This window comes from Ancylobacter sp. VNQ12 (genome assembly GCF_049445835.1).
Taxonomy (GTDB): domain Bacteria; phylum Pseudomonadota; class Alphaproteobacteria; order Rhizobiales; family Xanthobacteraceae; genus Ancylobacter.
In genome coordinates, this window is the sequence record NZ_JBMSDU010000012.1 from 55,844 (window position 1) to 111,912 (window position 56,069).

A 56,069-nucleotide genomic window follows, 5' to 3' on the forward strand; every position below is an offset into this window, starting at 1 on the left:
CTGGGCGAACAGCGCGCCGAGGCCGGGATCGCTCCCCCAGCACTCGCGCACCTTGAGCAGCAGCGCCACCGCATGCAGCGAATCCCCGCCCAGCGCGAAGAAATCGTCTTCCGCCGCGATAGGCGTCGTCAGCCCCAACTGCTCGGCGAACAGCCCGGCGAGCGCGGTTTCGGTCGGGGTCTGCGGCGCCCGACAGCCGGTGCCGGCGAAGTCGGGAGCCGGCAGGGCGGCGCGGTCGAGCTTGCCATTGGCGGTGACGGGAAGCGCTTCCAGCGCCACGAAGGCGGCCGGCACCATGTAGTCCGGTAGTCTCGAAGCGACATGCGCGCGCAAGGCGGCGAGGTCAGCGCCCGGCGCCGGCACCACATAGGCGACGATACGCCGTGTCCCGCGATCCTCGCGGGCAAGGATAGCGGTCTGACGCACGAGGCCGGACGACATCACCGCCGTCTCGATCTCGCCGAGTTCGACGCGCAGGCCGCGGATCTTGATCTGATGATCCGAGCGGCCGAGGAACACCACCGCGCCATCCGGCCGCCACAGCGCGAGGTCGCCGGTGGCATAAATGCGCTCGCCCGGCTGGTAAGGGTCGGGCAGGAAGCGCTCATCGGTCAGGTCCGGCCGGCCGAGATAGCCGCGCGCGAGCTGCACCCCGCCGAGGAACAGATTGCCCGGCACGCCCGGCGGTTGCGGACGGCCCTGCCCGTCCAGCACATAAAGCCTGGTGTTCCACACGGGAAAGCCGATCGGCACGGGATTGGCGCGGTCGTCCGGCCCGGCGGGCCAATGGCTCACATCCACCGCCGCCTCGGTCGGCCCGTAGAGATTGTGCAGCTCGGCGGAAAGCGTGCGGTGGAAGCGGTCGCGCAGCTCCGCCGGCAGTTCCTCGCCGGAGCAGAACACGCGGGCCATGGCGAGCCCCCGCGCGCTCGGCTCGGTGAGGAAGGCGGCGAGCATGGAGGGCACGAAATGCGCAGTGGTGATCGCCTCCTCGCGGATGAGCCGCGCCAGCGCCACCGGATCGCGATGTGCCTCGGGCGGTGCAATGACGAGGCAGCAACCCGCGAGGAAGGGCAGGAAGAACTCCCACACCGAGACGTCGAAGGTCGCCGGCGTCTTCTGCAGGATACGGTCCTGCGGGCCAAAGCCGTAATGCTCGCGCATCCATTCGAGCCGGTTGACGATCGCCCGGTGCTCGATGACGACGCCCTTGGGCTCGCCGGTGGAGCCCGAGGTGTAGATCACATAGGCCGCATCGCTCGGCTTCGGCGGGACAAGCGGCACGCCGGCCGGTTCGACCTGCCAGTCTTCCGGCGCCAGCACCTCGGCCTTGCCGTCGAAGTGCCCGGTATCCTCCGCCCGCGCCAGCACCAGAACCGGCTTGGCCGAGGCGAGGATACGCGCGATCCGCGCATCGGGCTGGGCGAGGTCGAGCGGCAGATAGGCGGCGCCGGCGCGCAATATCGCGACGAGCGCGATCACCAGCTCGAAGCAGCGCGGCAGCGCGACGGCGACGATTCCGTCCGCCCCGGCTCCCGCCGCGCGCAACTGTTCGGCCAGCGCCCGGCTGCGCGCGTCGAGCGTCGCATAGTCCATGGTCGCGCCATCGAAGCGCAGCGCCGGGGCGTCGGGCGTGGCGCGCAGGCTCGCCTCGATCAGCGCCGCCAGCGTGGTGTCCGGCAGCGGATGGCGGGTGGCGTTAAAGGTGACAAGGTGACGTGTCACCTCCTCGGGCGTGGCTGTCACCACCTCGTCGAGCGAGGCCGCCGCGCTCGACGCCTCGATGAAGTGCTTCAGCCGCGCGGCATGCGCTTCGACGGTGGCGATGTCGTAGAGATCGGGATTGGCGTCGACCTCCAGCCGCAGCCCCGCCGTGCCGTGCAGGCGGAAGGTGAAGGTGATGTCTTCTACCGGACCGGTCGACAGCACTTCCAGCTTGCTTTCCAGCCCGTCGAGGCGCGGCGTCTCGTCGAACGGCAGCAGGTTGATCAGCGGCCCATGCAGCCGGCGCTGTCCGCCGATCAGCTTGAGGTCGCGGCGCAGTTGCTCGCTGCGGTAGCGTCCGTGCCGGCGCGCCTGCACCAGCTGCTTCGCCACCTCGCCGAGGAAATCGTCGAGCGTGCCGTCGGCCGGCGCGTTCACCCGCAGCGGCAGCACGTTCATCAGCATGGCCGGTACCCGCGCCGCCGCGCTGCCGAGCCGCGCCATGAAGGGTACGCCGACGATCACTTCATCCGTCGCCGTGTGGCGCTGCACATAGGCCGCGCTCAGCGCCGTCACCACATCCGGCCAGGGGATATTGGTGCGCTCGCCCAGAGCTTTCAGCCGGGCAAAGGCCCCGCCATCGATCTCCACCGCGCGACGGTGGAAGGAGTGTGCGCTGGCCGGATTGCCGGCGGCGAGGCTCGCCACCTCAGGCTGGTCGGCGAACAGCGCGCGCCAGTAATCGCCGTCTCGTCCCCGCTTCTCGCCCGCGCGATAGGCCGCATCCTCGGCGAAGGCCGCCGCGATGCCGGGCGCGGGCGCGCTCGCCTGCGTGCCGCGCAGTTGCGCATTGTAGAGCTCGGCGACGCGCTGGGTGAGAAGGATCATCCCATAGCCGTCAATGGCGAGATGATGAATGCGCTGCTGCCAGATGAAGCGTGCCGGCCCGAGCACGAACAGCCGCTCGGCTGCCAGCTTTTCCCGCGTCGGGTCGATGGCGGTCGCCATGTCGCGGGCGATGTCGGCCTGCGCCGCCGCCAGCGGATCGGACGCGTGCGAGACGTCGATGATCGCAAGCGAGGGCCGGTTGGCGGAGTCGACGAACTGCACCGGCCCGGCCGGATCATCCACCATGCGCAGCGCCAGCGCGTCCGCCTCCGTCACCGCCTGCGCCAGCGCCGCCTCAAAAGCCGGCAGGTCGAGCGTGCCGGCCAGTTCGATATATTGACCCGTGTTGAACAGCGGATTGGCTGGATCGAGCCGCTGCGCGTACCACAGGCCCGACTGCGCCTCGGTGAGCGGATACGCCTGCGCGCGCACGTCAGACACCGCGCGCCGCCTGTTTGGCGCTGACCAGTTCCCACCAGCCGTCCAACGTCGGCCTCTCGGCGAATTCGGCGAATTCGAGCTCCAGCCCGCCCTCGCTCCACATCAGCACGAGATTCATCGCCCGCATGGAATCAAGCCCGAGGTCCATCAGGCTGTCCTCGCCGCCGATTTCCTCGGGGTCCTCATGCAGCATCCTGGCGATGTCGGCGCGCATCCTCTCCCGCGTGATCGGCGCGGCCGAGGGGACGATGCGGCGGATGTCGGCGGGCTCAATGGCCATCACAGCAGCTCCAATATCTGCGCGGTGGTCAGCGGCACGCCGCAGACATCCGCAACATAGGACAGAGCGAGGTCGTGCCTGGCGCGGGAGAAATCCGCCAGCGCATCTGCTGCCATGAACGGCTCGATGTCGCGCATGAAGGCATCCGCCGCGGTCAGCGTGCAGCCGATATGCGCGTAGACGCCGGCGATGATCAGCTGGTCGCGGCCGCGCGCGCACATCAGCGTTTCGAGGTTGGAGCGCTGGAAGGCGCTGTAGCGGTGCTTCACCAGCGCGAAATCACCGGGCTGCGGTGTCAGCGCGTCGACGATGGACTGGTGTTCGGGCGCCCAGCTCATGCCGGGCCCCCACAGGTCGGCCTGAAGCCCGCGGTCGCGCCGGTCCTGATCGCCCTCCTGCGCGGTGTAGAACACCGGCACGTCGGCTTTGCGGGCGGCTTTCGCCAGCATTGCGATATTGGCGATCACCGGGGCGATGGGCGAGGCACCCGGCGTGAAGACGCGCAGGAAATAGTTCTGCATGTCGTGGATCAGCAGCGCCGCGCGGCGCGGCTCCAGCGTCCACGGCGCGCGGGGCGTGGGCAGTTCGTCCCCGCGCGGCAGCTCATAGGGGGCGATGCTCGGCAGTCCCGGCTTCGCGTCCATGTTCACCCCTCCGTTCTTTCGAGGAACCGTCGGCGCAGGCCCGCGCGCAGCTCCTTGCGCGAGACCTTGCCGACCGCCGTGGTCTCGAAAGCCTCAATGAAGATGATCTGGTCCGGCACCTTGAAATCGGCGAGGCCGCGTGTGCGCATGAAGGCCTTCAGCGCCGCCGCTTTTGGCTTCCCGCCTTGGAGAATGACGAAAGCGCAGGAGCGCTCACCGAGATACTCGTCCGGCAGCGAGACCACCGCCGCGTCGAACACGCTTGGATGCGCGAGCAGATGATCCTCGATCTCCTCGGCCGAGATCTTCTCACCGGCGCGGTTGATGTGGTCGGTCGCGCGGCCCTGCACGACGAGGTTGCCTTCGGGGGTGCGCTTCACTACGTCGCCGGTGCGGTAGAAGCCGTCCGGGGTGAAGGAGCGGGCGTTCGCGCCGTCATTATTGTGGTAGGCGCGGATCGTGTAGGGCCCGCGCGTCAGCAGGTTGCCGGCCTCGCCCTCCGGTACGGGATTGCCTTCATCGTCGAGGATCAGCACCTCGTCATCCGCGCTGATCGGCCGCCCTTGCGTCGAGACGATGATCTCCTCGGGATCGTCGAGCCTTGTGTAGTTCACCAGCCCCTCGGCCATGCCGAACACCTGCTGGAGCGTGCAGCCGAGAACCGGCTTCACTCGGCGAGCGGATTCGGTGAGGAACTTGGCGCCGCCGACCTGCAGCACCTCCAGCGAGGAAATGTCGTGCGTCGTCGTGGCGGCCGCCTGCAACCACAGTAGCGCCAGCGGCGGCACCAGGCCGGTGATGGTGACGCACTCCTGCTCGATCAGCGGGAAGGCGACTTCCGGGCTCGGCGACGGGCTCAGCACCACGCGCGACCCGGCGTAGAGCGCGCCGAACACGCCGGGCGAGCTCATCGGAAAGTTGTGCGCGACGGGGAGCGCGGCGAGATAGACGCTGTCGGGCGCCAGCTGGCAGATCTCGGCGCTGGCGCGGAAAGAATAGATATAGTCGTCATGCGTGCGCGGGATCAGCTTGGACAGGCCGGTCGAGCCGCCGGAGATCTGCAGGAAGGCCACCTCGGACGGATCTGCATCCGGCGGCAGCCCGACGTCTCCGCCGGTCGGCAGGCCATCGAGCGCGACGAACGGCCCGCCCCTGCCGACCACCACGACATGCTCGACCGCCGGCACCTCGCGGACGAGTTCTTCCGCCAGCGGGCGATAGTCGAAGCCGTCATACTTTTCGGCGATGACACAGCCGCGCGCCTCGGCAGTGCGGGCGAAATGGGCGATCTCGACGAGGCGATGGGCGGGAAGCGCATAGACCGGGATCAGCCGGGCGCGGAACAGTGCGAAAACCACCGAGAGGAACTCGGGGATGTTGGGCAGTTGCACCACCACGCGATCGCCGGGATTGAGCCCCTGCGCCAGCAGGCCGCGCGCTATGCGTTCCGCCCGTGCCTCCAGCTCGGCAAAGCTCCAGCGCTGGCCACCGCCGACCACCGCGACATGGTCGGGCAACTCCAAGGCGCGCTGGCGCAGAAAGCCGGTGAAGGTCTCGCCGCGCCAGTAGCCCCGCTCACGGTAACGCGCCGCGAACGTTGCTGGCCATCTCTGCACTAGCGGCCTCACGCCACGTCCTCCGCCGCCCGCCGGCCGGTCTCGTCGATGCCGAGCGCGTGGAGCAGCGCGGCGAATTTGGCGGAGGTCTCCTCGCCTTCGGCTACCGGATCGGAACCAGGCACGATGCCCGCGCCGGCATAAAGCCGTGCCTGACGGCCCGCGACCTCGGCACAGCGGATCGCCACATGCCAGGCGCCGTCGCCCGCCGCGTCGACCCAGCCCACCGCACCAGCATAGAAGCCGCGGTCATATCCTTCGAGATCTTCGATGACGCGAGCCGCCCTCTCGCGCGGCGTGCCGCAGACGGCGGGCGTGGGATGCAGCAGTCCCGCGAGATCGGCGACGGAGGTCTCGGGGCGGCGCAGGCGGCCGACGATGCGGGTGCCGAGATGCCACATGCTGGCGGTCGCCGTGATCTCGGTGCCCTTCGGCGCGCCGAGTTCCACGCAATGCGGGGCGAGCTGGTCGAGGATGGCGGTGACGACCTCGCGATGCTCGCGCTGGTCCTTATCCGAGCCGAGCAGCGCATCGGCAGCGGCACGGTCGGCGCGGGGCTCGCGCGCGCGGCGCGCAGAGCCGGCCAGCGGATGGGAGGTGACCACCTCGCCCTGCCGCGCGACCAGCAGTTCCGGCGTGGCGCCGATCAGCACGCGCGGGCCCTCGCTACTCGCCAGCGGCACGCAGAAGGCGGCGACGCGCTCATCCGCCGCCAAAGCGCGCAACAGCGCGCTGGCATCAATCGGCTGATCGGCGGCAAGGCGCAGGCTCCGCGAGAGCACCACCTTGCGCAGCGCCTCCCCGCTTTCCGCCATCGTCTCCAGCGCGCGCGCCACGGCCTCGCGATAGGCCGGCAAGGTCGGCTCGGCCATGACCTGCCAGCGCAGCGCGGGCCGCGGGGCACCCACCAGCGCCGGTGGCGGGAAGGCCGCGGCGAAGCAGGCCCGGCCAGGACTGCGCGACAGCTCCGCCGGTTGGAAGAGATGCGCCGGCGCCGCCTTGTCATAGGGCAAGGCGCCGACGACGAGACGGGGACCGGCAGGGTGCCCGGCGAAATAGACGTTCACCCGTTCGCCGAGCGTGCCCCCGCCGGGCATCTCCCGGCCCGACGGAACGAACCCGAGACAGCCCTTGCCGACGATGGTCTCGGCGTTCGACACCAGCGCGAAGGGCATGTCGGAAGCCGAAGATGCCGGTGCATCGACCTCGCGCATGCGCGCCACTCCGTTCGGGACTGCACTCACGGTCACGTTCCGTCTCGACCTTTGCGGTTTCAGGGCTTGATCAGCACGACCGTGTCGCCGAACGGGTCGACCATCGGCACCGGACGTGCGCCACCGGGACCACCGGGGGGCGGGCCGCCGGCGGGAGCCGAGGCCTGCTGGGGAGCGGCACCCGGCGCGGCGGGCGCGGCACCAGCGGGCGGCGCGGGCGGACGCGGGCGCGGCACCGACTTCAGCTTGTTCGAGACATAGGCGTTGCCGGTGGCCGCATCGACCGCGACCGTCTGCGGCATCGAGCCGGTGGCGACGTTGGCGATCGGCTCCAGCGTCTTGGTATCGACGAGGGTGACATAGCCACCCGTGCGATTGGCCACGTAGAGGATGCTGCGCTGGGGGTCGATGGCGACGCTGAGAGCCCCGCCGCCCGTCGGGATTTCCTTGATCAGCTTGCCGTCCTTGGCGTCAAGCACGGTGAGTTCGCCCGTGCCCTGATTGGCCACGAAAACCTGGTCGCCGCTCGGGTCATAGACCAGGTTGATCGCGCCCTCGCCGCCCGAGGGGAAGCGGTTCGTCACCTTCTTGGTGGCGAGATCGACCACCACAACCTCGTTGGACTGCAGGGCCGACAGGAACAGACGGTTGTTCTTGGCATCCAGCGAGATACCGGCCACGCCGCCCGTGAGGTCGTCGATGCTGTCGACGATCTTGTTGGTCGCGCCGTCAATGATCCACACGGCGCTGGGGGTGTCGCGCATGCCGAGCACCGTCACATAGACGCGGTTCGCGGCCTCATCGATCGCGACCTCGCGCACATGTGCCTTCTCCCCCTTGGACAGCTTCGCGACCACCTTGCCGGTGGCGAGATCGACCACGCCGACCGAGCCGTCGCGGGTCTGGGTCCCGTAAAGCGTCTTGGTCTTGTTGTTGATACCGAGCCCGAACATCGGGTCTTCGCCGAGGGAGATGGTCTCCTTGGTCTCCAGCGTCGCCGGATCGAGCGCCAGCACATAGGTCTCGCTCGCTCCCCGCGTGCCCGCCGCCGCCACATAGACGCGGTTCATCGGCGCGCTGAAGACGACCTCATACAATCCGGCGCCCGGCTTGGCCGACGTGACAAATGTGGGATCGGCGAAGGCCGTCCCGCCAAAGGCGACGAGCGCGAGCGCGGCGAGCGCGACGGAACGCGACAGCCGCGAACGAGGCCGGGACGGATGAGCGGTCAGCATTGCGTTTCTCCATTGGTGAAAGCGGGAGGTGATGCGCATCGGCCCCGGCGACCGGCCCGCATCAGTCGAGGTCGACCCAGTTCGGTCCTTCGATCGGCACGGCAAGGAAGCGCCGGTTCACCTCCGCGACGGTCGTGTCGACGTCGAGGTTGGCGAAGCGCTCCGGGTGGATCCATTTGGCGAGGATCTCGACCGTGATCAGGTCGAGCGGGGAATTGAGCAGCTGGTGCGACAGGCCATGGACACGCTCGCCCTTCACCGCCGCGAGGCCGGCAAAGCCCGGCCGCGCGACGACGCCCCGCAAGGTCTCGCGCGCCCTGTCGAGGCTATATTCCGGCCCGACCAGCAGCCCTGCGGTGCCTTCCATATGGCTGCCGCCGGTGGCGATATAGACCTGCGGGTTCTGCGCGATGACGTATTCGAGGTTCAGCTTGCCGAAGGCGCGCGGGATGATCGCCGCGCCGATATTGGTGCCGCCATCGGCCTCGATGATGTCGCCGACATTGCCCCGCCCCGGCGAATTGCAGCAATCGGCGGTCATCGCCGCGTGCGGCTCCAGGAAGACGCGCGGGCGCTCGCCCTGCGTCAATCCCGCCAGCCTGTCGCGGATGGCATCGAGATGAGCGCGCCGGAAGGCGAGGAAGTCCTCTGCCTGAGCCGCGCGTCCGGTAGCCATGCCGAGCAGGCGTAGGCTCGGCTCCAGATTGGTCAGGGGATGAACGAAGAAGTCGATCACGACCACCGGGATGCCGGCTGCCTCGATGCGCTCGCGCTCCTCGTCGGAGGGCTGCGAGCCGAGCGAGAACACGGCAAGGTCGGGCCGCGCCGCCACCACCTGTTCGACCGACAGCGAACCGGCCGAGCTGGCCACCTTGGCGAGATTCTCGATCGCCGGGAACTTCGCCTTGTAGGCCTCGAAAGTGCGCTTGCCGATGCGGTTGATGTCGCGCGGCCAGGCGGCCACCACGCTCACCGGATCGGGGAGGATCAGCGACAACGCGATGAGAAACCGTCCATCGTCGATCAGCAGACGCTGCGCGGGCGCGGCCAGCCGGACCTCCCGCCCGCTCAGGTCCTTCAGCGCGATCTCCGCCGCTGCCGGGCATACAAGCATCAGCAAGCCGAAGAACATGGCGAAGAGCAGCCGAACGACGGACGCGGCGAGCAATGGCCGAGCGAGGCAAGCGATAGGATACATGCAGCGGACATCGAGCCGATAGGGAACAATCCCGTGCCTAATCAGCCCGCACCTCGCCACTGTCAACTAAACAATTTGTAATTGCTTCTTTTTAATTAGTCTAATGAAGGATCAATCGAGGTAAACTGATAAATCTACTTTCACTTACTGCGACTACATTACGCTTCGTCATCAACTTCGCGTGCAAACCCGCCATCACCACGCCGTCGTGAAACTGACGTGGACAGCGGGCATCACTCGCGTGCCGTCCGCGCGCGGGCAAAGCGGCGGCGGGTGCCGATCGCTCTCGCGGCAGGCGCCGGGATCGGATAAAGAGGCTCCGGAAACGCAGCCGCCCGCAGGCACGGATTCCACTGGAACTGCAAGGATCGAGAGTATTCCATGCGCGTCGCCATGATCGGAACCGGCTATGTCGGCCTCGTTTCCGGCACCTGCTTCTCCGACTTCGGCCATGACGTGACCTGCGTCGACAAAGACGTCTCGAAGATCGAGCGACTGAAGCGCGGCGAGATTCCGATCTTCGAGCCGGGGCTCGACGAACTCGTCCGCCGCAATGTCGCCGCCGGCCGGCTCACCTTCGCCACCGACCTCTCCCAGGCTGTGCGTGAGGCCGAGGTGGTCTTCATCGCGGTCGGCACGCCCTCGCGGCGTGGCGACGGGCACGCCGACCTTTCCTATGTGCACGCCGCCGCCCGGGAGATCGCCCGCGCCTCGGAAGGCTTCACCGTCGTCGTCACCAAGTCGACCGTCCCGGTGGGCACCGGCACCGACCTCGAGCACCTCATCCGCGAGGAGGCTCCCGACGCGGACATCGCCGTTGTCTCCAACCCGGAATTCCTGCGCGAGGGCGCGGCGATCGAGGATTTCAAGCGGCCCGACCGCGTGGTGATCGGCACGGGCGATCCGCGCGCGCAGCAGGTGATGAGCGCGCTCTACCGCCCGCTCTCGCTCAATGCCGCGCCGATCCTGTTCACCGAGCGCAACACTGCCGAACTGATCAAATATGCCTCAAACGCCTTCCTGGCGATGAAGATCACCTTCATCAACGAGCTGGCAGACCTGTGCGAGAAGGTCGGCGGCGACGTGCAGGAAGTGGCGCGCGGCATCGGCCTCGACCGCCGCATCGGCTCGAAGTTCCTGCATGCCGGTCCCGGCTATGGCGGCTCGTGCTTTCCCAAGGATACGCTGGCGCTGATGCGCACCGCGCAGGAGGCCGGCACGCCGCTGCGCCTCGTCGAGACGGTGACAACGGTCAATGAGAGCCGCAAGGCCGCCATGGGACGCCGCGTGCTGGAGGCGCTCGACACGCCGGCGCGCGGGGCGACCGTCGCGCTGCTCGGGCTGACCTTCAAGCCGAACACCGACGACATGCGCGACAGCCCGGCCATCAGCATCGTGCAGTCGCTGCTCGACCGCGGCGTCAAGGTGCGCGCCTTCGATCCGGTGGGCATGGAAGAGGCGAAGAAGGTGCTGCCGCCGCAGGTGACCTACACCGAGGGCCCGTATGAGTGCGCCGAGGGCGCCGACGGCCTCGTCATCGTCACCGAATGGGACGCCTTCCGCGCCCTCGATCTCGACCGGCTCAAGCAACTGCTGGCGACGCCGATCGTGATCGACTTGCGCAACATCTACCCGCCGGCGGACCTGATTCGCCGCGGCTTCAAATATGTCGGGATCGGCCGCGGCAACATGCCGGCGGTGTGAGCCCGCGCCCGGAAAACGGGCCAGGTATCCGCGCCGCACGTCAGCGGGACCGGCAGGTGTTTGCCATGGCTTCGCGACGGTGGCGTATTGCGCTATTTGTAATAGCCGACGCCGCAGACCAGCCCTCCAATCTTGGTGATGTAGCTTTCCTTGGCGACCGGCTGGCTCTCCCCGGGACGCGGAAATGTGTAGGAGACGGTGGTTATCTGACCCTCTCGGGCGCTGCTCATGATCTCCTTGCCGAAGGCTTTGCCCGCGGAGTCCTTCAAATCATTGATATTCTGTCCGAGCATTGCGGGATTGGCATGGGCGAGCGTGGTCCCGTCGAGACCGGTGCAGAACACGTAAAGATCACCCTCCCGAAACCCGTCCGCCCCCTTGTTGAAGGCAGCCAAGGCATCGGACCGGTCCGCTTTCACCGCCGTGATGGCGTGCTCCAGCATCGCCCGGGCCTGCTGCGCCGTACCGTATTGCTGGGCAGACAAGCCGTTCGAAAGCAGCAGCATCGAGAACAGTGAAATCGCCAGCATTACGGCGCGAGACATGGCTTACCCTCCCCCTAGGTAAGGAAGAACGCTAACAGCTTTACCGAAGACTTGCAGCCCACCCCATCCCGAACGCAGGTTCAGGAGGGACGCGCTTTCAGTGAACGGGCGTTCAGAAGGCTACACCCCTCAGAAACTGACCCTGAGGCTAGCGTTGAAGCCGTTCTGTGTGACGCCGTCGCCAAACTGGCCGGTATAAGCGATGCCCAGCGTCGAACTGGTGCCGAGGCGCATATCGAGACCGGCTTCCAGAACCGCCGCATTCTCGGCGATCGGCGCGCCGGTCACGGTGAAGGCGTCGGAGCCGAGGAACGCCTGGCTGATCGCCGGCGTGATGTCCCCGAAGGCATGGCGCCAGCCGACCGCCCCGCGCAGCGTCGCTGCATGGGCGCCGAGTTGCACTTCCTTCGCCACCCGCAGGCCCAGCGTGGCGAAGGTCGTGTCCATGTCGGCCCCGTCCGAAGACAGCACCGCCGCCCCGCCGGTCTCGGTGAAGCCATCCGTGTCGAGGCTGACATAGGCGAGATTGGCGAAGGGCTCGATGGCGGCCAGGGCGGTGTCGAGCCGATAACCCAGTTCGCCGAAGGCCTGGAAGGTGCCGACGGTATAGTCGGCCGACAGGCTGTCGGCGAAGCTGGTGAACCCCACCGAGCGGCCGGTGGAGACGTCCTGCCACGTATAGGCAAGGCCGGTGCGCAAGGCGAGCGCGTCCCAGTTCCTGCCGGCATAGAGGCCGGCGTGCCAGTTGTCGCTGCTGCCGGAGGCGTTGCGGCCGGGAATCGAGAAGTCGGTGTAGCTGTAGCCGCCGGCAACGCCGACCCGCCAGCCCTCGCCGGCAACGGTGTCGGCGCCGATCAGGAAGCCGCCGGTGGAATCGCTGATTCCGGCGGCGTTGGAGGTGCCGTCGAACGTGCCCCAATTGCCGAAGCCGGCGGTCCACAGCGCGAACTTTTCTGCCGACGCCGGCGCAGGGGAGGCCTTGAGTGGCATGCTCATATCGGCCGCCAGCCGCACCTTCGAGGGCGCGGCATAGGCCAGCGCGCCGCCCGCCGTCTCGACCACGCTGATGACGCTACCCGCGGAGGCGCCGACGCCGCCCTGCACCGCCCGCAGCCGATCGTTCAGCGCGCCGCGAATCAGTGAAGACTGCTCCATGAACACGCTCTGGGCCGAGGCATGCACCTCGCCGGAGAGCTGGTCGAAGGCCCATCGGGCCTCCGCCGCCGAGGACAGAAACAGCAGCGAGTTATACAGCGCCAGCGGCGTGCCGGACTGCGCCAGCGTGTCCAGCGCCGCCGCTGTGGCCAGTTGGTTCGGCGTCTGCGCGACGGTGACGAACACCGCGGGAGGCGCGGGTTCAGGCGCCGGTTCAGGCGTCGGATCGGGTGGAGTCGGATCAGGCGGGGTCGGGTCCGCGCCCCTCACGGCAACCACGACATTCACGCCGGTGGCCAGGTCGCTGACCGTGGCAGTCAGGAAGATGGAGGCGGTCGTTACCGAACCGAAGCTGCCGACCACGCCGCCGGCGGCGTCGAGGATGAGGTAGGTCTGGCCGTTCTGATAGCTGCTCTGCGGGTCGAGCGCGATGAGCCGCAAGCCCGATCCATTGAGGGAGATCTGGCCGGAGGCGCGAAGGAGGTCGCTCGTTCCATTTCCGGCCAGTTCCACCTCATAGGTCGCACCCGACGCGAAGACCACATCGCCGGCGACGTTCAGCGTGCCGATCGAGTTGCCCGGCGCCACGACGCCGCCGGCCGCCACGGTCACCGATCCGGTCGTGCCATTGCCGCCCAGAATCGCGCCCGACTCCACCTCTATGGCGCTGCCAAGCGCGCCATTGACCGCGAGACGCCCGGCCGTCACCGTCATCAGGCCGGTGAAGGCGGAGCTGTCGCCCGTGAGGTTCAGCGTGCCGCTGCCGGCCTTGGCCAGCGTGCCGACGCCGGTGATGACGTTCGCCACGGTCACGTCGGTCGTCTGGTCGAAGGTCAGCGACGCGTTGTTCTGCAGCTCGATATCGCCGTCGAGGCCGGAGGTCGCGTCGAGGAAGGTGAGCCGATTGGCCCCGCCAAGAAACTGCACGGCGCTGGCCTGCGTCAGACCATCCCCCGACCAGCCGCCGGATATCGTCCCGTCATTGATGAGGATGAGTCCGCTGCCGATGACACCCGCGCCGCCGGCGCCGTCGGCCCCGCTGAAATCGAGACCCGCATAATTGCCTGTCGCCACCGGGGCCGTGCCGCCGGCACCGCCGTCGCCGCCCGTGATGGAGCCATTATTGGTCAGCGTCACACCCGGCGCGGCGAAATACACGCCGATGCCACCATCGCCGCCGGCACCGGCGGCAAAGCCATTGACATAGGAGCTTCCGCCCGCACCGCCGTGGCCGCCGATAATCGTCATGGCCGTGCTGAAGTCCCCGCCACCAAGGATCAGCGCACCATAGCCGCCCGCACCGCCACCACCACCCGAGCCGAAAACGCCAACAGGCCCATCACCACCCCGGCCACCATTGCCACCAGACAGGTCGCCGCCAGTGAACACGCCACTGAAGCCATTGCCGTGATACCCGCCGCCGCCGCCGCCAGAACCGCCGCCACTAGACCCATTGACGGATACCGAGCTTTGGCCATCGCCCCCGTCGGGATGCCCAGCCGACCCTCCGGCGCCGCCCACCCCCGGCGAGGTGCCGGGGCCGCACACGCCACCGCATGGATCCCCATCCGCACCGGCTCCGCCGCCGGCGCCACCGCCGCCACCGCCATAATAGGTGGAACCGCCTTCCGCCCCCGCCTCGCCGGAATAACCCGCGCCACCTGCCGGCCCCGGAGCGATATAATAAACCCAGGCATTGTCGACGCGCATGCGCGCGCCCTTGCCGCCGCCCGCCCCGCCATCGGCCAGCGCCGGGCCGGCGCCGAGGAGACCGGTTCCGAACAGGCAGCCTCCGGAGAGAATGGTCGCGGCAAGCAGTGCCGCCGCGCCACGACGGACGATGGCTCGGCATGCGCCATCCACCGTGACAGAGCCTGCACCGACCGGGCCCGCGCCGAATGGGCCCATCCCGGCACGCTGCGACCTGCCAGCCGTCCGTCGCGGCGACGCGCTCCACGTCGGCGGCGGGTCGAGCCTGGTCTTTCCCTCCTCCAACACGCGCGCATAGGCGGCCCCTACGCGTTCCGGCGCACACGTTTCGCGGAACGGCCACTCCGGCGACGACTCGCGAGCGCGTCCGGCCAGAAATGCCTCGGCGTCGGCAAGCGAGGGGGTCAGCGGGTCGAGGAAGCAGGCCTGCCCGCGGAAAAGCTCGCGATGGACTGGAATATCCGACAGCAGCAGCGGCGCGCCGTGAAGCGCGGCTTCCGCCGCCGACATGTTGAAGCCCTCGAAATGCGACAGCGAGACGAAGGCCCGCGCCCGGCGATAAAGTCCATCCAGCCGGCGCCGGCTGACATAGCCGAGGTGGTGCACGCGCGATCGAGCCCCATCGGGCAGATCGGCAATGAGGCAAGCGATCCGCGCGCCACCATGACCGGTGATGACGAGTTCCAAGCCAGGATCGTTTGCAGCCAACTGCGCAAAGAAGGCGAGCAGACCGGCAAAGTTCTTGTGCGGATGATAATGGACCGACGCGAGGAGATAGGGTCGGCGTGCGACCGCCACGCTCCTCGTGCCGCCCGGCCCGACGTCGATCGGGTTGTAGATCACCCGATGCTGGCGTGGTTCGCCGATGGTGTCGAGGAACTGCGCGCGCGCCGCCTCGCTGATGAAGATGATCTCGTCTGCGTTTTCGCGGGTTTCCGCAAATGTGCGATGGAGCGCGGCAAGCCGTTCGTGGGAAAACAGCTCCGGCAGATAGGCGAACTGCACGTCGTGCAGCACATTGACGACACGCGGCCCGCCCGCCCGCGCATGGCCGGGTACCGGCGATTGGAAATTCGGGAAGAAGAAAGTCGCGTTGGGATAGAGCCTCGCCAACCGCTCGGCAACGAGGCGCTCACGGTGCAGGTACGGCATCGAAACATCGGTCAGGCCGAGACCACGTGCCACATCCCGCGCAGAAACCAGTCGATTTCCGTATTGCTGTTTCAGACTCTGGAAGAGAGTGCGCGAAAACTCCACCACGCCGCCGATGGCAGGGTAATCATGAACAATATCGAAATAGTATATGTCCGTGTCAGCGGCCGTATTCGAAGGTCGAACGCCTGACACCTTGGATTGAATCCGCCTCACGCTTCGCACCTTGGTTGCGTTGGCCCTATAGAGATTAAGCTACAATGGCCAGACCATAATTCAACCACGAATCGGCCATCATTCTTACGGCGTCGAACGATCGAAGTCCCAATATTGACTTGTCGGCCCGGCGTGCCGGCGAACCGAGAATTCCGTGTAGCTGCCGGTGCCTGTCGCGGATTGCGCCGGGCGCGGCCGACATCGCGCGGGGATGATCGTTCTTGGTCTTCGCGATGTGGATGGCTGGGCTTTGAGGTCCAGGCGCTTGCAGTGGACGGACAGTGCCGGCTACCGTCATTTGGTCAGCAGCGCCGGAAAGAACAGGGCAAGAGGCCGGCATCCCTTGCCGACGGACGTCGACCTGCCATCTCGCGCCGCATTTGCCGATAGCGGCCATCGCCCGACCATCGACTGCGACCCGTGAGTGAAGGATCGGCCTGCAATGGCTTTGAATGGTATCTGGGATACCCGATAAGCTATTGAGCTTAAACCGGTTTAGATGGTGGAGCCGAGGGGATTTGAACCCCTGACCTCTGCAGTGCGATTGCAGCGCTCTCCCAACTGAGCTACGGCCCCGTGCCTTCAGGCCGCGCCTTGTACGTTCGCCGCCCGCCCGCTGTCAAGGCAGCTTCCGGCCTCCGGGGGAACTGAGGTGTGAATCAGGGTTGCCGCGATGCAGCGACCCCATTAAGCATCTTGCAGCGTGGCTCTGCGCCGCGCGACAGGCCCCCGTTCCGAGGCTCGCGATGTACTCGCTTCTCTGGCTTTTCGACACGATCATTACTCTCTATGTCTGGATTCTCATCGCCTCGGCCATCCTGTCCTGGCTGGTGGCATTCAATGTCGTGAACCCGCACAATCAGGTCGTGCGCTCGGTCGGCGAATTCCTTTGGCGGGTCACCGAGCCGGTGCTGGCGCCGCTGCGCCGCATCCTGCCCAATCTCGGCGGCATCGACATTTCGCCGGTGGTCCTCATCATCGGCCTCTACTTCATCCGCAACCTCGTCTTCGAGATCGTGGCCGGCTCGTGAGCGCCAGCGAGGGCGTCAGCGCCTGGACGCTGACGCCTGACGGACTGGTCGTCACCGTGCGCGCGACCCCGCGCGGCGGGCGCGACGCGATCGACGGCATCGTGGAGCTCGGCGACGGCCGGCAGGCGGTGAAGGTGCGCGTGTCGGTGGCGGCAGAGGATGGCAAGGCCAATACGGCGCTCGCCCGGCTGCTGGCCAAGGCAGGCGGCGTCGCACCGTCGCGTGTCGAGCTGCTGTCGGGTGCAACCGGCCGGACCAAAAGCTTCAAGCTGAGCGGCAATGCTGCCGAGCTTGCCGAGCGGCTTCGTACGGTGATCGGCAAAGACTAGGCGGTTCAGCCGTTCCAGCCGAAGGCGAGCTTGTCGAGGCTGCGGCCGCCGAAGGTCTCGCTGGAGCGGGCGACGCCCATGCCACCCATCGACCGATAGAAGGCCAGCGCCGGCTCGTTCGCCGCCAGCGCCCAGACGGCCAGCCCGTCGAAGCCGACGCTCGCCAGTTCCTTGCGCGCATCGCCGAACAGCCGGCGGCCGAAGCCGAGCCCCTGATATTCCGGACGCAGATAGAGTTCGTAGATCTCGCCTTCATAGGGCAGGCCGCGCGCCCGGTTGCGGCCGAGATTGGCGTAGCCGGCCACAGCGTCGCCGAAGGTGAGCACGATGACGCGCGAACCGCGCTTGAGTGCGGTCTCCCACCAGGCCGGCCCGCGGCGCTGGATCATCTTCTCAAGTTCGCCGCCAGGAATGAGACCGCGATAAGCGGCCCGCCACGCCGTATCATGGATGTCGGCGATATTGGCAGCATCGGCCGGGCGAGCCCGGCGTGTCTCGACGAGAAGCGTGCTCATGACCTGATGGGAGCAAATGCGCTCCCCCGGATCAAGACCCTCGACGAGAAATGCACGATCGATTGAAGCCGGCGTGGCCGTTACGCCACGCCGAAATGGGCCTGACGTGACGTCAGACGCCTTCCGCTTCCTTGCGGCGCTCCTCACGCTTGCGCTCGTTCGGATCGAGGAAGCGCTTGCGGATGCGAATCGACTTCGGCGTCACCTCGACCAGCTCATCGTCCTGGATCCAGGCCAGCGAGCGCTCCAGCGTCATGCGGATCGGCGGGGTGAGGCGCACCGCCTCGTCCTTCGAAGTGGTGCGGATGTTGGTGAGCTTCTTGCCCTTGAGCACGTTCACCTCAAGGTCGTTCTCGCGGTTGTGCTCGCCGATGATCATGCCCTGATAGACCTTCCAGCCCGGCTCAATCATCATCGGGCCGCGGTCCTCGAGGTTCCACAGCGCATAGGCCACCGCCTCGCCAGCCTCGTTGGAGATCAGCACGCCGTTGCGGCGGCCGGGGATTTCGCCCCGGTGCGGCTGATAGGCGTGGAACAGCCGGTTCATGATCGCCGTGCCGCGCGTATCGGTCATCAGCTCGCCCTGATAGCCGATGAGGCCGCGGGTGGGAGCGTAGAACACAAGGCGCTGGCGGCTTCCGCCCGACGGCTTCATCTCCACCATCTCGGCGCGGCGCTCGCTCATCTTCTGCACGACGACACCGGAATATTCCTCGTCGACGTCGATCAGCACTTCCTCGATCGGCTCGAGAATCTCGCCGGTTTCCTCGTCCTTACTGAACACGACGCGCGGGCGCGACACGGCGATCTCGAAGCCTTCGCGGCGCATGGTCTCGATCAGAACGGCGAGCTGGAGTTCGCCGCGGCCGGAGACGAAGAACGAATCCTTGTCCGCGGCTTCCTCGATCTTCAGCGCGACATTGCCCTCGGCCTCGCGCAGCAGGCGGTCGCGGATGACGCGGCTGGTCACCTTGTCGCCCTCGGTGCCAGCCAGCGGCGAATCGTTGACGATGAAGGACATGGTGACGGTCGGCGGGTCGATCGGCTGGGCCTTGAGCGGGGCGTCCACGCTCAGGTCACAGAAGGTGTCGGCGACCGTGCCCTTGGAGAGGCCGGCAATGGCAACGATGTCGCCCTGCACACCTTCCTCGATCGGCTGGCGCTCGATGCCGCGGAAGGCGAGGATCTTGGAGACGCGGCCCTGCTCGACCAGCGAACCGTCCTGCGCCAGCACCTTGATCGACTGGTTCGGCTTGATCGAACCGGAGGTGATGCGCCCGGTGATCATGCGGCCGAGGAAGGGGTTGGCTTCCAGCAGCGTGCCGATCATGCGGAACGGGCCGTCATCCACGGTCGGCTCGGGAACATGCTTGAGCACGAGGTCGAACAGCGGCGCCATGCCCTCGTCCTGCGGACCTTCCGGAGAATGCGCCATCCAGCCATTGCGGCCCGAGCCGTAAAGGATCGGGAAGTCGAGCTGCTCGTCATTCGCGTCGAGCGCGGCGAACAGATCGAACACCTCGTTGATGACTTCCTGGGCGCGCGCGTCGGAACGGTCGACCTTGTTGATCGCGACGATCGGGCGCAGGCCCACCTTGAGCGCCTTGCCGACCACGAATTTGGTCTGCGGCATCGGACCCTCGGCGGCGTCGACCAGCACGATGGCGCCATCCACCATGTTGAGGATGCGCTCGACCTCGCCGCCGAAATCGGCGTGGCCGGGGGTGTCGACGATGTTGATCCGGGTATCCTTCCAGACCACCGAGGTGGCCTTGGCGAGGATGGTGATGCCGCGCTCCTTTTCCAGGTCGTTCGAATCCATCACACGCTCGGCGACGCGCTGGTTTTCACGATAGGAGCCGGACTGCTTGAGCAGCTCGTCCACCAGCGTGGTTTTGCCGTGGTCGACGTGGGCGATGATGGCGATGTTGCGCAGCTTCATAAATAAACACCAAAAAGCGAGCCCGAAGCCTTCCGGGCCCGCGTTGAATTTTGCGGCGCACTATACTGAGAAAGCCCGCATTGGCAATGACAGCGCGGCTTTTCGCGTTTCATGCCGTTCACCGGCCCGGCAATCAATGATCCTGCCGCATCTCCCACAGCCGCAGAATCTGCGGCCATTTCAAAATCGCGCCGTCCGGCGTGCGCAGCCAGGCGACCTCGCGATTGGATGGCGACTGGGTCATGGCGAAGGCGACGGCGTCGTCGACGCTGTCGAATTCATAGCTGTCGGGCCAGGCGCCGGGCGCGTCGACCGCGTGTGATGCCGGCCAGTATTGCAGCCGGACGGGCTCGTGATCAGGCGTCATGAACCTTGATCCTCCTCCTCGGGGCAAGAAGCACAGCCACAACCGCGCGCGAAAGCTCCCGCGCGAGGAAGCGACGGTTTGGATCAACGCCACGGGAGGGCGAAGGTTCCGCTTCGGAAAATACCGCTCCGCCACCGCACCGGACCTTGAAGCCGCGCGGCAGGGAGCCCAGTTTCAGAGGGGCAGGCCAGAGAGGGATGGAACCGATGATTCAGTCGAGCGGCAAGCCGATCGATCCGGCCAACTATACCGAGCGCGAGATCGACGAGAGCATCGAGGAGAGCTTCCCCGCCAGCGATCCGCCGGCCTTCAGCGGCACGACCGGCAACGAGCCCCCGCCGGCGGACAAGCAGGAAGTCGAACACACCGAGGCCGACATCGACGAGGCACTGGACGAGAGCTTCCCGGCCAGCGATCCGCCCTCCTTCACGCCGGTGACGGGAGTGAAGGAAGGCAGCTGATTCGCCTCACGCGGACGGCTTGCCCGCCCACGGCCCGAAGCGGGCCTCGGGTTGCGCGGCGCGCAGCATCATCATCTCGCCGACATTCTCCGGCGACAGCAGTCCGATCAGCTTGCCGGCCGCATCGACGACACCGACGAGCGGCGCACCGCTCTCGGTGATGATCTTGAGCGCGCGGTCCAGCGGGGTTCGCGCGCCGACGGTGGGCACCTCGCCCTGCATCGCCTCTATCACCGAGGAGGCCGGCCCCTTGGCCTGAAGCGCGTGGATCATGGCGTCGCGCGTCAGCACGCCGCGCAGATGGCCAGCGCCGTCGACGATAGGGAATTCCTTCTGCGTGGTGCGGATCAACGCCTCGGCGGCGTCGCCCACGCTGGCCTGCGGCCCCAGCACCTCGAACTGGGTGATCATCGCGTCCTGCACCAGGAGCCCCTGCGCCGCCTGCTTCATCTGCACCTGCCCCGCCTCGCCCGAGGCGGCGAGGAAGACGAAGACGGCGATGATGATCAGCATGGGATTGCCGAAGATGCCGAGCAGGCCGAGGCCGATGGCGAGCGCCTGACCGATGGAGGCAGCGGTCTGCGTCGCCTGCGCATGGCCGAGCTTCATCGCCAGCAGCGCGCGCAGCACCCGTCCACCGTCCATCGGGAAGGCGGGGATCATGTTGAACACGACGAGGAAGATGTTAGCGGCGGCAAGCTTGGCCAGAAGGCTCACCTGCGGATTCTCGATGCTCTCGATGTGCTCCATGCCGATATTGCCGCCGAGGAACAGCAGCAGCACGCCGGCAATGACGACGTTCACCGCCGGTCCGGCCAGCGCGACGATGAGTTCCTCCGACGGCTTCTCGGGAATGCGCTCCAGCCGCGCGATGCCGCCGAAAGGCCAGAGTGTCACTTCCGGCGTCTTCACGCCGTAGCGCCGCGCCGCGAAGATGTGGCCGAACTCGTGCAGCAGCACGCACAGGAACAGCAGCGCCACAAAGGCCACGCCCTCCCACGCCGCGCCGGCCCCGCCCCGCTGGTAATAGGCCGCCCAGATCCAGATCAGGAACAGCAGGAAGGTGACGTGGATGCGCACGGCCGTGCCATAGACATAGCCGACGGTAAGCGACCAGGGCATGGAATTCTCCTTCAGGCGGGCCGAGGTACCCGGCAACGCCAGCATAGCCATGCCGCGCGACGGCGGCATCCTTTTCGCCCGCCTTCGCCGACGATTTCGGAACTGCCCCACCGCTGGGAGTGTTGCCCCTCCAGCAGAGGGAGGCTCCCATGAGCGACGACAGGACGACCCGCGAGGCCATCGACAAGGTGTGGTCGATGATGGACGACATCCGCATCTGCATGCTGGTGACGCGCGAGGGCGAGACGCTGCGCGGGCGGCCGATGGATGCCCACCCCTCCCGCGAAGAGGGCTGCATCTGGTTCCTCTCCGACCGCCGCGGCCACAAGGACGAGGAATTGCAGCGCGATCCGCAGGCGGTGCTGACCTTCGCCCATCCGGGCCGGAACGACTATCTCTCGGTCTCCGGCGAAGCCGAGGTCTCTGGCGACCGCAGCAAGATCGACGAACTCTGGACCGACATGAACAAGGCGTTCTGGCCGAACGGCAGCAACGATCCGAACATCTGCGTCGTACGCTTCCTGCCGGATCGCGCGGAATACTGGGACGGCCCGTCGAGCTCGATCGGCGTCGCGCTGAAGATGATGGCGGCACGGCTCGCCGGCACGCCGACCGACCTTGGCGAGAACCGCAAGGTGCCGCTGGACTGAACCCCCTCTCCCGGCCCGGCGGAGCCGCACGCGAGGCGCCGAGCCGGGACCCGGCGCAAGACTCGCAGGAGGTCCGCATAGCTGATTGCGTCGCTGCGCGGATTTTCTCCTAAATCGCGGATTGGCATGGCGCGACCTGTCCGGAAAACAGAGAAAGCGACGTGGAATCCGAGCCAAGATTTCTCTTGATAGTAAGTTTACCTTATAATATGTCATACATATCATGACAGAGGTTCCTCTCGGCTTTCTTCTCGTCGATGCCGCCCGGCTCTACCGCGCGCGCCTCGACCGTGCCTTCGAGCAGGCGGGCCTCGGGCTCACCGCCGGCGAAGCCCGCACCCTCGCCCATGTCAGCATCAATCCGGGCCTCCGGCAGGGCGTTCTGGCCGAGCGCATGAATATCGAGCCGATGACCATGGTGGGTTATCTCGACCGGCTGGAGAGCCAGCGGCTGATCGCGCGTGACCCTGATGCCACCGACCGGCGCGCCAAGATCGTCCGGCTCACCGAAATGGCGGCGCCGCTGCTGGAGAAAGTCCTGGCCGTGGCGGCCACCGCTCGCGAGGAAGCGCTCGCTGGCCTCGCCCCCGACCAGCGCGATGCGCTGCGGACCGCGCTGGAACAGGTGCGCGCCAACCTGAGCCCGCCAAGCCGGAGCCCCGAGGCATGAAGCCCGTCATGACCGAAATGCGCACTGCGGTGATCGGGGCACTGCTCATCGTGCTCGGCCCCTTGAGCATGTCGCTCTACACCCCCGCCATGCCCGAGCTGGTGCAGGCCTTCGGCACCACCGCCTCGACGATGAAGCTGACGCTGAGCGTCTATTTCGGCGGCTTCGCCATCGCACAGCTCATCTGCGGCCCGCTGTCCGACGCCTATGGCAGGCGGCCGGCGGCGATCGGCTTCTTCTCGCTCTATGTGGCGGGTAGCCTCATCGCCGCCAGCGCGCCGGATGTGACCTGGCTCATCGTCGGCCGCGGACTGCAGGGCATCGGCGTCGCGGCCGGGCCGGCGATCTCGCGCGCCATCGTGCGTGACCAGTTCACCGGGCAGACCTCGGCCCGCATCCTCAATCTCATCGGCACCATGCTGGGCATCGGCCCGGCCATTGCCCCCACCCTTGGCGGGGCGATCCTCAGCGCCTTCGGCTGGCCGCCGATCTTCTACGTCATGGTGCTGTACGGGGTCGCGGCGCTCGGCCTCATCCTGCTCGCCGTGCCGGAAACCAATCCACACCCCGATCCGGCGCAGGCGCGTCCCGGGCGTATCCTGCGCAACTACGCGGCGCTGCTGTCCGATGCCGGCTTCATGCGGGCGAGCCTGCTGATCGGCTTCTCGGTCGGCGGCATCTACACGCTCGGTGCCATCCTGCCCTTCGTGCTGATCGACGTCGTCGGCCTCACGCCGACGCAGTTCGGCCTCGCCATGGTCTGCCAGACCGGCTCCTTCATGCTGGGCACGGTCATCGCCGGCCAGGCGATGAAATGGGTGGATGCCAACTGCCTCATCCCGGCGGGACTGGCGATCGTGCTGGGCGCGGGCGCCGCCATGGCGGTGATGCCGTGGTTGCTGCCCTATTCCTTCCTAACTGTGATGGGGCCGGTCGCGGTGTGGGCCTGCGGCATGGCGCTGGTCATGCCGGGCGGAACCACCTCGGCGCTGTCCGGCTCGCCGGCCGTCGCCGGCTCGGCGGCGGCCCTGATGGGCTGCTTGCAGATCGGCGGCGGCTTTGCCGGCACGGCGGTGGCGAGCCTGTTTCACGCCCCCACGACCGCGCTCGGCATGGTGCTGCCGGGCATGGCCGTGCTCGCCTTGCTCTCGGTCGTCCTGCTCAAGCCGAAGACCCGTACCGTGGCAAATGTGTCGATCGACGAGACTGACCTCGAGATCGCCGCCGATCCGGCCGGCGTGATCGGTGCCGCCGGCGACGAGATCGAACTCGACCTGTTCCGCAAGAAGTCGGCCTGAGCGCTCACTCCCCCGCAAAAGCAAAAAGCCGGCGAGCCATGCCCGCCGGCTTTTTAAATGTGCGGCAGAACGCGGCGAGGCTCAGCGGCCGACCTTGCGGTCGCGGTTCGCCAGCGTGCGCAGGCGCAGCGCGTTCAGCTTGATGAAGCCGGCGGCGTCGCGGTGGTCATAGGCGACCGCGCCTTCCTCAAAGGTGACGAGGTCCTGGTTGTACAGCGAGTACGGGCTCTCGCGGCCGACCACCGTGACGTTGCCCTTATAGAGCTTCAGCCGGACACGGCCGGTGACCAGTTCCTGGCTCTTGTCGATCAGCACCTGGAGCATCTCGCGCTCGGGCGAGAACCAGAAGCCGTTATAGATCAGCTCGGAATAGCGCGGCATCAGCTCGTCCTTGAGATGCGCCGCGCCACGATCGAGTGTGATGCTCTCGATGCCGCGATGCGCCGCGATCAGGATGGTGCCGCCGGGGGTCTCGTAGACGCCGCGCGATTTCATGCCGACGAAGCGGTTCTCCACAAGGTCGAGCCGGCCGATGCCGTTCTCCTTGCCGAGCGCGTTGAGCCGGGTCAGCAGGCTGGCCGGGGACAGCGCCTCGCCGTCGATGGCGACCGCGTCGCCCTTCTCGAAGTCGATGGTGATGTAGGTCGCCTTATCCGGCGCGTCTTCCGGCGCGATGGTCCGCATATAGACCATCTCGGGCGCTTCGACAGACGGGTCTTCCAGCACCTTCCCTTCGGAGGAGGAGTGCAGCAGGTTCGCGTCGACCGAGAACGGCGCCTCGCCGCGCTTGTCCTTGGCGATCGGGATCTGGTGGCTTTCGGCGAAGGCGATCAGCTGCTCGCGCGAGCGCAGGTCCCATTCGCGCCACGGCGCGATGATCTTGATCTCCGGCTCAAGCGCGTAATAGCTCAGCTCGAAGCGCACCTGATCGTTGCCCTTGCCGGTCGCACCATGCGAGACGGCATCACCGCCGACCTTGCGGGCGATCTCGATCTGCTTCTTGGCGATCAGCGGGCGGGCGATCGAGGTGCCGAGCAGGTACTGGCCCTCATAGAGCGCGTTGGCCCGGAACATCGGGAACACGTAGTCGCGCACGAATTCCTCGCGCACATCCTCGATGAAGATGTGCTCGGGCTTGATGCCGAGCATTTCGGCCTTCTTGCGCGCCGGCTCCAGCTCCTCGCCCTGGCCGAGATCGGCGGTGAAGGTCACCACCTCGCAGCCATAAGTGGTCTGCAGCCACTTCAGGATCACCGAGGTGTCGAGACCACCGGAATAGGCGAGGACCACGCGCTTGACGTCAGCCATGTCGAAGAGTTCCGCACGAAGGAGGCATCGGGACCGGCGGGAACCGCCGGAAAACGGCGCGGACTATAGGCATGGCGCGCTCCGGTGCAAGTATGCACATACGTATGTGCTAACTCGCACCTGCCGGCGGAGGCGGCGGCCCCTGCAAAGGGACAGGCGCGGATGGCGATGCGGGCATGGGCGGCGCAGAAACCGGAGGCACGGGCAGCGTGCGGCCGAGCGGCTTCCAGAAGCCCGCGCTCCAGCCCGCGACGAGCCAGTAGACCAGCCCGCCGGCAAGGCCCGCGCCCAGCACATAGGCCGTCGCGTCGTCGAACGGCACCGGCGCGTCGGGATAGGGCGGAAACAGCTGCGCGGCAATCCAGGCGGATATCGCGCCATTCGCCGTGTGGAAGATCCAGGAACGGACCGCGAAGGCTTCGGCGAACAGGATGCCGATGGCGGCGATGGCCCACATCACCAGCACGATGGCCATCAGCACGAAGGCCGCCGCCGCCAGCGTGTCGAACAGCGCGATCGCCTGCACCTCGTCATTGCCGGCCAGCAGGTCACCCAGCCGCCAATAGCCGAACATCACGACCGCCATGGTCGCGATCATGCCGGCGACGACGCCGAGCGGCACCAGGAGAAGGCGGATGAGAAGGCGCAGCAGATTGTCCATCCCGCACTATTCCGCCGCCGCCGCCATGGCACGCAAAGCGAGGCGCTCGCGGGCGGAGAGCTTCTCGGTCTCGCTCTTGAGCTGGCCGCAGGCGGCGAGGATGTCGCGCCCGCGCGGCGTGCGCACCGGGCTGGAATAGCCAGCGCGGAACACGATGTCGGAGAACTGCTCGATGGTCTCCCAGTCCGAGCACTCATATTTCGTGCCCGGCCACGGGTTGAACGGGATCAGGTTGATCTTGGCGGGGATGCCGGCCAGCAGCTTCACCAGTGCCTTGGCGTCGGCTGGCGAGTCGTTCACGCCCTTGAGCATGACGTACTCGAAGGTGATGCGCTTGGCATTCGAGGCCGCGGGATAATTGCGGCAGGCGTCCAGCAGCTCTTTCAGCGGGTACTTCTTGTTGATCGGCACCAGCACGTCGCGCAGTTCGTCGCGCACGGCGTGCAGCGAGATGGCGAGCATCGGACCGACCTCGCGCCCCAGCTTCTCAATCTCCGGCACCACGCCCGAGGTGGAGACGGTGATGCGGCGTTTGCCGATGCCGAGCCCTTCGCCGTCCGCCAGCACCTCAATCGCCTTGGCCACCGAGTCATAGGCATAGAGCGGCTCGCCCATGCCCATGAAGACGATGTTGGTGACGAGCCGATCGCCCTCGGTCGGCAGTCCGGGCCCGACGGCACGCTCCATGCCGGGATAATCACCGAGCCGGTCGCGCGCCACCATCACCTGCGCGACGATCTCGGCCGCCGTGAGGTTGCGCACAAGGCGCTGCGTGCCGGTATGGCAGAACGAGCAGTTCAGCGTGCAGCCGACCTGAGAGGAGACGCACAGCGTGCCGCGGTCGCTCTCGGGAATATAGACCATCTCGACATCATGCGGCTTGTCACCGGCAATGTCGGGCGGCAGGCGCAGCAGCCATTTGCGCGTGCCGTCATTGGAGACCTGCTCGACCACCACTTCCGGCCGGGCCAGCGTGAAGACTTCTTCCAGCTTGGCGCGCAGGCCCTTGCCGACATTGGTCATGTCGTCGAAGGAGGTGACGCCGCGCAGATAGATCCAGTGCCAGAGCTGGGCGACGCGCATGCGCTGCTCGCGCTCGCTCACGCCGATCTCGGCGAGCGCCTGCGCAAGGCCGGCGCGGTCGAGGCCGGCAAGCGAGCGCTTCGTCGCGCCGCGAGCTTCGGCGAGGGCACGAGTCTCGACGGAAACTTGCGCCCCGGCGGCGGAAGCCGCTGTGGTATCGATCAGGTTCATCGCTTTATCGAAAATGTGTGTTTGCGCGCCTCATAGCACAGTGCGGCGGGCGTGGCGAATAGGGCCGGCATTCACGAACCCGTCGCCTAGGGTGTCCCCGCCGCCGGCGGGCTGCCCGGCTTCAGCGGCACCCAGATGTCGATGACGAGATCGTCCTGCGAAGTGGTGCGCGGGTCGGAGCGATATTCCTCGACATAGAGGTCCTCCGCCTCCAGGTCCTTGGCATCGAGCAGGTTGGCGATCTGCTCATAGGTCGGGTCCATCGCGTCATAGGGCCCGCGATGGGTGAAGCGCAACGCCTTGCCGGCGGGCGAGGCGGACAACTGCACGTCGTTCTGCGGCTTTTCCATCGTGGCGCCCTCGAACGGCACCGCCGCCTCGAAGGTGAAGCCGTAATCGTCGGTCGAGGTGTAGATCACGAAGGAGGCGCCGTGCGGCTTCAGCTTCAGCCGCGCCATCTCGGCATCGACCTCCTTCAATGTCGCGACGATGGTGGTGAAAGCATCATCCCAATTGGCCTTGCCCGCCTTCATCAGCACCGGCACCGGCTTCATCTGCGCCGCATCGCCGAAGCCGTCCGGCCGCTTCATCGGATCGTCCTCCGGGGCGACGGCCTGCGTGTCGACGCCTTTCGGGTCCACCACGGGCGGCGCGACCATGCTGTCGTCGTCGAGCGGGTTGTCCGCCTCGGTCGAGGGGGATGGAGCCGCCCCCGGCGCGGCAGGCTGTGACGGAACGGGAGGCGGCGCCGCGTCCTGCGCCAGTGCGAGAGGCGACGCCACCAGTGTGCCGGTCAGGGCAAGCAACAGGGCGAACCGGCGCAGCACGTCATGGGCGGGCAGAATCTGAAAACGCATCGGATCACCGGGTAAAGCGCGAACGCGCCTCACTCTTAGCATCGCCGCAGCGCGCTCGCGACGGCACACGGCGCGGACGAGCATGCTCTCGTGCAATCGTGGCAGTGCGACGACACGTCGAGCCGCGAGCACGGCCGCGCTCCTTTGACACTGGTCATTTGCGCCCCGCTTCGCCATATAGGGGGCAGCAAGCTCACCCGGTCCCACACATCTCGTCTCGCCATGGCAGCGCTGGAAAACCGCCCCTTCGTGAAGATGAACGGCCTCGGCAACGAGATCGTCGTGCTGGATCTGCGCGACGCGCCGCTCATGGTCCCGCCGGAGGAAGCGCGGGCGCTTGCACGCCCCGAGGTGCTGCCCTTCGACCAGATCATGGCGCTCTATCCGCCGAAGACCGAGGGTACGAGCGCCTTTGTGCGCATCATCAATGCCGACGGCTCGGAATCGGGTGCCTGCGGCAATGGCACGCGCTGCATCGCACTCTACGAGGCTGGCCGCACCGGCCGCGACCACCTGGTATTCGAGAGCGTCGCCGGCCTGCTGGACTGCCGCATCGCCGGCGAGGCGATCACCGCCGATATGGGTATGCCGCATTTCGGCTGGCACGACATTCCGCTGGCCGGCCCGGTCGCGGACACGCGCGCCATCGAATTGCAGGCCGGTCCCGCCGATGCCCCGGTGCTGCGCGGCCCGGCGGTGGTGAATGTCGGCAATCCGCACGCCATCTTCTGGGTCGACGACATCGACGCGGTAGACCTCGCCCATTACGGACCGGAGCTGGAACACCACCCGATCTTCCCCGAGCGGGCGAACATCTCGCTCGCCCAGTTCGTTGGCCCGGATCATATCAGGCTCAAGGTGTGGGAACGCGGCGTCGGCCTCACGCGCGCCTGCGGCTCGGCGGCCTGCGCCGCCGCGGTGGCGGCCGCCCGCCTCGGCCTCGCCGGCCGGCGCGTCACCATCACCCTGCCGGGCGGCGATCTGGTGATCGACTGGCGCGAGAGCGACGACCATATCCTGATGACCGGCCCGGCCGAGTTCGAGTTCGACGGCCGGCTCAGCGCTGCCATGCTCGCCGCCAATAACCTCGACGCCCCCGCTGGCGCCGCCTGACATGCCGCTCGACGTCGTCACCTTCGGCTGCCGCCTCAACGCGCTGGATTCCGCCACCGTGAAGGCGCTGGCCGGCGCGGCGGGGCTGGAGCGCACCGTGGTGGTCAACACCTGCGCCGTCACCGGCGAAGCGGTGAAGCAGGCGCGCCAGGCGATCCGCCGGCTGAAGCGGGAAGACCCCGCCCGCCGCATCATCGTGACCGGCTGCGCCGCGCAGACCGAGCCCGCGACCTTCGCCGCCATGGACGAAGTCGAACGCGTGCTCGGCAACGAGGAGAAGATGTCGCCCGCGAGTTGGGCCGCGACGCGCCAGGCTCTGGATTTTGGCCTCGGCGCCGAGGAAAAGGCCGTCGTCGGCGACATCATGCGCGTGCGCGAGACCGCGGCGCATCTTCTGGATGGCGCGGCGGAGGGCATTGACGGGCACACCCGCGCCTTCGTGCAGGTGCAGAATGGCTGCGACCATCGCTGTACCTTCTGCATCATCCCCTATGGGCGCGGCAATTCCCGCTCGGTGCCGATGGGCGCCGTAGTCGCGCGGGTTCGCCAGCTGGTCGAGGACGGGTTCGGCGAGGTGGTGCTGACCGGCGTCGATCTCACCTCCTATGGCGCCGACCTGCCGGGCACGCCCCGGCTCGGCGCGCTAGTGCGCAATCTGCTGCGCCATGTGCCGGAACTTCGCCGGTTGCGGCTCTCCTCCATCGATTCGATCGAGGTCGACGACGATCTCATGCGCGCCATCGCCGAGGAGGAGCGGCTGATGCCGCATCTGCACCTCTCCTTGCAGGCGGGCGACGATCTCATCCTCAAGCGGATGAAGCGCCGGCACTCGCGGCTTCAGGCTATCGATTTCTGCCGCGAGGTCCGCCGCCGTCGCCCCGACATGGTGTTCGGCGCCGACATCATCGCCGGCTTCCCGACCGAGACCGAAGCGCATTTCCGCGCCTCGCTCGACCTCGTCGATGCCTGCGGGCTGACGCATCTGCACGTCTTCCCATTCTCGCCGCGTCCGGGGACGCCGGCCGCGCGCATGCCGCAGCTCGGGCCCGAGACCATCCGCGCCCGCGCCCGACGGCTGCGCGAAAAGGGCGAAGCGGCCCTTCAGCGGCACCTCGCTACTGAGGTCGGGGCCGAGCGCGAGGTTCTCGCCGAGCGCGGCGGCATCGCCCGCACCAAAGGCTTCACTCCGGTCCGGCTGGCGCGCCCGCTCGTGCCCGGCACCTTCGCCCATATACGTGTCGCGGGCCATGACGGCACGCGGCTGATTGCAGCGTGACCCTGATGAACGACACACCGAGCGAGCGCACCGGCTTCTGGAAGCGCCTGACCAAGGGCCTGACCCGCACCGCGTCGGAACTGTCGACCGGCATCACCGATCTGTTCACCAAGCGCCAGCTCGACGCCGCCACCATCGAGGATTTCGAGGACGTACTCATCCGCGCCGATCTCGGCGTCGAGAATGCCGCGCGCATCGCCGAAATCCTGAGCCTCGGGCTCTATGACCGCAAGATCAGCCCGGAGGAGGTGCGCGCCTCCGTCGCCCACGAGATCGAGGCGGTGCTAAAGCCGGTGGCGCGGCCGCTGGTGTTCGATCCCGCGGTGAAGCCCTTCGTGCTGCTGATGGTCGGCGTCAACGGCTCGGGCAAGACTACCACCATCGGCAAGCTCGCCTCGACCCTGCGCGCGCAAGGCAAGAAAGTCGTGCTCGCGGCCGGCGACACGTTTCGCGCCGCGGCCATCGAGCAGCTGAAGGTGTGGGCGGACCGTACCGGCGCCGCACTGGTCGCCCGCGCGCCCGGCGCCGATGCCGCCGGCGTCGCCTTCGATGCCGTGCAGAAAGCGCGCGACGAGGGCGCCGACGTTGTCATCATCGACACTGCCGGCCGGTTGCAGAACCGCACCGAGCTGATGGCCGAGCTGGAGAAGATCGTCCGCGTCATCAAGAAGCAGGAGCCGAGCGCGCCGCATGCCGTGGTGCTGACGCTCGACGCCACAGTCGGCCAGAATGCGCTGTCGCAGGTCGAGGTGTTCAAGCGGGTGGCGGGCGTCACCGGCCTCGTCATGACCAAGCTCGACGGCACGGCGCGCGGCGGCATTCTCGTCGCCATCGCCGCCAAGCACGGCCTGCCTATCCACCTCATCGGCGTCGGCGAGGGCATTGACGATCTGGAGCCCTTCGAGGCCCGCGATTTCGCCCGCGCCATCGTCGGACTTCAGGACTGAGGTCGACGGCGCCGACGGCGGCGCGCTCCGTAAAGCATGCGGGGAGGAACGGCTTGCAATTCCGCCATAGCTGGAACCTAGCTTTGGCGGGTGCAGTCCAGTTCGGGAGTTGAGTCATGGAAAAGCACGAGCCATCGCTGGAGGAAGCCAGGTCCGGCGACGAGATCGCGCCGACGCAGGCGGCCGACAGCCCGGCGGTCGCACATCATGCCGGCCCCCGCCCCGCCGCACCGCACCGCGCCAAGGGGCCGCCGCAGGAGCCCGAGGCCTTCCGCCGCTGGATCGACATCGAGCGGCTCAAGGTCGACATGCGCCGGCTGGATGTCGAGACCAAGCGAATGGAAATCGAGGCGCAGCGCCCGTCGGCACCGGCCGCGCCCGCGCCGCGTGCCACCCATCCACTGCTGGCGGCCGTGCTCGGCGCTGTCGCCGCGCTGCTGATCGTGCTGCCCGGGTTCGGCCTCTACCAGGTGCTTTCGCTGCGAGCCGAACTCGGCACGCTGCGCACGCAGATCGAGGAGTTGCGCGGCGCCGTCGCCGCTGTCGACGACAAGGCCGCGATCGCCGCGGAGGCCGCTTCCGGGCCGGCCCGCGTCGCCGCCCTGCCGCAGAGCGAGACCGCCCCGCCCGCCGCCTCCGCCCCGATAGCGCCGACGTCCGTCGCGACGGTACCTGTCGCCCCCACGCCGGCGGCGAGCGAGCCGCCATCGGCGGCAGCCGCACCGGCCGCCGCACCCGAGCCGCCCGCCAAGCCCGCTGGTCTCGGTGCCGGCTACATTGTGCGCATGTTCGCCCCCACGGGCAGCGTGCCGGCCGCGAAGGTGGAGCAGTTCACCGGCATATTGAAGTCGGCGGGCTTCGAGGTGCTGGTGTCGGACGCGGGCGTGTCGAACCCGACCAGCAACACGCTGTCCTACAACGCCGCCAGCGCCGACGTCGCCAACAAGCTGGCGACGCTGGTACAGAACAAGCGGCCCGCACTCGACCTGGAACTGCGGACCTCGCCCTCGATCCCCGACAGCGCCAAGCAGATCCTCATCCTCAACATGACCGAGGACGCGCTGCGCTGAGCGACGCCGGCGCTCACGCCGCCACGCGCACCTTCTCGCTGGCGGCGCGGATGGCGGAAATGTTGCCGCGATAGGCTTCGCGCCCGCCCTTGAACACCGCCGAGCCGGCGACCAGCACATCGGCGCCGGCGGCGGCGCAGAGCGCGCCGGTCTCCGGGTTCACCCCGCCGTCGATCTCGATATGAATCGGCCGGCCGGCGATCATTGCGCGCAGGCGGTGCACCTTGGGCAGCACGTCGGCGATGAAGGCCTGCCCGCCAAAGCCGGGATTGACCGTCATCGGCAGGATCAGATCGACCTTGTCCAGCACATAGGCGACGGCGCTCTCCGGCGTCGCCGGATTCAGCGCCACGCCGGCCTTCTTGCCGAGCGAGCGAATCAGCTGGAGGCAGCGGTCGAGATGGTGCGTCGCCTCGGCCTGCACGGTGATCACATCCGCCCCCGCCTTGGCGAAGGCCTCGATATAGGGCTCCACCGGCTCGATCATCAGATGCACGTCGAACACCTTGTCGGTGCAGGGGCGGATCGCCCTGATGACATCCGGCCCGAAGGTGATGTTCGGCACGAAATGCCCATCCATCACGTCGAGATGGATCCAGTCGGCGCCGGCGGCCACCACATCGCGCACCTCCTCGCCGAGGCGGGAGAAATCGGAGGCGAGCATGGAAGGGGCGATGAGCACCATGGAAATCTCCTTATACATCGCGCGAACTGAAGCGCCGCCCCCTCTCCCCTATGGGGAGGGGAAGATTCAGCGCCGTTCGATCACTTGAGCGGCGGATAGCTGTCGATGCCGCCGGAGAACACCCGGCTGGAGAGAATGTCCTCGGCCTCGATGGTCACGAGGTCCTTCGCCGTCACCGGCCGCTCGCTGGCGAACAACCGATTGGCCTGGCGCAGCCGGGCGCGGTCGAGCGCATTGCGGATCGAGCGGCCATTGGCGAAATGCGGTTGAGCCATACGCAGCTCGACATAGCGGTGGAACGCCTCCGCCGCCGCCGGGCTGAGCGCATAGTTCATGTCGCCGAGGATGCGCCCGCCGATCCCTTCCAGTTCCTCGCCGGAATAGTCGGGGAAGTCGATATGGTGGGCGACCCGCGAGCGGAAGCCGGGATTGGCGGTGAAGAAGCGCTCCATCCGGTCGGCATAGCCGGCGAGGATGACGACGAGATCGTCGCGCTGGTTCTCCATCACCTGCAAGAGGATCTCGATCGCCTCCTGCCCATAGTCGCGCTCGTTCTCCGGCCGGTAGAGATAATAGGCCTCGTCGATGAACAGCACCCCGCCCATGGCGCGCTTGAGCACTTCCTTGGTCTTGGGGGCGGTGTGGCCGATATACTGGCCGACCAGATCGTCGCGGGTGACGGTGACCAGATGGCCTTTGCGGACATAGCCGAGCCGGTGGAGGATCGCCGCCATGCGCAGCGCGACGGTGGTCTTGCCCGTCCCCGGATTGCCGGTGAAGCTCATATGCAGGGTCGGGCTCACCGCCTGCAGACCGAAGCGGGAGCGAGCACGGTCGACCAGCAGCAGCGCGCCGATCTCGCGCAGCCGCTGCTTCACCGGCCCGAGGCCGACGAGATCGGCGTCGAGTTCCTGCAGGATGCCGGCGAGCCCGCTCTCAGTGAACTCGGCGCGCAGGTCGATCGCCTCGGGCACCGGCTCAGTGGCGGCAACAGGCGGGCTGTCGATGACGGCGTCCATGGCAATGGCTCCCGCTCGCATGGAAGGAAAGGGGGACCGACTCCGGGCGCGGCATTCCAGAGTCGGTCCCTCGCGGCCGGGGAGGAAACCGAGCGGCCGCGATAGTTCCGTCGGGGGAGTAAGGGGAGACCGACGGATTTCAGCAGCGTTTTCGAGCGGGGCGGATACCGTCCCGGCAGGAGAAAACGCGGAAGGCGAGGCTAGTAGCGCGCACCCTCCGGGCGGTTCGCCGCATAGGCGCGCGTGGTGTAGCGGATGGCGCGACCGTCGACTTCCTGGCGCTCCAGCGCGAAGCCGGGCTCCTCGGCCGGACGGTCGGCGATGAAGGACAGGCGCAGCGATTCCCAGCCATGGGTGGGATCGAAGGCGCTGACACGGATGTAGTGTCGGCCCTTATAGGCCTTGCGGCACTCGTTCAGCTCGAACATGACGCCGGCGGCGTCCTTCACGTCGAACATCGGCATGCCCCACATCTCCCAATAGGTATTGCGAGGGTGCGGGTCGTCGGTGAACTCGATGTTCACCGCCCAGCCCTTGTCGATGCAGTACTGCACCTGCTTGGCGATCTGCGGATCGGTGAGGTCGGGCAAGAAGGAGAAGGCTCCCTGGGTGATGCGCATGGTGGTGTCTCGCTCTCGTCATCCCGGACGGCCACAGGCCGGGCCGGGATCGGATTCAGGAAGGGAGCGCCCTTGCGGCTTGCGATCCCGGATCACGCCTTTGGCATGTCCGGGATGACGCTCCCGAACGAAGTCATTCCGCCGCGGTCGCCTGCGGCACGAAGTCGGGCGTGTCGGTGGAGGTGTAGTTGAAGGTGACGTCCTTCCACGTCTCCAGTGCCTGCTTCAGCGGCAGGCAGTGGCGCGCGGCCTCCTTCAGGATCTCCGGCCCCTCGTGCAGGATCTCGCGGCCCTCGTTGCGGGCGAGGATCATCGCCTCCAGCGCGACGCGGTTGGCGGTGGCGCCGGCCTGGATGCCCATGGGGTGGCCGATGGTGCCGCCGCCGAACTGCAGCACCACATCCTCGCCGAGCAGGTCAATGAGCTGGTGCATCTGGCCGGCATGAATGCCGCCGGAAGCCACCGGCATCAGCTTGCGGGTCGAAGCCCAGGGCTGGTCGAAGAACACGCCATGGGCGAGGTTCGTCGGCACGAAGTCCTCGCGGCAGATGTCGTAATAGCCCTTGGTGGTGTGGGGGTCGCCTTCCAGCTTGCCGACCACCGTGCCGGCATGGATGTGGTCGACGCCGGCGAGGCGCATCCACTTGGCGATGACGCGGAACGACACGCCATGGCTCTTCTGCCGGGTATAGGTGGAGTGGCCGGCGCGGTGCAGATGCAGGATCATGTCGTTGCGCCGCGCCCACTTCGCCATGGACTGGATCGCGGTGTAGCCGATCACCAGGTCGATCATGACGATGTTCGAGCCGAGGCTCTTGGCGAAGTCGGCGCGCTCGTACATGTCCTCCATCGTGCTGGCGGTCACGTTGAGGTAGGTGCCCTTGATCTCGCCGGTGGACGCCTGCGCCTTGTTCACCGCCTCCATGCAATAGAGGAAACGCTCGCGCCAGTGCATGAAGGGCTGCGAGTTGATATTCTCGTCGTCCTTGGTGAAGTCCAGCCCGCCCTTCAGAGCCTCATAGACCACGCGGCCATAATTGCGGCCGGACAGGCCAAGCTTGGGCTTCACCGTGGCGCCGAGCAGCGGACGGCCGAACTTGTCAAGTCGCTCGCGCTCCACCACGATGCCGGTGGCCGGGCCGTCGAAGGTCTTCACATAGGCGACCGGCAGGCGCATGTCCTCGAGGCGCAGCGCCTTGAGCGGCTTGAAGCCGAACACATTGCCGATGATCGAGGCCGACAGGTTGGAGATCGAGCCGTTCTCGAACAGATCGAGGTCGTAGGCGATGTAGGCGAACCACTGGCCGGGCGAATTCGGCACCGGATCGACCCGGTAGCACTTGGCGCGGTACTTGTCGTGCGCCGTCAGGCGGTCGGTCCACACCACGGTCCAAGTCGCCGTCGAGCTTTCGCCGGCCACCGCCGCGGAGGCCTCGATCGGGTCGACGCCGTCTTGCGGGGTGACGCGGAACAGGGCGATGACGTCGGTGTCCTTCGGCTCGTAATCGGGCTCCCAATAGCCCATCTTGCGGTATTCCATCACGCCGGCGCTGTAGCGGCTGCGCGGCTTCTCGGTGGAGACGGTCTTGTCGATCGCGTTCATCGATCTCACTCCTGTGGCGTGCCCGTCGGCGCCGTGCGTCGGCACGCTCCGGACTGTTCCCTTGATGTGTTTCCCGCCGGAGGCGGGTTCGTTCATTCCGCCGCGACCCTTGCGCCGCCGATCACCGGATCGAGCACACCCGAGGCGTAGCGCTTGGCCATTGCCGCGAGCGGCAAGGGCGTGATCTTGGAAGCCTGGCCTGCCGTGCCGAACTGCTCGAAGCGCTCGCGGCAGAGGTCGCGCATCGCGTCCATGGCAGGCTTGAGGAATTTGCGCGGGTCGAACTCCGACTTCGAGCCCTGCGCGACCTTGCGGAAATGCGCGGTCATGGCGAGGCGGCAATCGGTGTCGATGTTGACCTTGCGCACGCCGTGGCGGATGCCGCGCACGATCTCCTCCACCGGCACACCCCAGGTCTGGGGCATCTCACCGCCGGAGGCGTTGAACAGGTCCTGCAGCGCCTGCGGCACCGAGGAGGAACCGTGCATGACCAGATGCACGTTCGGCAGCCGGCTATGTATCTCCTCGATCACATGCATGGCGAGGATGTCGCCATCCGGCTTGCGCGAGAACTTGTAGGCACCGTGCGAGGTGCCCATGGCGATGGCGAGTGCGTCGACCTTGGTGCGGGCGACGAAATCCACCGCCTGGTCGGGATCGGTCAGCAGCTGGTCGTGGCTGAGTGCACCTTCCGCGCCGTGTCCGTCCTCCTGCTCGCCGGCGCCGTGCTCCAGCGAGCCGAGCACGCCGAGTTCGCCCTCGACCGAGGCGCCGACCCAGTGGGCGGCATCGACCACGCGGCGGGTGATGGCAACGTTGTAATCGTAGTCCGCCGGCGTCTTGGCATCCGCCATGAGCGAGCCGTCCATCATCACCGAGGTGAAGCCGTGCTGGATCGCCGACAGGCAGGTCGCCTCGTTGTTCCCGTGGTCCTGATGCATGCAGATCGGGATCGAGGGGTACATCTCGGTCAGCGCCTCGATCATCCGCGAGAGCATGATGTCGTGGGCGTAGGAGCGCGCGCCGCGGCTGGCCTGGATAATGACCGGCGCGTCGACCGCATAGGCTGCCTCGAGGATGGCGAGGCCCTGTTCCATATTGTTGATGTTGAAGGCGGGGACGCCGTAGCCGTGCTCGGCCGCGTGGTCGAGAAGCTGGCGAAGGGTGATGCGGGCCATTGGCTTTCCTCCGGCTCAGGCGCAGGTGAGGATGTCGCAGACGGCGTCGACCACCCCTGCGGGCGTGATGCCGAAATGCTCGTAAAGCTCGGGTGCCGGCGCCGAGGCGCCGAAGCCGTTCATGCCGACGAAGCGTCCGCGTTCGCCGATCCAGCGATCCCAGCCGAGCCGAGCGGCGGCCTCGACGGCGACGCGCGGCGCCGTGCCGAGCACCTGCCGGCGATAGTCCGCGCTCTGCTTCTCGAACAGCTCCCAGCACGGCATGGAGACGACCGCCGCATCGACGTCGCGCAGGGCCAGCATGTCCGCCGCCTTGAGCGCGATCTCGACCTCGGACCCCGTGGCGAGCAGCGTCACGTCGCGCCGGCGCTTCGGCTTGCGGATGACATAGGCCCCGTAGCCGGTGAGGTTCTCGTCACTGTGCTCGGTGCGGAAGGTCGGCAGGTTCTGCCGCGACAGCGCCAGCACCGAGGGCGTCGTCTCCGCATGCAGCGCAAGCTGCCAGGCCTCCAGAGTCTCCACCGCGTCGGCGGGACGGAACACGTTGAGGTTCGGCGTCGCCCGCAGCATGGCGAGGTGTTCGACCGGCTGGTGCGTCGGCCCGTCCTCGCCGAGCCCGATGGAATCGTGGGTCAGCACATAGACAACGCGCTGGCCCATCAGGGCGGAGAGCCGCATGGCGCCGCGGGCATAGTCGGAGAACACCATGAAGGTGCCTCCATAGGGGATGAAGCCGCCATGCAAGGCGATGCCGTTCATCACCGCACCCATGGCGTGCTCGCGGATGCCGTAATGGATGTAGCGGCCGGCATAGTCGCCGGGAGCCACCGAGCCGAGCCCCTTGGTGAGGGTGAGGTTCGAATGGGTGAGGTCCGCCGAGCCGCCAATGGTGAGATCGGTGGCCGCGTTGATCACGCCGAGCGCCATCTCCGAGGCCTTGCGGCTGGCGACGCTGGGCGTCGTCGCAGACAGCTCGCGCTTGTAGGCGGTGAGCTTCTCGTCGAAATCGGCCGGCAGTTCGCCACTGAGGGCGGCATTGAAGTCGGCGCGGCGCGGCGCGGCGGCAAGCCGCTTTTCCCAGGCCTCGCGCGCGGCGCGTCCGCGCGCCGCCACGCGCTGCCAGTCGGCGCGCACGCTGTCGGGTATCTCGAAGGGCGGATGGTTCCAGCCGAGCCGGGCCCGTGCACCTTCGATCTCGGCCGCACCGAGCGGGGCGCCATGGGCGCCTTCCGTGCCGGCCTTGGTCGGCGCGCCGAAGCCGATAGTGGTGCGGCAGGCGATCAGGCTCGGCCGGTCGGACGCGCGCGCCTCGGCAATGGCGTCGACCACGGCGTGGTAGGCGTGGCCATCGACGGAGGCGACATCCCAGCCGGCGGCGCGGAAGCGGGCGAGTTGGTCGGTCGAGGTCGAGAGCGTGGTGCGCCCGTCGATCGAGATGCCGTTGTCGTCCCACAGCACGATCAGCTTGCCGAGCTTGAGGTGCCCGGCGAGGTCGATCGCCTCGTGCGAGATGCCTTCCATCAGGCAGCCATCACCGGCGATGACATAGGTGTGGTGATCGACGAGTTCGTCGCCGAAACGGGTATTCTGCATGCGCTCGGCGAGCGCCATGCCGACCGCCGTGGTCAGCCCCTGGCCCAGCGGGCCGGTGGTGGTCTCCACGCCCAGCGTGTGGCCGTGCTCGGGATGGCCGGCGGTGATGGCGCCGAGCTGGCGGAACCGCTTGATCTCCTCGATTCCCATATCGGCATAGCCGAGCAGATGGTGCATCGCGTAGAGCAGCATCGAGCCGTGGCCGGCGGAGAGAATGAAGCGGTCGCGGTCGGCCCAGTCGGGCCGCGACGGATCGATCTTAATGAAGCGGCTGAACAGGGCGGTGGCGACATCCGCCATGCCCATCGGCATGCCGGGATGGCCGGACTTGGCGCGTTCCACCGCGTCCATGGCCAGCGCCCGCAGCGCGTTCGCCATGTCGTCGTGAGCGATCTCGGTGACGGCCTCCGGCGCGTCGGCATCCCGGAAGGCCTGGTCGTTGGGTCGGATGAGCATGATGTTCTCCCGGCTCACGCGGCGCGCCGCTTCTTGTCGACGAGGTTGAGGATCATCGGGGTGAGGATGAGCTGCATCGCGATGTCGAGCTTGCCGCCGGGGATCACGATGGAATTGGCGCGGCTCATCCACGAGCCCTGGATCATCGAGAGCAGGTAGGGAAAATCGATCCCGCGCGGGCTCTTGAAGCGGATGACGACGATGGATTCGTCGGCTGTGGGTATCCACCGCGCGATGAACGGGTTCGAGGTGTCCACCGTCGGCACGCGCTGGAAGTTGATGTCGGTATGGGTGAACTGCGGGCAGATGTAGTTCACGTAATCCGGCATGCGACGCAGGATGGTGTCGGTCACCGCCTCGGTGGAATAGCCGCGATGCGAGCGGTCGCGATGGATCTTCTGGATCCATTCGAGGTTGATGACCGGCACGACGCCGATCTTCAGGTCCGCATAGCGCGCGACATCGACATTGCCGCTGATCACCGCGCCGTGGAGGCCTTCATAGAACAGCAGGTCCGTGGGCGTCGGGATCGGCTCCCAGTCGGTGAAGGTGCCGGGCGGGCCGCCATATTCCTCCGCCTCCTTGGCGTCATGAACATAGTGGCGGGTCTGGCCGCTGCCGGTCACCGAATAGGAACGGAAGGTCTCCTCCAACTCCTCGAACAGGTTCGAATCGGGGCCGAAATGGCTGTAATGGTTGTTTCCGCGCGAGGATTCCTCGGCCATCATCTCGCGCATCTCGGCGCGGTTGTAGCGGTGGAAGGCGTCGCCCTCGATATAGGCGGCGACCACGTTCTCGCGGCGGAAGATCTGCTCGAAGATGCGCCGCACCGAGGTGGTGCCCGCGCCAGAGGAGCCAGTGACGGAAATGATGGGGTGATGGATCGACATGGGTCCTCTCCCCTCAGGCGCGCAAGAGGCCGCGCCGGCCGAACAGCGGCGAGCGCTCCGGCATGGCGGCCGAATCATTGTGGTAGCGTGCGATGCGCTCGACTTCGGCGCGCGAGCCAAACACCAGCGGCACGCGCTGGTGCAGATGCGTTGGCTCGAGTTCAAGGATCGAGGTTACGCCGTCGGTCGCGGCGCCCTGCGCCTGCTCCATCAGGAAGGCGACCGGGTTGGCCTCGTAGACCAGCCGCAGGCGACCCTGCTGGTAGCCGCGCCGTGCATCGCCGGGATAGAGATAGACGCCGCCGCGCACCAGGATGCGGTAGGCATCCGCCACCATCGAGGCGACCCAGCGGGTATTGAAATCCTTGGCGCGTGGCCCTTCGAGCCCGGCGCGGCAATCGTCGACATAGGAGCGGACGGACAGGTCCCAGTGCCGCTCGTTCGAACCGTTGATGGCGTATTCCGCGGTCTCGGGAACCACCAGCGCGCGCTCCGTGGCGAGGACGAACTCGCCCGAGGCACGGTCCAGCACGAAGAGTTGCGTGCCCGCACCGACGGTCAGCACCAGCGCCGTCTGCGGCCCGTAGATCAGGAAGCCGGCGGCGAGCTGGCGCGAGCCGGACTGAAGCAGCGCGTCGGGGCCGGTATAGGGCAGGATCGAGAAGATCGTGCCCACCGTCATGTTGCTGTCGATGTTCGACGAACCGTCGAGTGGGTCGACCGCTATGGCGAGCGTACCGCTGGGATCGAGCAGTTCAGCGACCTCCGCCTCCTCCGATCCGAGCAGGGCGACCGGCGCTGCCTTCAGCGCCTCGCGCACCAGATCGTCGGCAATGACGTCGAGTTCCTTCTGGCTGTCGCCATCCTCGTGATAGCCGCGCACCGTGGCGAGGCTGCCGGCAAGCGGGCCGGCGGCAAGCAGTTCGGCAATCTTGATGCCGGCGCCGGTCAGCGCGTTCACGCTGGCGGCGATGTCGCAGCGCAGATCATTCGTCTCCGACCACCGTGCGAGGTGGTCTCCCAACGTCGGGCGTCTCATTGGCGTTTCCCCAGTGACAGTGAGGGCTTTTTGCCCTTTGGCGTGTCGTTTCCGTTAGGCCTTCGAGTGGGGGACCCGAAGCGGCGGACGCCTGTTGTTGTGAACACAGTGCCCGAGTTGCAGGCGTAAGGAAATTCGAATATTCTTTCCTAGTTATTCAATTAAACTGAACTGTAATGCCAAATGCGTAATGCCACCCTCAAGCAGATGCGCGCCCTCGCGGCCATCGTCGAGACCGGCACGGTGACGGCGGCGGCGAAGAAACTCAACGTCACTCCGCCGGCGGTGACGATGCAGGTACAGCAGCTGGAGGAGCATCTCGGCCTGCCCTTGCTGGACCGCGCCGGCGAGCGCTTCCAGCCCAGCGCGGCGGGGCGCGAGGTGCTGGCGGCGGTCGCCCGCATCGAGCAGGCCATGGCCGATTGCGGCGCCGCGCTCGACGGCATGAAGGGGCTGAAGTCCGGCCATGTCTCGGTCGGACTTGTGTCGACGGCAAAGTATTTCGTGCCGAACGCGCTCGGCGCCTTTGCCCGACTGCATCCCGGCATCGACATCGCCCTCGTCGTCGGCAATCGGGAGGAGATGATCGCGGCGCTGCGCGGCGATTCCATCGACCTCGCCATCATGGGTCGTCCGCCGCTCGACATCGAGGTCGACAAGAGCCCGATCGGCGAACATCCCCATCTCATCATCGCGCCCGCCGGCCACCCCTTGCTGGGGCGCCGGATCAAGGCGTCAGCTCTGGCCAATGCGAGCTTCCTGTCGCGCGAGCCCGGCTCGGGCACGCGCGGGCTGATGGAGCGCTTCTTCCAGGAAGCCGGCATCGAGCCGCGCATAGCCATGGAGATCGGCTCCAACGAGACCATCAAGCAGGCGGTGATGGCGGGGATGGGCCTTGCCTTCATCTCCGCCCACACCATCGCCGCCGAGGTGGCGGATGGTCGCCTCGCCATGCTCGACGTCGAGGGCCTGCCGGAAGTCCGGCAATGGTTCGTGGTCAAGCGCTCGGCCAAGCGCCTCACCCCGCCGGCCACCGCGCTCACCGAGTTCCTCGCCCGGCGCGGACCGGAATTCCTGCCGCAGCTCAGCCCACCATCGCACGCGACGGCAAAGCAATCGGTTTGAGAGTGCCGTCGAGGCAGCAGAGGCCGACCCGCGTGGCCCGCACCGTCAACGCCCGCGACCGCGCGGTGTTCGATGCGCCGGCGGGGGCGATGCGGGCGATCGGCAGTTGAGAGGACGAAGCAAGCGAGCAAAAGAAAAAGGCCGGCTTGCGCCGGCCTTTAGAGGCGTTCAGCGAGAGCTCACGCCTTGAAGTCTTCCAGCTTGAACGGCAGCGAGCGCAGCCGCTGGCCGGTGGCATCGAAGATGGCGTTGGATAGTGCCGGGGCAACGCCCGGCACGCCCGGCTCGCCGATGCCGGTCGGCGCGTTGGCGGAGGGCAGGATGTGTACCTCCACCTTCGGCATCTCCGACATGCGCAAGGGAATGTAGCCGTCGAAATTCGACTGCTCGACCACGCCCTTGTCCATGGTGATCTCGTCGTGCAGCGCCGCGCCGAGGCCGAAGCCCACGCCGCCCTCGACCTGCGCGGCGACCACGTCCGGATTGACGGCGATGCCGCAATCCACCGCGCACACCACTTTGTCGACCTTGATCTGGCCGTCCACTACCGAGACGTCGATCACGCTGCCGACCACGGTGTTGAAGCTTTCATGCAGCGAGAGCCCCCGCCCCTTGCCTGGCCCCGGCTTCGAACCCCAGTTCGCCTTTTCCGCCAGCAGCTTCAGCACGGCGGTGTGGCGCGGCTTGTCCTTCAACAGCTCCAGCCGGAACTCCACGGGATCGCGGCCGGCGGCGCGCGCGAGCTCGTCGATCACCACCTCCACCACTTGCGCGGTGTGGGTATGGCCGACCGAGCGCCACCACAGGGTCGGCACCTTCGAGGCGGTGGTGTGCAGGTCCACCGCGAAATTGCCGATCTCGTAATTAGTGTCGGCAGCGCCCTCGACCGAGGTCCCGTCGACGCCGTCCTTGATGATGAACGCCTCGAAAGGGGTGCCGACGATGAAGGACTGGCCGACGATCTGCTGTTCCCAGCCGGCGATCTTGCCGTCGGCGGTCAGGCCGGCGCGGACCTTGTGGTAGAACATCGGCCGGTAGAAGCCGCCCTTGATGTCGTCCTCGCGGGTCCAGACGAGGTGCACCGGCGCCTTGCCGTCGATGGCTTTGAGGATGGTCGCAGCCTCGGCGACATAGTCGGCCGGCGGGTTGGCGCGGCGGCCGAACGAGCCGCCGGCCCACAGCGTCTCGATCTTCACCTGCTCGGGCTTCAGCCCCATGATGCCGGCGGTGACCGCCTGCTCGATGGTCTGGAACTGCGAACCGGTCCAGATGGTGACGCCGTCGCCGGTCTTCTCGATCACGCAGTTGAGCGGCTCCATCGGGGCGTGGGCGAGATAGGGGAACTCGAACTCCACCTCGATGGTCTTGGCCGCGCCAGCGATGCCCTTGGCCGCGTCGCCCTTGCGGGCGGCCGGTTTGCCGGGCCCGGTGGCGAGCTTCTTGTAGGCGTCCATCAGCTCGGTGGTGCCGCGCATCTCGGCATCGGCCTCGTCCCAGACGATGCTGGCGAGCGCGTCCCGCCCCTGGATCGCCGCCCAGGTATTCTCGGCCAGCACGGCGATGCCGTTGGGCACCGCCACCACCTCGACCACGCCCGGCACCTTCTTCGCCGCGGTGGCGTCGAAGCTCTTCAGCTTGGCGCCGAAGCGGTCCGGACGGCGCAGCACGGCGGTGAGCATGCCCGGACGGCGGATATCTAGCGCGTAGATCGCCTTGCCGTCGGTCTTCTCGGCCGAATCGAGACGCGGCAGGCGCGTGCCGATCAGCTTGAAGTCCTTCGGGTCCTTCAGCGTCACCTCGGTCGGCACCGACCGCTTGGCAGCAGCCTCGGCGAATTCGCCGAAGGTACCGGAGTGACTGCCGCTTTTCAGCACGCCCTTGTCGATGGTGACGCTGGCGGCCGGCACGTTCCACTTCTCGGCCGCGGCGGCAATCAGCATCTGCCGGGCGGCGGCGCCGGCCTTGCGCAGCTGTTCCCAGCTATTGGCGACCGAGGTCGAGCCGCCCGTGCCCTGGATCGGGCCGAACAGCAGGTTGTTGTAGAGCTGCGAATCGGCCGGGGCGAAGGCGGCGCGCATCTGGCTCCAGTCGGCGTCGAGTTCCTCGGCGACGATGGTGGACAGGCCCGTGGTGACCCCCTGCCCCATGTCGAGATGCTTGATCAGCACGGTGACCGTGCTGTCGGGGGCAATGCGCACGAAGGCATTGGGCATCGGCGCGTCGGTCATGGCGGCGGCAAACGCCTTGCCCGGCTCGAGATGCAGGCCGATGACGAGCGCACCACCGACGGCGGCGATGCCCTTCAGGAAGCCGCGGCGCGAGGGCGCCACCGGCTCGCCGAAGCTGGCCAGCATCTTGCGGTATTGGTCCGGCTTGATGATGTGCATGGCGCTCACGCGAGGTTGGAGGCAGCTTCGTGGATCGCCGCCCGGATGCGCTGATAGGTGGCGCAGCGGCAGACATTGCCGTCCATGGCGGCGTCAATGTCCGCGTCGGTCGGCTTGCGGTTGTCGCTCAGCAGGCCCACAGCCGACATGATCTGGCCAGACTGGCAGTAGCCGCACTGCACGACGTCGAGCTTACGCCACGCCGCGACCACCGCCTGGCCGACCTCGCCGCCAGCGACGACGCCTTCGATGGTGGTGACGTTCTTGCCCTCGACGTCGGACAGGAAGGTCTGGCACGAGCGGACGGGCACGCCGTCCAGATGCACCGTGCAGGCGCCGCACAGCGCGGCGCCGCAGCCGAATTTGGTGCCGGTGAGACCGACGACGTCGCGAAGCGCCCAAAGCAGCGGCATATTGCCGTCCGCCTCGATGGTGCTCTCGGCTCCATTGAGTGTGAATTTCATGTTCGAGCCCTCTTCATCAGGGATGAGGAGGCGCAACAGGATAGACGATCCCCTTCGCTTCCCGGCGAGAGGACGGCAGTCGAATGCGCTCCAGTGTTGAGGCTAGGCTATCATGACGGACATCATCTAATCACCAATCGGTGAGCTATATCCGTGCGTTTACGGCTTTTTGCGTCGCGCCCTCCGCGACGCCGAGCATGACGCGCACCAGATCGGCGAGGTCGCGGATGTCGTCCGCGATGCGCTGGTCGCGGCGGCTGGCGGAAGCGTAGAAGATGCCGTCGAGCATCAGGCCGATGCGCCGGGCGGTGCGCGAGACATCGACCGGACCGAATCGGCCGGCCTCGATGCCGCGCCGCAGCGCGCCTTCCAACAGCTTCTTCTCGCCGTCGTAGAAGCCGGCGATCAAGCCGTCGATCTCCTCGTCGCGGATGTTGGAGTTGGCGTAGTCCGACATCAGCTTCACCATCTGCTCCAGCGTCCGGGCCAGCTCGATATGGGTGTCGAGCCAGGCGAGGATCTCCGCCAGCGGGTCGAGCCCGGCGGCTCGGCGCGCCTCATAGCTGGCGCCGAGTTGCTCGATCGCATAGCCCAGCGCCCGGCGGACCAGGTCGTCCTTGTTGTCGAAATAGTGGTAGAGCAGCCCGACATTGATGTCGCAGGACTGGGCGATGTCGCGCACGGTGACGATGGAATAATGCCGCTCGGCGAACAGCCGCAGCGCCTCGTCGAGGATCATCGTCCGGCGCTCGGCCGGTTGCAGGCGCTTGCGCGCGGGCCGTTCGGCCGCAATGGCGGTCATCGTGATTTCCTCCGTAAAAGTACGGAATTTTTTGCCTTGCCTATGTGCTAGCCGTGCCCATTTGTTGGGCTTGCAGCCGATATTAAGTACCCGTTTAATAGCCTGGTCCAGTACGTCAAGCGACCCACCCGCCCCGCGACCAGGAGCCCCGTCTATGAAGCGCGTCCTCAGGGCAGCCGCCCTTTTCGCCGGCCTGACAGCCGTCGCCCTCGCCGGCGCGCCCGGCTCGGCGCAAGCTGCTCCCAAGAAGAGTTTCAAGGTCGCTTACACCGTCTATATCGGCTTTATGCCGTTCGCCTATCTGAAACAGTCCGGCATCATGAAGAAATGGGCGGACAAGTACGGCATCGATGTCGAGATCATTCAGGCCAACGACTATGTCGGCTCGGTCAATCAATTCATCGCCGGCGAGATCGACGCGGTCGGCGTGGCTTCCATGGACGGACTGACCATGCCGGCCGCGGGTGGCGTCGACACCTCGGTCTTCCTCATCACCGACTATTCGAACGGCAACGACATCGTCCTGTCGAAGACGGCAAAGAGCGTGAAGGACTTTGCGGGGCAGGACGTCTACCTGCTGCAATATTCCGTCTCGCACTATCTCTTGAACCGCGCGTTGCAGAAGGACGGGGTCGATCCGGCCTCGGTCAAGACGGTGAACATCTCCGACAGCGAGGTCTCCGCCGCCTTCGTCTCGCAGCCCGACATGAAGCACGCCGTGTCGTGGAAGCCGCTGACCGAGGACATGATGAAGGTCGCGGGTACCACCAAGCTGTTCGACAGCTCGGGGATTCCGGGTGAGATCATGGACGTGTTCATCGGCAAGACCGACGTGCTGAAGGACAATCCGGACTTCGCCAAGGCCGTCGTCGGCGCCTGGTATGAGGCGCTTGCGATCCTCAAGCAGGGCGGGGCGAAGGCCGAGGAGATGCGCGCGGTGATGACCAGCGCCATGGGCACGGATGCCGGCGGCCTGCAGTCGCAGCTCGACACCACCCACTTCTTCTACACGCCGGGCGAAGCCTATGCCTTCCTGACCTCGCCCGAAAACGAGAAGATCTGGAACAGCATCCGCACCTTCTGCTTCGAGCAGGGCCTGTTCGGCCAGGGTGCGACCAGCGTCGACACCATCGGCATCGAGGTCGCCGACGGAACCGTGCTGGGCGACAAGGCCAACATCAAGTTCCGCATCAATGCCGGCTTCACCAAACAGGCCGCCGACGGGAAGCTGTGACGCGGAACGCACCGGCTCGCTGTAGCCGGCGCGTCCGTCGCAAGAACCCGAGATCGCTCCACAAAGCGCCGTCATCCTGAGGTGCGAGCGGAGCGAGCCTCGAAGGATGGGATTTGAGCGCAACTGACGAGCATCCTTCGAGGCCCGGCCGCAGGCCGGGCACCTCAGGATGACGGTCATCGTGGGGGACGGGCACCGGCTCCCGGATGACGAGCGCCAAACGGAAGGCCCGCGCATGCGCCGCATCATCAACTACGCGCCCCGCTCCGGTGCACGGATCATCCTCGCGGCGCTGCCCTTCGTCGCGGTGCTGGCGATCTATCTCATCGCCTCCAATGCCCGGCTCGCGGTCGAGCCCACCGACAAGCTGATGCCCGCCTTCGCCACCTTCTGGGCGACGCTGGTGCGGCTCGCCACCACGGTCGATATCGCCACCAAGCAGTATCTGTTCTGGTGGGACACCTGGCTCAGCCTGCAGCGGCTGTTCCTCGGCCTCGGCATCTCGGCGCTGCTCGGGCTGGTGCTCGGCATCGTGGTCGGCTTCATCCCCTATCTGCGCGCCACCTTTGAGCCGTTCTTCGCCGCCTTCTCGCTGATCCCCCCGCTGGCCGTGCTACCGATCCTGTTCATCCTGTTCGGCCTCGGCGAAGTCTCGAAGATCGTGTTGATCGTGTTCGGCATCGCCCCCTTCATCATCCGCGACGTGATGCTGCGCGTCGCCTCGCTGCCGAACGAGCAGATCATCAAGGCGCAGACGCTCGGCGCCAACACCTGGCAGATGATATCCGGCGTGGTGCTGCCGCAGGTGATGCCGCGCCTCATCGATTCCGTGCGCCTCTCGCTCGGGGCGGCATGGCTGTTCGTCATCGCGGCGGAGGCGATCACCGCCGAGGGCGGCCTCGGCTACCGCATCTTCCTGGTGCGGCGCTATCTCGCCATGGACGTGATCCTGCCCTACGTCGCCTGGATCACGCTGCTGGCCTTCCTCATGGATTACGGCCTGCGCCGCCTCACCGCCGCCGCCTATCCCTGGGACCGGATCAAGGCGGCCTGAATGACCACCATTTCAATCGAGAACGTCTGGAAGGAATATGAGGACCGCGTGGTGCTGGAGCGGGTCAATCTCGCGCTCGCCGACCACGAATTCCTCGTCATCATCGGCCCGTCGGGCGTCGGCAAGACCACGTTGCTGCGCCTGCTGCTCTCGCAGGAGACGCCGACCCGCGGACGAATCCTGATCGACGACGAGCCGATCGCGGAGGAGCCCACCGCCGATCGCGGCGTGGTGTTCCAGCGCTATTCGGTGTTCCCGCACAAGACCGTGCTGGGCAATGTGATGCTCGGGCCGCAATGGGCCGGCGCGCCGATTCTCGGCCGCTTCTTCGGCGCCCGCCGGCGGGAGCTGGAAGCCCGCGCCATGGGCCTGCTGGACCGCGTCGGCCTCGCCGATTCCGTGCACAAATATCCCGCCCAGCTCTCCGGCGGCATGCAGCAGCGCCTCGCGCTGGCGCAGGCGCTGATCATGAAGCCGAAGGTGCTGCTGCTCGACGAGCCGTTCGGCGCGCTCGACCCCGGCACCCGCAAGTCGATGCACCAGCTGGTGCGCGAATTGTGGGAGGAGAACGCGATGACCATCGTCATGGTCACGCACGATCTCTCCGAGGCGTTCCTGCTCGGTACCCGCGTCATCGCCGTCGACCGCCCGCGCAACGACCCGCAGGCGCCCGAGCGCTTCGGGGCCACCATCGCCTCCGACTTCGAGGCCAAGTGCCGGATCGTGCGCGAGTCCCGCCGCTTCGAGACCGAGCGCGAAAAGCTCCGCCTCACCCTCGTCTCCGCCGATTCCACCCTGCATTCCCTGCCCGACGGCCCCTCACCCGTCAGGGCGCTCGTGAAGGACTGACCGCAATGGCCGACAAGCGCTTCCACCTCGCCTGGTTCATGAACTTCACCCCCGATGAATGGCGCGAGCCCTTCGGCCAGGGCGGCAATCCGTGGGACGGCCAGTTCTACATCGAGATGGCGCAGGCCATGGAGCGCGCCTGCTTCGATCTCATCATGATCGAGGACAAGCTCATGGTGCCGGAGACCTATGGCGCCTCGCGCGACCTCTCGCTCAAGCATGCCATGATGGTGCCGAAGGCCGATCCCGCCCCGCTGGCGGTCGCCATGGGCATGGCGACCAAGCATCTCGGCGTGGTCGCCACCATGTCGACCATGGCCTACCCGCCCTTCATGCTGGCGCGGCTGTCCTCCACCATCGACAGCCTGACCAAGGGCCGCTTCGGCTGGAACGTCGTCACCTCGGCCGAAGACCTGATGGCGAAGAATTTCGGCATGGACAAGCTGCCCCCCCGCGAGGACCGCTACGCCATGGCCGAGGAATATATGGAGGTGGTCGGCAAGCTGTTCGATTCGTGGGAGCCGGACGCGGTGGTGCTCGACCGCAAGAACGGCATTTATGCCGACGGCTCCAAGGTCCACACCATCGACCACAAGGGCACCTATTATCAGGTGCGCGGGCCGCTCAACACTGTGCCTTCGCCGCAGCGCCGCCCGGTCTACCTGCAGGCCGGCGCCTCGCCGCGCGGGCGCGACTTCGCTGCCCAGCACGCCGACGCCATCGTCTCGGTGGCCAATGGCGTCGAGGGCATGAAGGCGTTTCGCGCCGACATCCGCGCCCGCGCCGAGAAGCTCGGCCGCAACCCCGACGACATCAAGGTGTTCTTCTGCATCTGCCCGAGCCTGGGCGAGACCGAGGCCGAAGCCCGCGCCCGCTACGAGAACGTCACCATGTCGGACAATTTCGTCACCGACGTGCTGATCTCCATCTCCGCCATCACCGAGATCGACTTCTCGATCTACGATCTCGACAAGCCGCTGCCGGAGAAGCTCGTCACCAATGGCGAATCCGGCACGCTCGACAAGTTCCAGCAATGGGGTTCGGGCAAGACGCTGCGCCAGTTGGCGGCGGCTGGCGGCGGCGGCCTCGTCTCCTCCATGGAGCTGATCGGCACCCCAGCGCAAGTCGCCGAGAAGATGGGCGAGGCGATGGCCGAGATCGGCGGCGACGGCTTCCTCATCACCACGCCGGTGCTGCGCGTCTCGCGCCGCTACATCGCCGAGATCTGCGACGGCCTGGTGCCGGAGCTGCAGCAGCGCGGCCTCGTGCGCAGCGAATACAAGCACCAGCTGCTGCGCGACAATCTGCGCGAATTCTGAGCCGGAGCGGGGCGGCCTGCCCGCCCCCGTCCGCCCCGCCCACCAGATGAACCGGCCCGGCGCCGGGCGTTTCAAGGGAGACGCAGATGGGACAGTGCATGCAGCAGGCGGCACCCGGGCTCATCCCGGCACCTCAAGCCGAGGATCCCGCGCCGGTGGTCACCAAGCACGAATATCGGGACGCCATGGCCCGGCTCGGCGCGGCAGTAAACATCATTACCACCGACGGACCGGGCGGGCGCCACGGCTTCACCGCCTCGGCGGTGTGCTCCGTCACCGACACGCCGCCGACGCTGCTGGTCTGCCTCAACAAGGGCTCCTCCGCCAGCGCCGCCTTCCATGCCAACGGCGTGCTCTGCGTCAACACGCTGGCGCCCGAGCACGAAGCGCTCTCGAAGCTGTTCGGCGGCGGCACGCCCGTTGCCGAACGCTTCGGTGCCGGCGAGTGGAAGCCGTCGGCGACCGGCGCGCCCATCCTCGCCGGTGCGGCCGCCGCCTTCGACTGCCGCATCGTGCGCACCGTCGAGGTCGGCACGCATGACGTGCTGTTCTGCGAAGTGGTCGGCCTTGCCACCGAGGGCGCGCGCGAGGGGCTGATCTATTTCAGCCGTCGCTACCACGCCCTCACCGGACCGGACGAGAGCTGAGGCGCGGGCGCGGCGTCGCTCGCTTTGCGTGCATCCGCACCCGCAGCGCGCCGGCGCCCCGTTCGGCGCGAGGTTACGCAAGATCGTGCCGGGCCTGAGGAATCCGCGTGGCGGGACAACTCGGCCGGTTACGTGGAAATCCGTAGCGGTGGCACAAGAACGAGCGACATCCGCCCAAAACATGGGCGTGCCTGAATGTTGGTTTCGGCTTAGCGTTCGCACAGCCTCTCGCGCTGGACGGCATGCTCGGCATGAGGAGCTAACTATCTGCCATCAGGTCGGTTTCGCGGTGCTAATGATAGACACTTTAGAGACCGGCCGACCGACGTTTCACCACGCATTTCGCGGCTTCCGGCCCCAGGCGCCGGAGGTCGGGGGTGCCGGCTTCCATGAGGAGTGAACCATGCTGACGACGTCCTTCCGCCGGTACCTCGCCGGCGCCCTTGCCGGAGCCGTGCTCGCGACCGCCGCCGCCCAGCCGGCCTTCGCGGGCAAGATTTCCCTCGGCCACACCATCTGGGTCGGCTACGGCCCGCTCTACCTCGCCAAGGAGCTCGGCTTCTTCAAGGAGAACGGCGTCGACGTCGAGTTCCAGGTGGTCGACGATTCCGCGCTCGCCATGGCCGCGCAGGCCGCCGGCAAGCTCGACGGCACCGCGACCACGCTGGACGAGATCCTGAAGTACCGCTCCGACAATTTCTGCTTCAAGGCGGTGGCGCTGTTCGACGAGAGCCATGGCGGCGACGGCATGGTCTCGCTCAAGGACATCAACTCGCTGAAGGACCTGAAGGGCAAGACCGTCGCGCTGAACGAAGGCTCGACCTCGCAGTTCTGGTTCTCCTACCTGATGAAGAAGGAAGGCCTGCCGCTCAAGGACGTCGAGGTGCTCAACATGAGCGCCGACGCCGCCGCCGCCGCCTTCATCGCCGGGCAGGTGCCGGCCGCCGTGACCTGGGAGCCGAACCTGACGCTGGTGAAGACCAAGAATGTCGGCAAGGTGCTCACCGACAGCGCCGCCACGCCCGGCGTCATCGTCGACGTGCTGGAAATCTCCTGCAGCGTGCTGAAGGATCGCCCGCAGGACGTGAAGGGCTTCGTCGCCGGCCTGCAGAAGGCGGTCGACTACATCAAGGCCAATCCCGAAAAGGCCTACGCCATCATGGCCAAGGGCGTCGGCGGCTATCTTGAGAACCCGAAGGACTTCGCCGACGCCGCCTCGGGCGTGAAGTTCTACGACAAGGCCGCGACCATCGAATATCTCGGCACCCCGGACAAGCCCGGCAAGGTGACCGAGGTCATCACCCTCGGTAACGAGATCTGGACCGACCTCGGCAAGATCAAGAAGCCGATCACCTATGCCGACGTGATCGACCCCAGCTTCACCCAGTGATCTCTCGGGGCGCCCGGTACGCCGGGCGCCCCGCCCTTCGCCTCTGAGTCTGACCCATCGTTGCCGATTGGCTGCCCCGGCGGGTCTTCTCTCCCTCTCCCCCAGGGGGAGAGGGCTGGGGTGAGGGGTCTTCACGCTACCCCCGATGGTGTTCCCCCTCACCGACCCGCTTCGCGGGCCACCTCTCCCCGACGGGGAGAGGAAAAAGAGGGGGCAGACACTTAGCAGTGAGACCGCCATGGCCCGCAAGCGTTCCGTCATCGATCTCTGCCTCACCCCGAAGACCGAGGTTCCGGCCGCCCTGCGTTACGTCGTCTCGACGCTGACCTGGGTCGCCGTCATCGGCGTGTGGTCGCTCGCGACCTATGGCGGATTCATGCAGGACATCTTCCTGCCCTCGCCGACGGCGGTGATAAAGGCGTTCTTCCGCCTGTTCGAGGACGGCACGCTCGCCCAGCACATTTGGGCCAGCCTGCAGGTGGTGGTGATCGGCTTCCTCATCTCCTCCGTGCTCGCCGTGCCGCTCGGCCTCCTGATGGGCACGTTCCGCGTGGTGCAGGCGGGGCTGGAGCCGCTGGTCAACTTCATCCGCTATTTGCCGGTGACCTCCTTCGTGCCGCTGTTCATCCTGTGGATCGGCATCGGCATCGAACAGCGCATCATGGTCATCTTCTTCGGCACCTTCTTCCAGCAGCTCGTCATGATCGCCGACGTCTCGCGCGGCGTCTCCAAAGACCTGCTCAACGCCTCCTATACGCTTGGCGCCTCGCGCCGCGACGCGCTGCTGCATGTGCTCACGCCGGCCTCGCTGCCGGGCATCGTCGACACGCTGCGCATCACCATGGGCTGGGCCTGGACCTATCTCGTCGTCGCCGAGCTGGTCGCCGCCTCCTCCGGGCTCGGCTACATCTCGATGAAAGCGATGCGCGGCTTCCAGGTCGACGTCATCTTCCTCGCCATCGCCGTCATCGGCCTGCTCGGGCTGTTCACCGACACGGTGTTCCGGCTCATCCGCCTGCGGCTCGTGCCGTGGGCGAACTGATATAGGGGAGCGCACGATGAGCGTCGTCAAACTACAGCGCGAGGCCTCGCCGGCAGCGTCCGCCGCCGAAGCCGCTCCTGCGGCCGAACCGCGCCTGCGCATCAGGGATGTGCGGCTGGAATATTCGACGCGCGGCAAGAGCGTCGTCGCCATCGACAACATCTCGATCGACGTGCCGGACAACCAGTTCGCCGTCATCGTCGGCCCTTCGGGCTGCGGCAAGTCGAGCCTGCTCTACCTCGTCGCGGGCCTTGCCGAGCCGACCTCGGGCGAGATCCTGCTCGGCGAGGAGGAAGTGGACGGGCCGGGGCCGGACCGTGGAATGGTGTTCCAGTCCTACACACTGTTCCCCTGGCTCACTGTGCGCGAGAATGTCGAGTTCGGCCTCAAGCGCCGCAAGGTGCCCGCCGCCGAGCGCGAGGCCATCGTCAACCGCTACCTCAACGAGACCGGCCTCGCCGCCTTCCACGACGCCTATCCCAAGCAGCTCTCCGGCGGCATGATGCAGCGCGTCGCCATCGCCCGCGCGCTGGCCAACGACCCGAAGATCCTGCTGATGGACGAGCCCTTCGGTGCGCTCGACAGCCAGACCCGCAATTCCATGCAGAAGCTGCTGCTCAGGGTATGGGAGCAGAACCAGAAGACCGTGCTGTTCGTCACGCACGACATCGACGAGGCGATCCTGCTTGGCGACCGCATCTATGTGATGACCGCCCGCCCCGGCCGGCTGAAAGAAGAGATCATCGTGCCGATCGCGCGTCCGCGCACGCTCGACATGGTGATGGACCCGGACTTCATCGCCGTGAAGCGCCGTATCCTCGACCTCCTGAAGAACGAGATTCCGGACGACGAGGAGCACTAGCTCCCGCGCCGCAGGCTGCCGCCATGACCACGCATCCGCTCTTCGACCTCGCCGGCCGCACGGCGCTCGTCACCGGCGCCAGCCGCGGCATCGGCCGGCAGATCGCCACCGCGCTGGCTTCCGCCGGCGCCGATGTCGCGGTGACGGCGCGCAGCCTGTCCTCCCTCGCCCACACGGTGGACGACATCGCCGCGCTCGGCCGGCGCGCCGTGCCGCTCGCCCTCGACGTGACCGATGTGGCGCGCTGCCGGGCCGGCATCGAGGAGGCGGCGCAGGCCCTGGGCGGGCTCGACATCCTCGTCAACAATGCCGGCACGGAAGAGGTCCGGCCCTCGCTGGAGGTGGATGAGGCGCTGTGGGACCGCATCCTCGACACCAATCTCAAGGGCGCCTTCTTCTGCGCGCAGGCGGCGGCGCGCCTCATGGCGGACACCGGCGGCGGCGCCCAAGGGGGTACGATTATCAATCTGTGCTCGCTCACGTCCGAGGTCGGCATTCCCACCGCCGTACCCTATGGCTCGTCGAAATCCGGCCTCTTAGGCATGACGCGGGCGCTGGCGGCGGAATGGGCGAGCCTCGGCATAAGGGTGAACGCCATCGCGCCGGGCTATTTCCGCACCGACATGACCGATGTGTTCTACGCCGACGCGAACTGGCAAGCCTCGATGCTGGCCAAGGTCCCGCTACGCCGCTTCGGCGAGCTCGGCGACCTCTCCGGCATCGCCATCTTCCTCGCCTCGGACGCCTCCGCCTACATCACCGGCCAGTGCTTTCCCGTCGATGGCGGCTTCCTCGCTTCGATCTGATCGGCCGTGGCCTCGCGCCTGGGAATTGGGCAGGCGGCGCGGAATCTTTGGCCTCACGGCACGGGAATTAAGACTATACATATTACCGCGTCGTCGCGGTCCTATCGAAGGTTTCGATCATGTCGGACATCTGCAATTTCCATGAGCTCGCGAGCCTCGACGCGGCAGGGCGCGCGGCGCTGCTGAAGCGCTCGGAGACCGATCTCTCCGGCTTCATCGAGCGCGTGCGCCCGATCATCGAGGCAGTGCAGCTGGAGGGTGACGAAGCGCTGGTCCGCTTCGCCCGCGACTTCGACAAGGCAAACCTCGCCATCGACCGCATCAAGGCGAGCGAACAGGAATTCGACGAGGCCTTCACCAAGGTCGCGCCCGAGGTGATCTCGTCGATCGAGTTCGGCATCGCCAATATCCGCACCTTCCACGAGGAGCAGG

Annotated in this window: 50 protein-coding genes and 1 tRNA gene (2 of these 51 running past the window's edge); 22 read left to right on the plus strand and 29 right to left on the minus strand. The window is 67.1% G+C overall.

What is annotated here, in order from left to right:
* The 7 genes from ACO2RV_RS16120 to ACO2RV_RS16150 form a co-directional block, all read right to left on the minus strand.
* Window positions 1–3,033, minus strand: partial view of an amino acid adenylation domain-containing protein gene (locus ACO2RV_RS16120; protein ID WP_423294793.1) — the 5' portion only. Its footprint begins 876 nt before the window's first position; the window shows 3,033 of its 3,909 coding nt (coding positions 1–3,033); the start codon lies at window positions 3,031–3,033; its stop codon lies beyond the left edge, outside the window.
* The gene (locus ACO2RV_RS16125; protein WP_423294795.1) at window positions 3,026–3,313 is read right to left on the minus strand and encodes a phosphopantetheine-binding protein; all 288 of its coding nucleotides are present in this window, start codon (window positions 3,311–3,313) and stop codon (window positions 3,026–3,028) included. The genes ACO2RV_RS16120 and ACO2RV_RS16125 overlap by 8 nt, the downstream gene beginning before the upstream one ends.
* On the minus strand, window positions 3,313–3,957 hold the full coding sequence (locus tag ACO2RV_RS16130; protein WP_423294797.1) for an isochorismatase family protein: 645 nt from the start codon (window positions 3,955–3,957) through the stop codon (window positions 3,313–3,315). The genes ACO2RV_RS16125 and ACO2RV_RS16130 overlap by 1 nt, the downstream gene beginning before the upstream one ends.
* 2 nt (window positions 3,958–3,959) lie before the next feature.
* Window positions 3,960–5,573, minus strand: a complete 1,614-nt coding sequence (locus ACO2RV_RS16135; RefSeq protein ID WP_423294799.1) for a (2,3-dihydroxybenzoyl)adenylate synthase — start codon at window positions 5,571–5,573, stop codon at window positions 3,960–3,962.
* A gap of 8 nt (window positions 5,574–5,581) precedes the next feature.
* Window positions 5,582–6,787 (minus strand): isochorismate synthase, encoded by a 1,206-nt coding sequence (locus tag ACO2RV_RS16140; RefSeq protein ID WP_423294801.1) that lies wholly within the window; start codon window positions 6,785–6,787, stop codon window positions 5,582–5,584.
* A gap of 59 nt (window positions 6,788–6,846) precedes the next feature.
* Window positions 6,847–8,022: a YncE family protein gene (locus ACO2RV_RS16145; RefSeq protein ID WP_423294803.1), complete on the minus strand. Its 1,176-nt coding sequence runs from the start codon at window positions 8,020–8,022 to the stop codon at window positions 6,847–6,849.
* Between the two features lie 61 nt (window positions 8,023–8,083).
* Window positions 8,084–9,220 (minus strand): ABC transporter substrate-binding protein, encoded by a 1,137-nt coding sequence (locus ACO2RV_RS16150; protein WP_423294805.1) that lies wholly within the window; start codon window positions 9,218–9,220, stop codon window positions 8,084–8,086.
* A gap of 381 nt (window positions 9,221–9,601) precedes the next feature.
* Between ACO2RV_RS16150 and ACO2RV_RS16155 the strand changes: the two genes are divergently transcribed.
* Window positions 9,602–10,924, plus strand: coding sequence for a UDP-glucose dehydrogenase family protein (locus tag ACO2RV_RS16155; RefSeq protein WP_423294807.1), 1,323 nt, complete (start codon window positions 9,602–9,604; stop codon window positions 10,922–10,924).
* A 92-nt stretch (window positions 10,925–11,016) separates the two neighbouring features.
* On the opposite strand, the gene ACO2RV_RS16160 is transcribed toward ACO2RV_RS16155, so the two are convergent.
* The 3 genes from ACO2RV_RS16160 to ACO2RV_RS16170 form a co-directional block, all read right to left on the minus strand.
* Window positions 11,017–11,469 (minus strand): cache domain-containing protein, encoded by a 453-nt coding sequence (locus ACO2RV_RS16160; protein WP_423294809.1) that lies wholly within the window; start codon window positions 11,467–11,469, stop codon window positions 11,017–11,019.
* A gap of 129 nt (window positions 11,470–11,598) precedes the next feature.
* Window positions 11,599–15,486, minus strand: coding sequence for an autotransporter domain-containing protein (locus ACO2RV_RS16165; protein WP_423294811.1), 3,888 nt, complete (start codon window positions 15,484–15,486; stop codon window positions 11,599–11,601).
* Window positions 15,487–16,202: 716 nt separating this feature from the next.
* A tRNA-Ala gene (locus ACO2RV_RS16170) sits at window positions 16,203–16,278 on the minus strand.
* Window positions 16,279–16,448: 170 nt separating this feature from the next.
* Here ACO2RV_RS16170 and ACO2RV_RS16175 point away from each other — a divergent pair.
* The gene (locus tag ACO2RV_RS16175) at window positions 16,449–16,733 is read left to right on the plus strand and encodes a YggT family protein (RefSeq protein WP_423294813.1); all 285 of its coding nucleotides are present in this window, start codon (window positions 16,449–16,451) and stop codon (window positions 16,731–16,733) included.
* A complete protein-coding gene (locus ACO2RV_RS16180; RefSeq protein ID WP_423294815.1) occupies window positions 16,730–17,062 on the plus strand; it encodes a DUF167 family protein in 333 nt (110 codons plus the stop codon). Before ACO2RV_RS16175 ends, ACO2RV_RS16180 begins: the two co-directional genes overlap by 4 nt.
* A gap of 5 nt (window positions 17,063–17,067) precedes the next feature.
* On the opposite strand, the gene ACO2RV_RS16185 is transcribed toward ACO2RV_RS16180, so the two are convergent.
* From ACO2RV_RS16185 to ACO2RV_RS16195, 3 genes are all read right to left on the minus strand, one after another.
* Window positions 17,068–17,577, minus strand: a complete 510-nt coding sequence (locus tag ACO2RV_RS16185) for a GNAT family N-acetyltransferase (RefSeq protein WP_423294817.1) — start codon at window positions 17,575–17,577, stop codon at window positions 17,068–17,070.
* A gap of 112 nt (window positions 17,578–17,689) precedes the next feature.
* Window positions 17,690–19,519 (minus strand): translational GTPase TypA, encoded by a 1,830-nt coding sequence (gene typA, locus ACO2RV_RS16190; RefSeq protein ID WP_423294819.1) that lies wholly within the window; start codon window positions 19,517–19,519, stop codon window positions 17,690–17,692.
* Between the two features lie 133 nt (window positions 19,520–19,652).
* On the minus strand, window positions 19,653–19,886 hold the full coding sequence (locus tag ACO2RV_RS16195; protein WP_423294821.1) for a hypothetical protein: 234 nt from the start codon (window positions 19,884–19,886) through the stop codon (window positions 19,653–19,655).
* A 206-nt stretch (window positions 19,887–20,092) separates the two neighbouring features.
* On the opposite strand from ACO2RV_RS16195, the gene ACO2RV_RS16200 reads away from it, so the two are divergent.
* A complete protein-coding gene (locus ACO2RV_RS16200; RefSeq protein ID WP_423294823.1) occupies window positions 20,093–20,347 on the plus strand; it encodes a hypothetical protein in 255 nt (84 codons plus the stop codon).
* A 6-nt stretch (window positions 20,348–20,353) separates the two neighbouring features.
* On the opposite strand, the gene ACO2RV_RS16205 is transcribed toward ACO2RV_RS16200, so the two are convergent.
* Window positions 20,354–21,469, minus strand: a complete 1,116-nt coding sequence (locus ACO2RV_RS16205; RefSeq protein ID WP_423294825.1) for a site-2 protease family protein — start codon at window positions 21,467–21,469, stop codon at window positions 20,354–20,356.
* Between the two features lie 149 nt (window positions 21,470–21,618).
* Here ACO2RV_RS16205 and ACO2RV_RS16210 point away from each other — a divergent pair, with 149 nt between their 5' ends.
* From ACO2RV_RS16210 to ACO2RV_RS16220, 3 genes are all read left to right on the plus strand, one after another.
* Entirely contained in the window at window positions 21,619–22,119 is a 501-nt protein-coding gene (locus ACO2RV_RS16210) for a pyridoxamine 5'-phosphate oxidase family protein (RefSeq protein WP_423294827.1), read from the plus strand.
* Between the two features lie 223 nt (window positions 22,120–22,342).
* A complete protein-coding gene (locus tag ACO2RV_RS16215; RefSeq protein WP_423294829.1) occupies window positions 22,343–22,789 on the plus strand; it encodes a MarR family winged helix-turn-helix transcriptional regulator in 447 nt (148 codons plus the stop codon).
* Window positions 22,786–24,087 (plus strand): multidrug effflux MFS transporter, encoded by a 1,302-nt coding sequence (locus ACO2RV_RS16220; protein ID WP_423294831.1) that lies wholly within the window; start codon window positions 22,786–22,788, stop codon window positions 24,085–24,087. The genes ACO2RV_RS16215 and ACO2RV_RS16220 overlap by 4 nt, the downstream gene beginning before the upstream one ends.
* An 81-nt stretch (window positions 24,088–24,168) precedes the next feature.
* Here the strand turns inward: ACO2RV_RS16220 and ACO2RV_RS16225 are convergent, their stop codons facing one another.
* The 4 genes from ACO2RV_RS16225 to ACO2RV_RS16240 form a co-directional block, all read right to left on the minus strand.
* Complete coding sequence (locus tag ACO2RV_RS16225; protein WP_423294833.1) at window positions 24,169–25,395, minus strand: argininosuccinate synthase; 1,227 nt, start codon at window positions 25,393–25,395, stop codon at window positions 24,169–24,171.
* Between the two features lie 109 nt (window positions 25,396–25,504).
* Window positions 25,505–26,056 (minus strand): hypothetical protein, encoded by a 552-nt coding sequence (locus ACO2RV_RS16230; protein WP_423294835.1) that lies wholly within the window; start codon window positions 26,054–26,056, stop codon window positions 25,505–25,507.
* Between the two features lie 6 nt (window positions 26,057–26,062).
* Window positions 26,063–27,310 carry a 23S rRNA (adenine(2503)-C(2))-methyltransferase RlmN gene (gene rlmN / locus ACO2RV_RS16235; RefSeq protein WP_423294837.1) on the minus strand — a complete coding sequence of 416 codons (1,248 nt, stop codon included), beginning with the start codon at window positions 27,308–27,310 and terminating at the stop codon, window positions 26,063–26,065.
* A gap of 86 nt (window positions 27,311–27,396) precedes the next feature.
* Window positions 27,397–28,167, minus strand: a complete 771-nt coding sequence (locus ACO2RV_RS16240; protein ID WP_423294839.1) for a GyrI-like domain-containing protein — start codon at window positions 28,165–28,167, stop codon at window positions 27,397–27,399.
* 222 nt (window positions 28,168–28,389) lie between these two features.
* Here ACO2RV_RS16240 and dapF point away from each other — a divergent pair, with 222 nt between their 5' ends.
* From dapF to ACO2RV_RS16260, 4 genes are all read left to right on the plus strand, one after another.
* Complete coding sequence (dapF, locus tag ACO2RV_RS16245; RefSeq protein WP_423294841.1) at window positions 28,390–29,280, plus strand: diaminopimelate epimerase; 891 nt, start codon at window positions 28,390–28,392, stop codon at window positions 29,278–29,280.
* Window position 29,281: 1 nt separating this feature from the next.
* Window positions 29,282–30,556, plus strand: coding sequence for a tRNA (N(6)-L-threonylcarbamoyladenosine(37)-C(2))-methylthiotransferase MtaB (mtaB, locus tag ACO2RV_RS16250; protein WP_423294843.1), 1,275 nt, complete (start codon window positions 29,282–29,284; stop codon window positions 30,554–30,556).
* Between the two features lie 5 nt (window positions 30,557–30,561).
* Window positions 30,562–31,503 (plus strand): signal recognition particle-docking protein FtsY, encoded by a 942-nt coding sequence (gene ftsY / locus ACO2RV_RS16255; RefSeq protein ID WP_423294845.1) that lies wholly within the window; start codon window positions 30,562–30,564, stop codon window positions 31,501–31,503.
* 116 nt (window positions 31,504–31,619) lie between these two features.
* Entirely contained in the window at window positions 31,620–32,573 is a 954-nt protein-coding gene (locus ACO2RV_RS16260) for a hypothetical protein (RefSeq protein WP_423294847.1), read from the plus strand.
* Between the two features lie 13 nt (window positions 32,574–32,586).
* On the opposite strand, the gene rpe is transcribed toward ACO2RV_RS16260, so the two are convergent.
* From rpe to ACO2RV_RS16300, 8 genes are all read right to left on the minus strand, one after another.
* Complete coding sequence (gene rpe, locus ACO2RV_RS16265) at window positions 32,587–33,258, minus strand: ribulose-phosphate 3-epimerase (RefSeq protein ID WP_423294849.1); 672 nt, start codon at window positions 33,256–33,258, stop codon at window positions 32,587–32,589.
* A gap of 80 nt (window positions 33,259–33,338) precedes the next feature.
* Window positions 33,339–34,277 (minus strand): CbbX protein, encoded by a 939-nt coding sequence (gene cbbX, locus ACO2RV_RS16270; RefSeq protein ID WP_423294851.1) that lies wholly within the window; start codon window positions 34,275–34,277, stop codon window positions 33,339–33,341.
* A gap of 200 nt (window positions 34,278–34,477) precedes the next feature.
* Window positions 34,478–34,897 (minus strand): ribulose bisphosphate carboxylase small subunit, encoded by a 420-nt coding sequence (locus ACO2RV_RS16275; protein ID WP_423294853.1) that lies wholly within the window; start codon window positions 34,895–34,897, stop codon window positions 34,478–34,480.
* A gap of 133 nt (window positions 34,898–35,030) precedes the next feature.
* Window positions 35,031–36,500, minus strand: a complete 1,470-nt coding sequence (locus ACO2RV_RS16280) for a form I ribulose bisphosphate carboxylase large subunit (protein WP_423294855.1) — start codon at window positions 36,498–36,500, stop codon at window positions 35,031–35,033.
* Window positions 36,501–36,592: 92 nt separating this feature from the next.
* Window positions 36,593–37,678: a class II fructose-bisphosphate aldolase gene (gene fba, locus ACO2RV_RS16285; protein WP_423294857.1), complete on the minus strand. Its 1,086-nt coding sequence runs from the start codon at window positions 37,676–37,678 to the stop codon at window positions 36,593–36,595.
* A gap of 15 nt (window positions 37,679–37,693) precedes the next feature.
* A complete protein-coding gene (tkt, locus tag ACO2RV_RS16290) occupies window positions 37,694–39,649 on the minus strand; it encodes a transketolase (protein WP_423294924.1) in 1,956 nt (651 codons plus the stop codon).
* A 92-nt stretch (window positions 39,650–39,741) separates the two neighbouring features.
* On the minus strand, window positions 39,742–40,617 hold the full coding sequence (locus ACO2RV_RS16295; RefSeq protein WP_423294859.1) for a phosphoribulokinase: 876 nt from the start codon (window positions 40,615–40,617) through the stop codon (window positions 39,742–39,744).
* 13 nt (window positions 40,618–40,630) lie between these two features.
* Window positions 40,631–41,656 carry a class 1 fructose-bisphosphatase gene (locus tag ACO2RV_RS16300; protein WP_423294861.1) on the minus strand — a complete coding sequence of 342 codons (1,026 nt, stop codon included), beginning with the start codon at window positions 41,654–41,656 and terminating at the stop codon, window positions 40,631–40,633.
* Between the two features lie 183 nt (window positions 41,657–41,839).
* Here ACO2RV_RS16300 and ACO2RV_RS16305 point away from each other — a divergent pair, with 183 nt between their 5' ends.
* Entirely contained in the window at window positions 41,840–42,781 is a 942-nt protein-coding gene (locus tag ACO2RV_RS16305) for a LysR family transcriptional regulator (protein WP_423294863.1), read from the plus strand.
* Between the two features lie 179 nt (window positions 42,782–42,960).
* On the opposite strand, the gene ACO2RV_RS16310 is transcribed toward ACO2RV_RS16305, so the two are convergent.
* The 3 genes from ACO2RV_RS16310 to ACO2RV_RS16320 all read right to left on the minus strand — a co-directional run bounded on the left by ACO2RV_RS16310 (window position 42,961) and on the right by ACO2RV_RS16320 (window position 46,434).
* Window positions 42,961–45,168: a molybdopterin cofactor-binding domain-containing protein gene (locus ACO2RV_RS16310; protein ID WP_423294865.1), complete on the minus strand. Its 2,208-nt coding sequence runs from the start codon at window positions 45,166–45,168 to the stop codon at window positions 42,961–42,963.
* 5 nt (window positions 45,169–45,173) lie between these two features.
* Window positions 45,174–45,632 carry a (2Fe-2S)-binding protein gene (locus tag ACO2RV_RS16315; protein ID WP_423294867.1) on the minus strand — a complete coding sequence of 153 codons (459 nt, stop codon included), beginning with the start codon at window positions 45,630–45,632 and terminating at the stop codon, window positions 45,174–45,176.
* 145 nt (window positions 45,633–45,777) lie between these two features.
* Window positions 45,778–46,434 (minus strand): TetR/AcrR family transcriptional regulator, encoded by a 657-nt coding sequence (locus ACO2RV_RS16320; RefSeq protein WP_423294869.1) that lies wholly within the window; start codon window positions 46,432–46,434, stop codon window positions 45,778–45,780.
* Window positions 46,435–46,588: 154 nt separating this feature from the next.
* On the opposite strand from ACO2RV_RS16320, the gene ACO2RV_RS16325 reads away from it, so the two are divergent.
* The 10 genes from ACO2RV_RS16325 to hisD form a co-directional block, all read left to right on the plus strand.
* Window positions 46,589–47,668 (plus strand): putative urea ABC transporter substrate-binding protein, encoded by a 1,080-nt coding sequence (locus tag ACO2RV_RS16325; RefSeq protein WP_423294871.1) that lies wholly within the window; start codon window positions 46,589–46,591, stop codon window positions 47,666–47,668.
* A gap of 235 nt (window positions 47,669–47,903) precedes the next feature.
* A complete protein-coding gene (locus tag ACO2RV_RS16330) occupies window positions 47,904–48,722 on the plus strand; it encodes an ABC transporter permease (RefSeq protein ID WP_423294873.1) in 819 nt (272 codons plus the stop codon).
* Window positions 48,723–49,571: an ABC transporter ATP-binding protein gene (locus ACO2RV_RS16335; RefSeq protein WP_423294875.1), complete on the plus strand. Its 849-nt coding sequence runs from the start codon at window positions 48,723–48,725 to the stop codon at window positions 49,569–49,571.
* A gap of 5 nt (window positions 49,572–49,576) precedes the next feature.
* Window positions 49,577–50,890: an NtaA/DmoA family FMN-dependent monooxygenase gene (locus tag ACO2RV_RS16340; protein ID WP_423294877.1), complete on the plus strand. Its 1,314-nt coding sequence runs from the start codon at window positions 49,577–49,579 to the stop codon at window positions 50,888–50,890.
* Between the two features lie 98 nt (window positions 50,891–50,988).
* Complete coding sequence (locus ACO2RV_RS16345; protein ID WP_423294926.1) at window positions 50,989–51,537, plus strand: flavin reductase; 549 nt, start codon at window positions 50,989–50,991, stop codon at window positions 51,535–51,537.
* Window positions 51,538–51,940: 403 nt separating this feature from the next.
* Window positions 51,941–52,927 carry an ABC transporter substrate-binding protein gene (locus ACO2RV_RS16350; protein ID WP_423294879.1) on the plus strand — a complete coding sequence of 329 codons (987 nt, stop codon included), beginning with the start codon at window positions 51,941–51,943 and terminating at the stop codon, window positions 52,925–52,927.
* Window positions 52,928–53,165: 238 nt separating this feature from the next.
* Window positions 53,166–53,969, plus strand: coding sequence for an ABC transporter permease (locus ACO2RV_RS16355; protein WP_423294881.1), 804 nt, complete (start codon window positions 53,166–53,168; stop codon window positions 53,967–53,969).
* 16 nt (window positions 53,970–53,985) lie between these two features.
* A complete protein-coding gene (locus tag ACO2RV_RS16360; protein ID WP_423294883.1) occupies window positions 53,986–54,831 on the plus strand; it encodes an ABC transporter ATP-binding protein in 846 nt (281 codons plus the stop codon).
* Between the two features lie 23 nt (window positions 54,832–54,854).
* Window positions 54,855–55,637 (plus strand): SDR family NAD(P)-dependent oxidoreductase, encoded by a 783-nt coding sequence (locus ACO2RV_RS16365; protein WP_423294885.1) that lies wholly within the window; start codon window positions 54,855–54,857, stop codon window positions 55,635–55,637.
* 119 nt (window positions 55,638–55,756) lie between these two features.
* Window positions 55,757–56,069 carry the beginning of a histidinol dehydrogenase gene (gene hisD, locus ACO2RV_RS16370; protein WP_423294887.1) on the plus strand. 1,013 nt of this gene lie beyond the right edge of the window, so 313 of the gene's 1,326 nt are visible here — the first part of the coding sequence; it begins with the start codon at window positions 55,757–55,759; its stop codon lies beyond the right edge, outside the window.

Excerpts from the sequence above, each read along its gene's own strand:
- ACO2RV_RS16350 (WP_423294879.1), top strand. The coding sequence starts at position 51,941 with ATGCTGACGACGTCCTTCCGCCGGTACCTCGCCGGCGCCCTTGCCGGA.
- rlmN (WP_423294837.1), bottom strand. The coding sequence starts at position 27,310 with ATGAACCTGATCGATACCACAGCGGCTTCCGCCGCCGGGGCGCAAGTT.
- ACO2RV_RS16305 (WP_423294863.1), top strand. The coding sequence starts at position 41,840 with ATGCGTAATGCCACCCTCAAGCAGATGCGCGCCCTCGCGGCCATCGTC.
- ACO2RV_RS16130 (WP_423294797.1), bottom strand. The coding sequence starts at position 3,957 with ATGGACGCGAAGCCGGGACTGCCGAGCATCGCCCCCTATGAGCTGCCG.
- ACO2RV_RS16365 (WP_423294885.1), top strand. The coding sequence starts at position 54,855 with ATGACCACGCATCCGCTCTTCGACCTCGCCGGCCGCACGGCGCTCGTC.
- typA (WP_423294819.1), bottom strand. The coding sequence starts at position 19,519 with ATGAAGCTGCGCAACATCGCCATCATCGCCCACGTCGACCACGGCAAA.
- ACO2RV_RS16240 (WP_423294839.1), bottom strand. The coding sequence starts at position 28,167 with ATGCGTTTTCAGATTCTGCCCGCCCATGACGTGCTGCGCCGGTTCGCC.
- ACO2RV_RS16330 (WP_423294873.1), top strand. The coding sequence starts at position 47,904 with ATGCGCCGCATCATCAACTACGCGCCCCGCTCCGGTGCACGGATCATC.
- ACO2RV_RS16175 (WP_423294813.1), top strand. The coding sequence starts at position 16,449 with ATGTACTCGCTTCTCTGGCTTTTCGACACGATCATTACTCTCTATGTC.
- ACO2RV_RS16360 (WP_423294883.1), top strand. The coding sequence starts at position 53,986 with ATGAGCGTCGTCAAACTACAGCGCGAGGCCTCGCCGGCAGCGTCCGCC.
- ACO2RV_RS16260 (WP_423294847.1), top strand. The coding sequence starts at position 31,620 with ATGGAAAAGCACGAGCCATCGCTGGAGGAAGCCAGGTCCGGCGACGAG.
- ACO2RV_RS16195 (WP_423294821.1), bottom strand. The coding sequence starts at position 19,886 with ATGACGCCTGATCACGAGCCCGTCCGGCTGCAATACTGGCCGGCATCA.
- ACO2RV_RS16325 (WP_423294871.1), top strand. The coding sequence starts at position 46,589 with ATGAAGCGCGTCCTCAGGGCAGCCGCCCTTTTCGCCGGCCTGACAGCC.
- mtaB (WP_423294843.1), top strand. The coding sequence starts at position 29,282 with ATGCCGCTCGACGTCGTCACCTTCGGCTGCCGCCTCAACGCGCTGGAT.
- ACO2RV_RS16155 (WP_423294807.1), top strand. The coding sequence starts at position 9,602 with ATGCGCGTCGCCATGATCGGAACCGGCTATGTCGGCCTCGTTTCCGGC.
- ACO2RV_RS16160 (WP_423294809.1), bottom strand. The coding sequence starts at position 11,469 with ATGTCTCGCGCCGTAATGCTGGCGATTTCACTGTTCTCGATGCTGCTG.
- ACO2RV_RS16300 (WP_423294861.1), bottom strand. The coding sequence starts at position 41,656 with ATGAGACGCCCGACGTTGGGAGACCACCTCGCACGGTGGTCGGAGACG.
- ACO2RV_RS16320 (WP_423294869.1), bottom strand. The coding sequence starts at position 46,434 with ATGACCGCCATTGCGGCCGAACGGCCCGCGCGCAAGCGCCTGCAACCG.
- ACO2RV_RS16275 (WP_423294853.1), bottom strand. The coding sequence starts at position 34,897 with ATGCGCATCACCCAGGGAGCCTTCTCCTTCTTGCCCGACCTCACCGAT.
- fba (WP_423294857.1), bottom strand. The coding sequence starts at position 37,678 with ATGGCCCGCATCACCCTTCGCCAGCTTCTCGACCACGCGGCCGAGCAC.
- ACO2RV_RS16150 (WP_423294805.1), bottom strand. The coding sequence starts at position 9,220 with ATGTATCCTATCGCTTGCCTCGCTCGGCCATTGCTCGCCGCGTCCGTC.
- tkt (WP_423294924.1), bottom strand. The coding sequence starts at position 39,649 with ATGGCGAACGCGCTGCGGGCGCTGGCCATGGACGCGGTGGAACGCGCC.
- ACO2RV_RS16345 (WP_423294926.1), top strand. The coding sequence starts at position 50,989 with ATGCAGCAGGCGGCACCCGGGCTCATCCCGGCACCTCAAGCCGAGGAT.
- ftsY (WP_423294845.1), top strand. The coding sequence starts at position 30,562 with ATGAACGACACACCGAGCGAGCGCACCGGCTTCTGGAAGCGCCTGACC.
- ACO2RV_RS16315 (WP_423294867.1), bottom strand. The coding sequence starts at position 45,632 with ATGAAATTCACACTCAATGGAGCCGAGAGCACCATCGAGGCGGACGGC.
- ACO2RV_RS16335 (WP_423294875.1), top strand. The coding sequence starts at position 48,723 with ATGACCACCATTTCAATCGAGAACGTCTGGAAGGAATATGAGGACCGC.
- rpe (WP_423294849.1), bottom strand. The coding sequence starts at position 33,258 with ATGGTGCTCATCGCCCCTTCCATGCTCGCCTCCGATTTCTCCCGCCTC.
- ACO2RV_RS16340 (WP_423294877.1), top strand. The coding sequence starts at position 49,577 with ATGGCCGACAAGCGCTTCCACCTCGCCTGGTTCATGAACTTCACCCCC.
- ACO2RV_RS16165 (WP_423294811.1), bottom strand. The coding sequence starts at position 15,486 with ATGCCGTACCTGCACCGTGAGCGCCTCGTTGCCGAGCGGTTGGCGAGG.
- ACO2RV_RS16220 (WP_423294831.1), top strand. The coding sequence starts at position 22,786 with ATGAAGCCCGTCATGACCGAAATGCGCACTGCGGTGATCGGGGCACTG.
- ACO2RV_RS16215 (WP_423294829.1), top strand. The coding sequence starts at position 22,343 with ATGACAGAGGTTCCTCTCGGCTTTCTTCTCGTCGATGCCGCCCGGCTC.
- ACO2RV_RS16200 (WP_423294823.1), top strand. The coding sequence starts at position 20,093 with ATGATTCAGTCGAGCGGCAAGCCGATCGATCCGGCCAACTATACCGAG.
- ACO2RV_RS16310 (WP_423294865.1), bottom strand. The coding sequence starts at position 45,168 with ATGCACATCATCAAGCCGGACCAATACCGCAAGATGCTGGCCAGCTTC.
- ACO2RV_RS16145 (WP_423294803.1), bottom strand. The coding sequence starts at position 8,022 with ATGCTGACCGCTCATCCGTCCCGGCCTCGTTCGCGGCTGTCGCGTTCC.
- ACO2RV_RS16230 (WP_423294835.1), bottom strand. The coding sequence starts at position 26,056 with ATGGACAATCTGCTGCGCCTTCTCATCCGCCTTCTCCTGGTGCCGCTC.
- dapF (WP_423294841.1), top strand. The coding sequence starts at position 28,390 with ATGGCAGCGCTGGAAAACCGCCCCTTCGTGAAGATGAACGGCCTCGGC.
- ACO2RV_RS16205 (WP_423294825.1), bottom strand. The coding sequence starts at position 21,469 with ATGCCCTGGTCGCTTACCGTCGGCTATGTCTATGGCACGGCCGTGCGC.
- ACO2RV_RS16140 (WP_423294801.1), bottom strand. The coding sequence starts at position 6,787 with ATGCGCGAGGTCGATGCACCGGCATCTTCGGCTTCCGACATGCCCTTC.
- ACO2RV_RS16225 (WP_423294833.1), bottom strand. The coding sequence starts at position 25,395 with ATGGCTGACGTCAAGCGCGTGGTCCTCGCCTATTCCGGTGGTCTCGAC.
- ACO2RV_RS16355 (WP_423294881.1), top strand. The coding sequence starts at position 53,166 with ATGGCCCGCAAGCGTTCCGTCATCGATCTCTGCCTCACCCCGAAGACC.
- ACO2RV_RS16280 (WP_423294855.1), bottom strand. The coding sequence starts at position 36,500 with ATGAACGCGATCGACAAGACCGTCTCCACCGAGAAGCCGCGCAGCCGC.
- ACO2RV_RS16125 (WP_423294795.1), bottom strand. The coding sequence starts at position 3,313 with ATGGCCATTGAGCCCGCCGACATCCGCCGCATCGTCCCCTCGGCCGCG.
- ACO2RV_RS16295 (WP_423294859.1), bottom strand. The coding sequence starts at position 40,617 with ATGTCGATCCATCACCCCATCATTTCCGTCACTGGCTCCTCTGGCGCG.
- ACO2RV_RS16210 (WP_423294827.1), top strand. The coding sequence starts at position 21,619 with ATGAGCGACGACAGGACGACCCGCGAGGCCATCGACAAGGTGTGGTCG.
- ACO2RV_RS16185 (WP_423294817.1), bottom strand. The coding sequence starts at position 17,577 with ATGAGCACGCTTCTCGTCGAGACACGCCGGGCTCGCCCGGCCGATGCT.
- cbbX (WP_423294851.1), bottom strand. The coding sequence starts at position 34,277 with ATGGACGCCGTCATCGACAGCCCGCCTGTTGCCGCCACTGAGCCGGTG.